This is a genomic window from Clostridium polynesiense (assembly GCF_000820705.1).
GTDB classification, from domain to species: Bacteria; Bacillota; Clostridia; order Clostridiales; family Clostridiaceae; genus Clostridium_AA; species Clostridium_AA polynesiense.
This window is the reverse complement of the sequence record NZ_CCXI01000115.1, coordinates 1-43,939: the sequence shown is the minus strand read 5'-3', so window position 1 is coordinate 43,939 and position 43,939 is coordinate 1. Positions and strand designations below refer to the sequence as shown.

Annotated in this window: 38 protein-coding genes and 1 riboswitch; of the genes, 35 read left to right on the top strand and 3 right to left on the bottom strand. The window is 33.9% G+C overall.

From position 1 onward, the window contains the following. The first annotated feature begins 215 nt into the window (after window positions 1-215). Window positions 216-297: riboswitch (cyclic di-GMP riboswitch) on the top strand. Between the two features lie 130 nt (window positions 298-427). The 21 genes from TA89_RS11110 to TA89_RS17740 all read left to right on the top strand — a co-directional run bounded on the left by TA89_RS11110 (window position 428) and on the right by TA89_RS17740 (window position 22,508). Further along, window positions 428-1,243, top strand: coding sequence for a hypothetical protein (locus TA89_RS11110; RefSeq protein ID WP_040213408.1), 816 nt, complete (start codon window positions 428-430; stop codon window positions 1,241-1,243). A gap of 113 nt (window positions 1,244-1,356) precedes the next feature. Beyond that, window positions 1,357-3,081 carry a sensor histidine kinase gene (locus tag TA89_RS11105; RefSeq protein WP_040213406.1) on the top strand — a complete coding sequence of 575 codons (1,725 nt, stop codon included), beginning with the start codon at window positions 1,357-1,359 and terminating at the stop codon, window positions 3,079-3,081. Between the two features lie 176 nt (window positions 3,082-3,257). After that, on the top strand, window positions 3,258-3,878 hold the full coding sequence (locus tag TA89_RS11100) for a response regulator (protein ID WP_040213405.1): 621 nt from the start codon (window positions 3,258-3,260) through the stop codon (window positions 3,876-3,878). A 193-nt stretch (window positions 3,879-4,071) separates the two neighbouring features. Then, window positions 4,072-5,325: a signal peptidase I gene (locus TA89_RS11095; protein WP_040213404.1), complete on the top strand. Its 1,254-nt coding sequence runs from the start codon at window positions 4,072-4,074 to the stop codon at window positions 5,323-5,325. A gap of 846 nt (window positions 5,326-6,171) precedes the next feature. Further along, window positions 6,172-6,759, top strand: coding sequence for a YdgA family protein (locus TA89_RS11090; protein ID WP_040213403.1), 588 nt, complete (start codon window positions 6,172-6,174; stop codon window positions 6,757-6,759). Between the two features lie 115 nt (window positions 6,760-6,874). Then, entirely contained in the window at window positions 6,875-7,615 is a 741-nt protein-coding gene (locus tag TA89_RS11085; RefSeq protein WP_040213402.1) for a hypothetical protein, read from the top strand. 64 nt (window positions 7,616-7,679) lie between these two features. Next, window positions 7,680-8,363 (top strand): hypothetical protein, encoded by a 684-nt coding sequence (locus tag TA89_RS11080; RefSeq protein ID WP_040213400.1) that lies wholly within the window; start codon window positions 7,680-7,682, stop codon window positions 8,361-8,363. A gap of 86 nt (window positions 8,364-8,449) precedes the next feature. Further along, window positions 8,450-8,599: a hypothetical protein gene (locus TA89_RS18305; RefSeq protein ID WP_156120039.1), complete on the top strand. Its 150-nt coding sequence runs from the start codon at window positions 8,450-8,452 to the stop codon at window positions 8,597-8,599. Between the two features lie 48 nt (window positions 8,600-8,647). Then, window positions 8,648-9,688: a DUF5305 family protein gene (locus tag TA89_RS11075; protein WP_040213398.1), complete on the top strand. Its 1,041-nt coding sequence runs from the start codon at window positions 8,648-8,650 to the stop codon at window positions 9,686-9,688. 233 nt (window positions 9,689-9,921) lie between these two features. Then, window positions 9,922-11,193, top strand: coding sequence for an alkaline phosphatase family protein (locus TA89_RS11070; protein ID WP_187119294.1), 1,272 nt, complete (start codon window positions 9,922-9,924; stop codon window positions 11,191-11,193). Window positions 11,194-11,230: 37 nt separating this feature from the next. Then, window positions 11,231-12,427, top strand: a complete 1,197-nt coding sequence (locus TA89_RS11065) for an ROK family transcriptional regulator (RefSeq protein ID WP_040213396.1) — start codon at window positions 11,231-11,233, stop codon at window positions 12,425-12,427. 78 nt (window positions 12,428-12,505) lie between these two features. Continuing rightward, complete coding sequence (locus TA89_RS11060) at window positions 12,506-13,780, top strand: ABC transporter substrate-binding protein (protein WP_040213394.1); 1,275 nt, start codon at window positions 12,506-12,508, stop codon at window positions 13,778-13,780. Window positions 13,781-13,984: 204 nt separating this feature from the next. Next, a complete protein-coding gene (locus tag TA89_RS11055) occupies window positions 13,985-14,854 on the top strand; it encodes a carbohydrate ABC transporter permease (RefSeq protein ID WP_040213393.1) in 870 nt (289 codons plus the stop codon). 10 nt (window positions 14,855-14,864) lie between these two features. Further along, window positions 14,865-15,689, top strand: a complete 825-nt coding sequence (locus TA89_RS11050) for a carbohydrate ABC transporter permease (protein ID WP_040213392.1) — start codon at window positions 14,865-14,867, stop codon at window positions 15,687-15,689. Between the two features lie 255 nt (window positions 15,690-15,944). Continuing rightward, window positions 15,945-16,706, top strand: coding sequence for a PHP domain-containing protein (locus tag TA89_RS11045; RefSeq protein ID WP_040213390.1), 762 nt, complete (start codon window positions 15,945-15,947; stop codon window positions 16,704-16,706). Window positions 16,707-16,734: 28 nt separating this feature from the next. Then, window positions 16,735-17,718: a Gfo/Idh/MocA family protein gene (locus TA89_RS11040; protein ID WP_040213389.1), complete on the top strand. Its 984-nt coding sequence runs from the start codon at window positions 16,735-16,737 to the stop codon at window positions 17,716-17,718. A 15-nt stretch (window positions 17,719-17,733) separates the two neighbouring features. Then, a complete protein-coding gene (locus TA89_RS11035; protein ID WP_052447452.1) occupies window positions 17,734-18,726 on the top strand; it encodes a Gfo/Idh/MocA family protein in 993 nt (330 codons plus the stop codon). Between the two features lie 260 nt (window positions 18,727-18,986). Then, entirely contained in the window at window positions 18,987-20,021 is a 1,035-nt protein-coding gene (locus TA89_RS11030; protein ID WP_040213388.1) for a Gfo/Idh/MocA family protein, read from the top strand. Between the two features lie 116 nt (window positions 20,022-20,137). Continuing rightward, window positions 20,138-20,695, top strand: a complete 558-nt coding sequence (locus tag TA89_RS11025; protein WP_040213386.1) for a transposase — start codon at window positions 20,138-20,140, stop codon at window positions 20,693-20,695. A gap of 337 nt (window positions 20,696-21,032) precedes the next feature. Continuing rightward, entirely contained in the window at window positions 21,033-21,713 is a 681-nt protein-coding gene (locus TA89_RS11020; protein ID WP_040213385.1) for a YesL family protein, read from the top strand. 27 nt (window positions 21,714-21,740) lie between these two features. Further along, window positions 21,741-22,508 carry an SGNH/GDSL hydrolase family protein gene (locus TA89_RS17740; protein WP_052447451.1) on the top strand — a complete coding sequence of 256 codons (768 nt, stop codon included), beginning with the start codon at window positions 21,741-21,743 and terminating at the stop codon, window positions 22,506-22,508. An 88-nt stretch (window positions 22,509-22,596) separates the two neighbouring features. Here TA89_RS17740 and TA89_RS11010 read toward each other — a convergent pair whose 3' ends face one another. Next, entirely contained in the window at window positions 22,597-24,171 is a 1,575-nt protein-coding gene (locus TA89_RS11010; protein WP_040213383.1) for an FAD-dependent oxidoreductase, read from the bottom strand. 179 nt (window positions 24,172-24,350) lie between these two features. Next, a complete protein-coding gene (locus TA89_RS11005; protein WP_040213382.1) occupies window positions 24,351-25,301 on the bottom strand; it encodes an ROK family protein in 951 nt (316 codons plus the stop codon). A 313-nt stretch (window positions 25,302-25,614) separates the two neighbouring features. Between TA89_RS11005 and TA89_RS11000 the strand changes: the two genes are divergently transcribed. The 12 genes from TA89_RS11000 (at window position 25,615) to TA89_RS10950 (ending at window position 40,467) form a co-directional block, all read left to right on the top strand. Beyond that, a complete protein-coding gene (locus tag TA89_RS11000; protein ID WP_052447450.1) occupies window positions 25,615-26,490 on the top strand; it encodes a Gfo/Idh/MocA family protein in 876 nt (291 codons plus the stop codon). Window positions 26,491-26,900: 410 nt separating this feature from the next. Continuing rightward, complete coding sequence (locus tag TA89_RS10995; protein WP_147590120.1) at window positions 26,901-27,365, top strand: hypothetical protein; 465 nt, start codon at window positions 26,901-26,903, stop codon at window positions 27,363-27,365. Then, window positions 27,362-28,840: a hypothetical protein gene (locus TA89_RS10990; RefSeq protein WP_147590119.1), complete on the top strand. Its 1,479-nt coding sequence runs from the start codon at window positions 27,362-27,364 to the stop codon at window positions 28,838-28,840. The genes TA89_RS10995 and TA89_RS10990 overlap by 4 nt, the downstream gene beginning before the upstream one ends. A gap of 365 nt (window positions 28,841-29,205) precedes the next feature. After that, the gene (locus TA89_RS10985; protein ID WP_040213378.1) at window positions 29,206-30,099 is read left to right on the top strand and encodes an AraC family transcriptional regulator; all 894 of its coding nucleotides are present in this window, start codon (window positions 29,206-29,208) and stop codon (window positions 30,097-30,099) included. A gap of 251 nt (window positions 30,100-30,350) precedes the next feature. Further along, the gene (locus tag TA89_RS10980; RefSeq protein WP_242850124.1) at window positions 30,351-31,928 is read left to right on the top strand and encodes a glycoside hydrolase family 20 zincin-like fold domain-containing protein; all 1,578 of its coding nucleotides are present in this window, start codon (window positions 30,351-30,353) and stop codon (window positions 31,926-31,928) included. 13 nt (window positions 31,929-31,941) lie between these two features. Next, a complete protein-coding gene (locus TA89_RS18870; protein WP_242850123.1) occupies window positions 31,942-32,214 on the top strand; it encodes a hypothetical protein in 273 nt (90 codons plus the stop codon). Window positions 32,215-32,425: 211 nt separating this feature from the next. Beyond that, complete coding sequence (locus tag TA89_RS10975) at window positions 32,426-33,382, top strand: ABC transporter permease (RefSeq protein ID WP_040213377.1); 957 nt, start codon at window positions 32,426-32,428, stop codon at window positions 33,380-33,382. A gap of 16 nt (window positions 33,383-33,398) precedes the next feature. Continuing rightward, a complete protein-coding gene (locus tag TA89_RS10970) occupies window positions 33,399-34,331 on the top strand; it encodes a carbohydrate ABC transporter permease (RefSeq protein ID WP_040213375.1) in 933 nt (310 codons plus the stop codon). Between the two features lie 115 nt (window positions 34,332-34,446). Continuing rightward, window positions 34,447-35,664: a response regulator gene (locus tag TA89_RS10965; RefSeq protein ID WP_040213374.1), complete on the top strand. Its 1,218-nt coding sequence runs from the start codon at window positions 34,447-34,449 to the stop codon at window positions 35,662-35,664. Beyond that, window positions 35,665-37,485, top strand: coding sequence for a sensor histidine kinase (locus tag TA89_RS10960; protein WP_040213373.1), 1,821 nt, complete (start codon window positions 35,665-35,667; stop codon window positions 37,483-37,485). A gap of 26 nt (window positions 37,486-37,511) precedes the next feature. Continuing rightward, complete coding sequence (locus TA89_RS10955; RefSeq protein WP_040213372.1) at window positions 37,512-38,975, top strand: extracellular solute-binding protein; 1,464 nt, start codon at window positions 37,512-37,514, stop codon at window positions 38,973-38,975. A 493-nt stretch (window positions 38,976-39,468) separates the two neighbouring features. Next, window positions 39,469-40,467 (top strand): hydroxyacid dehydrogenase, encoded by a 999-nt coding sequence (locus tag TA89_RS10950; RefSeq protein ID WP_040213371.1) that lies wholly within the window; start codon window positions 39,469-39,471, stop codon window positions 40,465-40,467. 210 nt (window positions 40,468-40,677) lie between these two features. Here TA89_RS10950 and TA89_RS10945 read toward each other — a convergent pair whose 3' ends face one another. Further along, the gene (locus TA89_RS10945; protein ID WP_040213370.1) at window positions 40,678-40,926 is read right to left on the bottom strand and encodes a GlsB/YeaQ/YmgE family stress response membrane protein; all 249 of its coding nucleotides are present in this window, start codon (window positions 40,924-40,926) and stop codon (window positions 40,678-40,680) included. 465 nt (window positions 40,927-41,391) lie between these two features. On the opposite strand from TA89_RS10945, the gene TA89_RS10940 reads away from it, so the two are divergent. Both TA89_RS10940 and TA89_RS10935 read left to right on the top strand, forming a co-directional pair. After that, on the top strand, window positions 41,392-42,900 hold the full coding sequence (locus TA89_RS10940) for a YfcC family protein (RefSeq protein WP_040213368.1): 1,509 nt from the start codon (window positions 41,392-41,394) through the stop codon (window positions 42,898-42,900). Window positions 42,901-43,245: 345 nt separating this feature from the next. Beyond that, window positions 43,246-43,939, top strand: a 694-nt coding sequence (locus TA89_RS10935) for a gluzincin family metallopeptidase (RefSeq protein WP_147590118.1), incomplete at its 3' end; no start/stop codon positions are given.

Below are 43,939 nucleotides of genomic sequence, written 5' to 3'. Positions count from 1 at the left end.
TTTTTAAGGAAGCACCCCAGGGGTAGCCCCATTTACTGTAAAATCCGACATAAATAGAGGAGAATCAAAGCAAAAGGGAAAAAACTTTATGTGTATGAAAAATAATTAGTTGAGAAAGGATTTAATTAGTAGGAATATGTATTACTGATATTATAGAAAAAACAAATTAATATTAGTATAATATTAATTAAGTTGGAAAATAATGTAAAATAAATTTGCTTATGGAGCGATGAATTATGTTCTAAATATGGTCACTTGGAATATAAGGAGCTAGTAGTGAATCCACCCATTTAGTATATATTTACTTGGGTGGCTTTTTATTTTTCTGAAGAACTAAGAGTTTTTATTTTTCAGGAGTATTAAGACATTTTAATTAATTTCTATGGCATATATTTTAAGGTAAAAATAATTAGATAAGGTGTTTGAAATGAAGAAAATATGCAAATCAAAGAAAATACATGAAACGAAGAAAATATGCACACCAAAGAAAATAAGTAAACCATTTAAGAGGCTGTTCATTGAAGCACTGTTTATAGCAATGTTCATAATCATGAATTTATCTATAGGAGTAAAGGCTGAAGAAGTAAGTTCTAAAGTTTATTTCTTAAATGAAAGTGGGCAAATTAATGAATCTCTTTTCAAAGATGATGAATATTTGTGCCCTGGCAGTAATATGGTTAAGGAATTTTATATAGTTAACAATAATGATTTTACCTGCAGCATTAAAAGCTTAAAGGTTGGAGGAAATTTGATTCAGGGGAGTGGGGCTGATAAAAACAGAGTTTTTTCAGATTCTCTCCATTTACAGATATCAGCGGAGAAAGATGGAATTAAATATTTAAATGAAAATGGTAAGCTCAGTAATTCAGGTTATAGAGAGTTTATGGACAATGTTCATATAAAGTTTTATGCAGAAAACATAGAGCTATTTAGTGGAAGTGCTGAGGATTTTTTAAAAGTGGATATTAAGCCAGAAAATCTAGACATCAAAGGAAGAGATAAAATAAAGCTTGTAATGGAGCTTTCTATGAAGGAAATGACGAACAACGAAGCGATGGATAAGGTATATATGTTTAATATTTTAACTAACCTCATAGGAGAAAATGCAAAAATTCAAAGCAGTGAATCCGGCAATTTAACCCAAACCGGAGGAATAATTAACACCAGATACATGATGATTGCCGGAGGAATACTTATAATTGTAGGCTTTATTCTGTTTCTTAATAAGAGGCTGGGGAGATAGTGATTAAAATCAATAAATTCTGTTGTAACTGAAAAGGTATGGATAAAGAGGTAATTACCTGAGTTTATCTCATAAAAAACTGAAGGTTTATATTCATTTAAGGTGGTGATAACTTGCTTCACAGCATTGCAGAGAATATCTCAGCCTTTAAAAAACTAGATAAGGAATCTGCTCTGATTTATATTTACAGATACTTTTCTCTGTTGGTTTCCAGTATTTTTTATCTAATAAGCGATTTGGGAACCTCTTTCAAGAACAAGCTTTTTGTTATTGTTCTAATGGCGTCGGCATCTGTTATCATGAATGAACTCTTTGCAAAAAGTAAAGAAAATAAGAGTATCGTAATAGTGCTGTCATGCTTGGACATTCTAGGAAATGTATTTATATTGATTCCTACAGGAGGCTTAACGAGCCCTTATATATGGCATTCTTTTAACACCCTTTTAATAACAATAAATTATCTTAACATATATTACACCGGAGCTATAGCAGCATTGTATGTATTATTTTCCTCTGAAATATATTCTTATTTTTCAAGGGGAAGGTTTATAAGCCTTTTAGAAATAATCAAAGAGGAGTATAACTTCATTCTTGCATATCTGTTAATAACCGCAGCAGCCTACGAGCTTTTAACACTTTTAAAGCATTTAGCCAGAGAGAGAAAAAGCATCCTTTCAGCAAACAATGAATTAATTGAAGCAAACTGTAAAATAAAATCCTCAGTAGAACATCTCATGTCGTTGTATAAGGCTGTTAACTATCTAAACCATGAAAGCAGCATCCACAGTGCATTAAAAATAATAATGGAATATTCTCACAGGATAATTAAAAGCAGCAGTATATTTTTATATCTCTTTATAGATGGAAATACTGAGGTATTTCATTGCTTATCAGATGACATTAATAAGGATAAGCTTCTTGCTGATATAAAGCGAAGATATTTTGATAAAAACCGTCAGAATGATGGACAGATATTCAGCCTCGGTGAGAGTGAGATAATCTGTTCCTTTATTTCCACTTCTCAAAATCAGTATGGATTTTTAGGCTTTCGAAGAGAAAAAAGCTTGATAAATAACAAATTTCATCTTAAGGAAGATTATGAAAACTCACTGCTTCAACTAAATCTATTGTGCGAAATCTGCAGCTTGGTATTGGAAAAAATAAATTTAGAGAAGATAAATAACCACCTCATATTAAGTCAGGAAAAAAACAGGATTGCAGAGGAAATTCACGATGGAGTATGTCAGAAGCTTTTTTCCATTTCCTGCTCCATTCAATGGGTGAAAAAAAAGCTCCCTGAGGAAAGCAAGGGACTTGTGGAGGAACTTAATTTCATAGGAAAAAGTCTTTCTGAATGTACAAAAGAGCTTAGGGAGGCTGTTTATGGATTAAGCTGGAGAAAGTTTGGAGAAAACATGTTTATGAAGGATTTGCATGAATACATATATAGTGTATCCAAGCTTCATAAGGTAAAAATAAACTTTATTCCCCAGGGAAGTGATGAGTTTATGATAGTTCAGGCAAAAAATGCAGTCTATAGGATAATATCAGAAGGGGTAAGTAATGCAATAAGACATGGACAAGCGGATTTGCTTCAAATTAATTTAAATATGTTTAGGGAAAATACAATTTTAATTATAAAGGACAACGGAAGGGGATTTCATTTACAGGGTGCTTTAAAGGATAAGTCCAAAGGATTGGGGTTAGAGAACATATATAACATGGTGGAATTTCTAGGAGGCAGAGTTAATATAGACAGCAATTCCTGTGAAACCATCATAAACATTAATCTACCAAATAAGATTCCAACCTGCATATCTTACTGTCAATCCTTATAAAATAATAGCTTCAGATTCTGATAAAATCCATATAATTGAAGTGTTCCGTTAAAGCGGGGTATTTTATTTTGATAGAAATCCCGTAAATCTTAATTACAAAGTATTATAAAAACAAAAAATTGATAATGCAGCTGTATGAAAAAATCACTTTTTTAAGAATATCAAGGAGGATACCTATGAATTTATTGGTAGTGGACGATCATCCTATGGTGAGAAAAGGAATAATGTCCATGCTTTCTGTGGAGGAAGAAAAATTTAATGTATATGAGTCCGCAAGCATAGGGGAAGCTTTAGAAGCTATAAGAAGACAGGCTATAGATCTAGTAATGCTGGATTTAAAGCTTGGAAATGAAGATGGAATGGAGATAATAACAAATACTAAAAATATAAATGGAGACGTAAAATACTTAATTTTGTCCTCCTACATTTCCGAAATGGATTTTATGAAAGGAGAAGCTTTGAATGTTCAAGGATATATGCTGAAGGATGCTTTTGCCGAGGATATAATCTATGCGGTTAAATCGGTGATGAGAGGGAAAAAGTATTATGATCCCTCCTTAATGAGGTATAGAAGGGAATCATCCAAAGAAGCTTTGAATAAAAGTCTTACTGACAGAGAAAAGGAAATTCTGCTGGAAGTGGGCAGAGGGTACAGCAACAGCTATATCGCCCATAAGCTGTTCCTTTCAGAAAGTACTGTTAAAAAGCATGTAAGCAGCATATTAAACAAGATGAATTTTAATCAAAGATCTGAAATAATTTATTATCTAAACAGCGTTAAAACAGGGGGATACTAAGAAAAAACTGAAATCCTCTATTTTTCAAATATTATTAAATCAGTAGGATACAAATCAGAAATGCTTTATTGTTCAATCAGTGTTTAATCAGTGGTGTGCTAATCAGAAATCTGAAATCCTCCACTATTGAAAAAGTTTTAAATCAATGGAAGACTAAATATTATTTAATAAGTAGGAGGATTGTCATATAGTCATGAAAATCCCTGCTTATATATCTATTAATCTTTATTTAATAATCGGAAGGGATGAGGGTTTAATGTACAAAAGGCTTGCGGACAGCTTAATACTAATGAGCTTAATATTTTTATATATCTTTGATAATGCTCCATGGATTTCTATAAATAAAAACGCTTATTATATATATTTGGGTAAGCCCCTTATGTGGCTTGCCCTATTTTTCATGCTGATTTTTCTTCCTAAACCAGTTTATATGGGGAAAAGCAGATATAAAAAATTTGTAAGGAGTTGGATTATATATTTAGGAGGATTTTATATTGCTTTAAAAATTGTAGGCGGCTTAATTCACGGATTTGGAAAAAGTCCTTATAATCTCAGTCCCTTTGGAATAATACAAAATTTATTTTTATTTTTTTCAGTTCTTATGGGAAGGGAACATGCGAGAAGCTATTTAATAAATAATCATGGGAAAAGCAAGGGAGGAAAAATTTTATTTAATTATAGAATTTTTATAATCACCTTTATATTTATTTTTATAAGTATACCTTTATCCAGAGTTTTTTCTATAAAAACAAGTTTTGATATTATTAGATTTGCAGGAGAATACCTACTTCCTCAGATATCCTTAAATATGTTTTGTACCTATTTAGTAATGCTTGGAGGAGCTGAATTCAGCATCCTTTATCTCGGAATTGTTCAGAGTCTGCAGTACCTAAGTCCTATTTTAGGAGATTTAAAGTGGATAACTAGCTCAATTATAGGAATCCTGGCTCCCATTTTCAGCTTTATGTTCCTTCAGTACGCTTATTTAAAAGAATCTAAGGAGATAAAAGCAAAGTTTTCAAAGAAAGAAAGGCCTTTAGGTTGGATAGCTACCTCATTTTTTTCCGTGATGATAATATGGTTTTTTGTAGGGGTATTCCCTGTGTATCCTTCTGTAATAGTTACAGGAAGCATGATGCCTATGATAAAACCCGGAGATATAGTAATTGTGAAAAAAATAAAATCTGAGGAAGTTAAGTTTAAGGATGTAGTGCAGTACAAGCAGGAGAATATCTATATTTTCCACAGGATGATAGACATTGTAGAGGAAAATAGCGCTGTAAAATACAAGGCAAAGGGGGATAATAATTCGGCACCGGATAGCGAACTTATTCTTCCTGAGGCTATCAAAGGTAAAGTAATAAAGGTTATTCCCAAAGCAGGCTTGCCAGCGCTTTTACTGAGAGACAAAAAGAATGAAGTTCCAAGGGAAAGAGTAGAGTTCTAAGCATTGCAGAGGATAACTATAGCAGAACGTTAAACAAATGAATTTCATGACATAAGGGAAAAGGGAGCTTCCTCAGAAGGCTTTAAGAGATTTATAAAGTCTGGTGAAATCCTTGGCAGATGGAGTTTTTTTATATTCATGTGTGGGAATCTTGAGAAGTTAATAGTTTCTGAATAAATGAGTGGACAATTTGATAATGTTTCTTTAATTTGTGTACAAGAGGATTATTCCTGTTTAATTTGTGGACAAGTTAATAGTTCCTGCAATGATAAGTGGATAAGTTAACAATCACGTTGCTAATTGTGTATAAATTAATTTCCACTTCTTAATGTGTGGAAAAGCCATAATTTCCTGCACAAGCATGTGGAAAGATTGAGGAGTCGCGTATAAATCCTTGCATAAGTTAACAATTACTTTACTGATTTATGGACAATTTGATTATGCATGTCCAATTTGTGGACAACTTAATAATCACTTTCAAAGATGTTGACATGGGAATAATATCTGCACTAATGATCGGACTAGTTAATATTAAATTAAAAGGATTTATTTTACCGATAAAGATTATATGAGTTCTCCAAAATTTATAAGTTTGGGGAACTTTTTGTCATATAAAACCAAAGCAATTAATCACTTCATTTCTATTTGATAAGACATTATATAGAAATTTACAGATATATAGAACTAAAGTACCATAAAACTGTGAACTTTAGTGAATAAAAGAGTATACCTTAGAGTGAAGTAATGAGTCTCCGCTGCTTATATAATTTTAATTGTGAGTTGGCTAGGGGAGTAGTCCCAGCAATTTGAATTAAAATTATTTTCTATTTTGAAAGGAGATTTCATATGAAAAAGGTAAAAGCTTTAACAGCTGCAGTGGTAGCTGGACTTATAACAGTAGGAGCAGGCTATGCATGGTGGACAGACAAATTAAACATTAACAGTACTGTTAATACAGGTAATTTAAATGTTAAATTTGTAGAAGCGAAGATAACCGATTATGACAAGGGCTATGTAAGCAATAAGGTTACTCTTGTAGATAAGCAGTTGGACTTCACTATCGATAATATATATCCAGGTGCTTTCGAAACCTTAAATGCAAAATTTGAAAACAACGGAACTATACCTGCTGTAGTTCACAATATTCTCGTAAATTCTAAATCAGTTAAAAATAATGATCTTTCTAAGCTTGTTCTTAAAGGTAACGTAGTTTGGGCAGATAAAGACGGAAAAGTAAAGGGAACTTATCCTGTTAACTCAAATGCAGCAGCTGTTGGCGGACTTATGAAAAATTACACATTAAAAATGGAACCCGGCGATACAGTAAAAATAAGCGATATGCAGATAATCCTTGATAAGGATGCTTCAGATGCTTATGAAAATGATACTATTACCATGAATTTCTCCCTGGATTTCAAACAGCATAACCAATAATTCCCCTGGCGGAGGTGTAAAGCCTTCGCTGTTTTAAAGTAAATATAAATAGATTATGTTAAGTAGGTATGAAAATCTGAATTAACATTGATAAATATAAATGGAGGGTAGATATATGAAGAAATCTAAAGTAATAGCGTCAGCATTAATGGCAGGAGTGATATTCATAGGAGCCGGATATGCAGCGTGGACAGATAATTTAAAGATAAACAGTACAGTAAAAACAGGAGAATTAAATGTAGAATTTGTTGACAAAGGAACCTTATTGCCAATAATATACCCTGAGTATATAAAACTAGAGGAAAATGGAGGGTACATGAAATCCTCTGTAACTCTTGAAAACAGTAAGACTATAAATGTGAAGCTTGACAATCTTTATCCTGGAAACGGGCTTCTGTACACAGCAAGATTTGATAATAAAGGGAGCATACCAGCGGTAATTGACAGGGTAGAGGTTAAATTTAATAAGGACAACAGTTTGCTAAAGGAAAAGTTGGTGGTAGCTGGGGGATATATCCAATCTAACAGTACTGGCAGCAAAATAAAGTTCGGCGCATTTCCAAATCTTAAGGATGGTCTAAAGAAAAAATATTATTTAAAAGATCTTGAAGAGAATTTAAATAAAATGCTGAAAGGTACTGTTATGCAGCCCGGTGATTTCATATGTATGGACATACCTGAAGAAAATAAGCAGGAAATTGCTGATATTTTAAATGAAGAAGGAATTAAAGGATTTAATCCGGAAAAGGACAACTGCGTAATAATGGGATTATCAGCAACTTCGGGAAACAACCTGAAAAATCAAAGTGCAGAATTTGAAATAAGGCTTCATTTCAAACAGCATAATCAGCAATAATGAACTATAAGAAGAAGTGATGGCTGTCTCGTAATAATTCTAAAAACAAAGGAGATGGGTCTGCATGAAAAAGATTAGATTTTTATTGCTTGTCATGACTCTTGCGCTTATGATGTCAGGAGTAGGATATGCAGCTTGGAGTGATAATTTAAATATACAGGGAATAATACGAACTGGTGAGCTGGATGTAAGATTTGCAGAGGATGACACAGGATTGGAAGTAAGAGGATCTAAATACGTGAACCCTTCCATGAGTATCATTGATAAAAGTGAAAAGCCTCATAACCTTCAGTTATCACTGGACAATATGTATCCAGGATCCTGGGCGATGTTTAAAATTAAGGGGATAAATAGCGGAACTATTCCGGCTAAATTTGAAAAAGTAAAGGTGGATTTTTCAGGTGATAAAAACCTGTTAAGCTATTTAAGCTTTGAAGGCGGGGTATCTATAGATACTCAGGGGGATGGGAAGATAGATAAAACTGCCTATTTTAAAGGACCTCTTTCAGATTTACAGGAGATTTTCAACAAAGCAATAGAAAAAGAGCTAAAAAATATCTCAATGAATCCTAAAAACAGCGGATATTTTCTACTGGGAGTTCCTGTGGAGAAAGCTTTAGACATAGAAAAGAAGGGGATTAAGGACGATTATATTATAATCAGAATGGATGAAAAAGCTCCTGATGAAATGAAGCAGAAGGCTCTTAATTTTAAACTGGAAATAAGCTTTAATCAGTATAATGATTAATATGATCAGGGATTATCCAGGATATTAATTACTACTATAATTTAAAATGACTTACAGAGCAGAGGTTTATATTTCTGCTCTTTTTTATGAAAAAAATCAAGATAAAGGTTCAATATTTCTGTACTTATATAAAGAAGGATACAGATCAAGGATTTGAGATTTGTGTACTTTATGTGAAAAAAGCAATAGAAAGATTTAATATTTATCTTATTTTTATGGAAAAAAATTCAAAATAAATATATAATAATATTTAGGTAAAAACTGGAAATGGTGTGGAGGATGGCATGAAGAAAAAATCAATTAACAAAAGTAACAGAAGGATTTTATTGATAATCTCTTTGACAGCGGTATCTTTAAGCGTCTTTGTTCTAATTAACACTATATTTAAAAATAAGTATATCAATAAAAATGAATCAGTATTGAGTTATGACCATGGAGTTTTGGTGAATTACAGCGTAAATCTTGTTCCGAATAATATTTATGAAAAGAATGTGCTTGGGGAAGGAAATGTTTATCTAACTGACTTTGTAGATCGAATTAACACCTCTTTATTTTATAACTTTAAGGGAGATAAGGTTGTAGATATCAAAGGGGAGTGCGAGGTTATAGCTGTAGTTGAAGGTTTTTTGAGCAACGACAAAAACAGTAAAAGCCTGTGGAGCAGAAGATTTACCCTTCAGCCTAAAACTGATTTCAGTTTCAGCGGTGAAGGCGGAGAGTTTAGAGGGGAACTTCCAATTAATATAAAAAGCTACAATGCTTTGCTTCAGCAGGCGGATAAAACCTTCAGCATGAATTTTATAGGTAAGCTTACAGTTATATGGAATATAAATATTGAAGGCAGCAGCAGTGAAGGAAAATTCAGAGAAAATTTAGCTCCTAAAATGGAGCTGCCTCTTAATGAAAAGTATTTTCAAATTACCAGTAACCTGTCTAAGCAGAAGGAAGGCAATCTTGAAAAAGAGGTACGGGTTATAAATCCAAAATTTTATTATTTTATAATTATGAGCTCCTGTGGAATTTTATCAGGACTTTTACTAGCTTTGTATTTACTATTTTTCACCCTGCCTAAAAAAGGAGAAAAACCTTCTGCAGAAAAAGCCTATAAGATATTAAAAAGCTGCGGGGATAAGCTGGTGGCTCTACGAGATGACTCCGTTGATGGATCGGAAGTAATAATAAGGGTTATGTCTATGGAGGACTTAATAAAGGTATCAGAATACTTGGACAAGCCTATTTTTTATAAGCATTCTTCAGATATTAAAAATATAACTTACTTCTACATAGTAGAAGGGAGAAAAATATATGCCTATTATATAATTTAGAAGATGTAAAAAAATGTAACCGCCCCTGGGGTGCTTCCTTAAAAAGGAAGCACCCCAGGGGCGGTTACATTTTATGTAAGTTTGCTGAAAAAACTACACTATTAAATATTAAATTTTAATTAAGGTATTGCCTTTTTTTATATTAAAGGTTACCATAAAAATATGATAAGGATTACACACTTATTCCAGTCGCCTTAAAAAGTTGAATAAAGTTTAAAAATTATACAATTGAGGTGGTGATAAAAACGGAAAAAGATTATTTTATTTATATTAATCTGGATGGGTTCGGGAAGTACTATTATGATCTAGCAAATAAATACGAAAATGGAACTCCGAATTTAAATGGTTTGATTAATGAAGGAACATTTTTCAGAAATCTATATACAGGTATTCCTTCCATAACCTTTCCTATGCAGAGTTCTATAGTAACCGGTGGCTACTCCAATCTTACAGGGAATTGTTATCAATATTTTGATAAGAAAGAAGGAAAACTGATTAAGTGTAATCATGATAATGAAGGGGAAACTATAGGGGAAGTTCTGAACACCCTTGATAAGCCTTTTGTGTCTATACAGCAGTTTGGACTTAGGGATAAAGGTTGCAGCTTTGATGATGACAAATTTGTATATTTTCAACCAGGAGGAAATTTTAAGGTAAGGTTTCAACTTCTTCAGGATATTATTTCAGGAAAAACGGTGAAGTCCAGAGAAAGAGAATATGTCTTTGAGTCTCTGCCTGAGTTTATATTTTTTTATGCAGATGATTTAGATGCCTTAGGCCATAACCCTGAGTACACAAGTTATGCTCCCAGCAGAAAGAAAGCCCTTACTGAAAATGACAGAATATCCTCTGTTGTAGAAAGATTAAAGGAAATTGACAATGAAATAGGAAAGCTTGTAGAAGCATTAAAATCCAAAGGGGTTTATGATAAAACCACTCTTTTAATAACCAGTGATCATGGAATGATTTCTTATAAAGGCAAGAGCTCCTTGCCAAAACTTATAAAAAAGTTAAATGATATGGGTTTTGAAAAAGTTACTTTAATTGACGAAAATTCCAGGGTATCAGGGAATATAAAAAAGAATGAGGTCATAATTGCTGGAACTGGGATTCAGTGCCAGACGTATTTTAATGAGGACATAGATTTAGATGAGCTTAAAATGGAACTGGATTCAGAAGATTATATAGAAAAATGCTTAACCCAAGAGGAACTGATAGAAAAGGGTATAAAGGAAGAATTTGCGGATATTCTCATTTCACCAAAGGAATTCATGCATTTTAATTTAGATATAAATAAGGACTTTATATTAGATGCTTCGCATGATTCAATCCATGAAAAATGCCAAAAGGTTTTTGGTGTAATTAAAGGTCCAAAAGTATGCAGAGGAAAGATTTATGAAGATAAAGCTTATAATATAGACATGATTCCTACTGCTTGTGCAATGTTATCGTTGCCATTAATGAAGGATACTAAGGGAAAAATCATAAAGGATATCATAATTTAATTACTTTTTTCACTGACAAAAGAAAGTAGGGGTTTTTTTGAGTAAAAAGGCTGATAAAGATACCATTAAGTATCTGAACAGACAAACAGTACTAAGAATAATAAGAGAGCATAATGAAATATCAAGAACTGATCTTACCGAGAAAACTAAGATGAGTCCAACAACAATATCAGCTATTACAGCAGATTTAATGGATGCTGGATTTATACATGAAATAAGGGTTGGAAAGTCCAGCGGAGGACGTCCACCGGTGATTTTTGGCTTGAATCCATCCTCTGCATCTTCTATTAATTTAAATGTAACACCTAAAGGAGCCTCGGTAAGCATTATAAATTTAGCAAATGAAATAGTCTATAAAAAAGAAATTATTTCATCTGTTTATAATGAAAGCAGTTTAGAACTTCTTTTAAATGAATCAATAAAAAACGCTTTGGAGAATTTTGAATATGATACAGAGTTAATTCAGGGGGTAGGAATCAGTTTTCCAGGCCTTATAGACTATAAAAACTGCAGTATTATATTTTCAGCCAGCCTTCATATAGAGAATTTCGATGTTAAAAAGGTGATAAGAGCTGTTTTAGATAGAAATATATATATATATAAGGATACTGATGCACTTCTTCTTGGAGAATATTACTTTGGCATAGACAAAAAATATCGGGATGTTATTTACATACTTGTAGATAACGGCGTAGGAATGTCTTATTTACACAATGGAAAGCTTTTTAGACTTCCTGAAGGGGGCTTTGAACTTGGACACTTAACAATTGATCCACAGGGAGAGCTATGCCGATGTGGAAATAGAGGATGTCTGGGCACTATGATTTCTAAAGTTCCTGCTCAAAAAAGATTAAGTGATATTCTGCAGAAAGGTATGGAAAGCAGAGTAGAAGAAATAAGCAGTTTAAAATATGAAGACATCATAAAGCTGTATTTAGAAAAGGATCCTGCCTGCAGCATAGTGATTGATGAGCAGATAAATCTTCTTGGAACTACTATATCAAACATTGTAAATATTTTTAATCCTCAGCTTGTGATCTTAGGTGGAGCTTTTTCATCAGGAGGAGAAGATATAAGAAATAGTTTAAAGCAGATTTTAGATAAAAAAGCCTTAAAAAGCTTTTCCAGCACTACGGAACTAAAACTTTCATCCTTTGGAATCAATTCAGCATTGTTAGGGATATCCCATGAGATATTTACTCATGAAGTTTATAAATTTATTGATTTAAAGTAGCAGTCAATTTAATCATTAATAAAATAAATAATTAAAATGTAAGCAATATTTTAAACAATAATTAAGGAGGAAGAATTTATGAAAGGTAAGAAAATTATTGGTCTAATGCTGTCAGTTATGCTGATAGGAGGGGTTGCTGCGGGATGTGGCAATAAAGGAGATGCTTCAGGATCAGCAGGGTCATCAGGAGGAAAAAAGACAACTATTACATATTGGCAGCACAGCAGTCAGGCCAGAGACAAAATGATGCAGGACCTGGCTAAGGAATTTATGGAGAAAAATAAGGACATAGAAGTTAAAATGGAATTTATTCCTGAAGACAGCTACTCCACTAAATTGATTTCTACCTTGGCAACAGACGCAGCACCAGATGTTATGCAGGTAGAATCAGGTATGATACCAAGGCTTGCAAAAGCAGGTTCAATTCAGCCATTAGATGAAAAAATATTATCTACTGAAAAGATATCAAGCGAATTTATTCCTGCTGCTGTAGACGGTCTTAAATATGAAGGAAAATATTATGGGCTTCCAACAGATACTCAAACAATTGTTCTGTACTGGAACAAGGATCTTCTTAAAGAAGCAGGATTGGATGCTGAAAAAGGGCCTAAAACCTGGGACGAACTCCGTGAATGGGCTGTAAAACTCACTAAGACCCAAAACGGCAAAATGACTCAATCCGGCTGGGGAGTAAAGGGTTATAATCCGGAAGTACAAGCCTTGATAGCTCAATACGGCGGTAAGATGGTAGATGAAAAGGGTAAATATATCTTTGCTGATGATCCAAAATCAGTAGAAGCTATTAAATTTATGGTGGACACCTATAAGAAGGATAAGGTTTACGATACTCAATTTATGAAAAACTGGGCTGGATTCAGACAGGGTAAAGTAGCTATGATGTTAGGACACCCTGCTATGTTTGGTAATTTAAAGCAGACTGCACCAAATGTTAACCTTGGAATGTCATTAATTCCTGCAAAAGATGGTAAAAACACTACAATAGTAACCTCATGGGCTTATGTAGCATCTAAAAAAGCTAATTCTGAAGCTGCTACAAAATGGATAGAGTTTTTAGCAAGCAAAGATGTTCAAAAGAAATGGACAAAACAAACCGGAGAACTTCCTACTAGAAAAGAGCTTATAAACGATGAGGAATTAACTTCCGATCCTCAAACAAAACTTCTACTATCCTCCATGGAAGATTCACAGGTAGGTTATCTTCAAATGGGAATTCTTAATAAGATATGGGGTCAATACTTTGATAAGATGATACTCACTGATGCACCAGTTGAGCAAACCTTACAAGATTTGCAGAAAGAGCTGAATACAGAAATTTCTAAAGACCTTAAATAGGTTAAAGCTTAAGGGAGAATGTCAGGTAAGGGGCAGTTAGATAAAAGCTATGGTACATGCTGCCTGACAGCTACAAATTTAGAAATATACATATATTACAGTTAATTTAATAAACATGCTTATAAATAACATAACTAAGAGGTTGTAATTGGAAAGCCTTAAAATGTTTTTCGGACAGCCTCTTTTTTACAAGGAAGTGATCGTTTGAAAAAGGGAAAAATAAATACTTTAAAGATAGCACCATATTTGTTTATTGCTCCGGCAATTATATATCTTTTAATAGTCACTGTAATTCCGGCAATTATGGCTCTTCCTATAAGCTTTACAAACTGGTCAGCTTTAAGCTCAAATATGAGTTTTGTAGGATTTGAAAATTATGCCAGGTTGCTTCAGGATGCTGAGTTTAAAAGATCATTAATAGTAATGTGTAAATTCTTTATATTCGTACCGCTAAATATGTTTTTTGGTCTTATGTTAGCTATGCTTTTAAATAATAAATTAAAAGGAATGACTATATTCAGGGTTATATTTTATTCTCCTGTAATTACATCAACCATTGCCGCAGCTATACTATTTGACTGGTTCTATCAGCCAAGCTTCGGGCTTTTTAACTCGATATTATCCTTTTTTGGATTAGAGGGGATAGGATGGATAAATGATTCCAGCACTGCTATAGCATCGGTAATGATATTTAAGGTATGGAAGGATGCCGGAGCGGCTATGCTTATTTATCTGGCAGGTCTTCAGGATGTAGCGGATGAGGTCAAAGAGGCTGCTTCAATTGATGGAGCCAATGCATGGCAAAAGTTTAGATATATCACACTGCCTCTTTTAAAACCGGCACATATTTATCTCCTTATCACCGGTATCATAGGTGTGTTTATGATATTCCAGGAAACTTATATGCTTCAGGGACCGCTTAACAGCACAAATACCGTGGTTAATTATATATATGATAAAGGTTTCATGAGTTCCGAAATGGGATATGCAAGTGCTATGTCCTTTGTATTATTCATTGCAGTTTTAATAATAACCATATTGCAATATAGAGTTTTAAAACTAGATTTATCATAAGGAGGAAAATATGAATAAGAAGAGATTGAAAAAGATTTTACTGATAATACTTCTTGTGGCCGCTTCCGCAGTAGTTGTTTTACCCTTTGTATGGATGATATTTTCCTCATTTAAGAAAATAGAAGAGTTTTATTTTATACCTCCTAGCCTATTGCCAAAGGAATTTACCCTGGACAATTTCAAAGAACTGTTTGAGAGAGGGAATTTTTCTGTTTATTATTTTAACAGCATAGTTGTTACAGTAGTACAGGTAGTCTTTAACATGATTATTGTTACTATGGCTGGATATGGATTTGCTAAATACAATTTCAGAGGCAAAAAGATATTGTTTATGTGTGTACTTGCAACTACCATGGTTCCTTGGGTTGCAACCATAATACCATTGTATATAATGGCACATAAAGCAAATGTAATAAACACGTATTTTGGATTAATTTTCCCAGGGATTGTAGATGCTTTCAGCATATTTTTAGCAAGAAATTTTATGGAAAGTATTCCTACGGCTTTAATCGAAGCTGCCAGAGTTGATGGAGCCAATGAATTTAAGATATTCAGAAGTCTCGTACTACCTCTTACAAAGCCTCTTATAGCAGTTATCACTATCAATAAGTTCATTTCCAGCTGGAATGCATTCCAATGGCCTTTACTGGTAGTAAGCGATGACAGGCTTAGAACTCTGCCTCTTGCCGTTGCTAAATTTTCAAGCCAGTACTACGACGCTTACAACTTAAAAATGGCTGCTGCTGCATTAGCGATTATTCCTGTACTTTTGGTGTATATAGCCTTCCAGAAATATTTCGTAGAAGGTATATCCCTATCAGGTATAAAGGGATAGATTATGGGGTTTTATATTAGAAATCACTAAGATTAAAGGAATAGCTTATGGGGGTATATTAGAAATCCTCAAGCTAAAAGGAATAGCTTATGGGATTTATATTGGAAATCACCAAGCAAAAAGAATAGATTATTAGATTTATATATTATAAATCCTCAAGCTAAAAGGAATGAATTAATGAATTTTATAATAGCAATCACCAAAAGCATTATAAATAATTAAGCTTAGTAATTATTCAGGAAAAGAGTGATTTAGGTGAAAATAGACTTACATGTCCATACTAATTTTTCTGATGGACAACCTACTTATATGGAAGTGATTGATAAAGCCAAAGAGTTAGGAATGGATTGTATTGCTATAACTGACCATTTTGATAATTATGATACTTCTCCAAACATCAGAAGGATTAGCGATGGGGAGCTTTTAGAGTTTTTTAAGAAAATTAAAAGCTATGCAGAATTTAAAGAGCAGAAAGTGCTCTGCGGTATTGAAACCTGCACAGATTTTAATGGGAATCTGAGGATAAGCGATGAGGTTTATAATGCCTCAGAAATATTGATTACCAGCGTTCATTATGTGGAATACTCCGGGGAATTGGTTAAAGGAGAGTATTTTAATGATGGATACTGGGAAGCTTTTAAAGAGAAAATTATAAACATGGCTTCAGGTAAAGGGGACGTTCAAGGACATCCTGAAGGATATCTCCCAATAAACCCTCTGATTAAACCGGGAACTACTACCTATGAAGAAAGGAAGGCTATAAGCTCAAAAATAGCCTCAAGGTATTTTCAAGATGACTTTCTGAAAGAACTTGCGGACAGCCTTATTAAAAGCGGTAAAGCTTATGAACTTCATGGAGCTACCTCTACCCCTAGGGAGAGTATAATAAAATTTATGGCTTCAAAAAATGTAACTTTCAGCATAGGCAGTGATGCTCATATTTTAGATTGGATAGGGAAAAATCAGCGGGCTGAAGAAATGTGTAATAAATATAATTGTAAGCTTGTTAAAGTTTAAAATAAAAATGTATCAAGGAGTGAATAAAATGATTAAGGTAGCTATTGTAGGATGTGGAACCATGGGCAGCACACATGCAAGGGGTTATTTAAATATTAAAAATGCAAAGGTTACAGCTGTATGCGATTTAAGGGAAGAAAAAGGAAAAGCTGCCGCAGAGCTTTTAGGAGCAAAATATTATAAGAGCTTTGATGAAATGCTTAAAGAGGATATTGATATGATTGACATATGCCTCCCTACCTATATGCACAAGGAGTTTTCTCTAAAAGCAATGGAAATGGGCAAACATGTATTTTGCGAGAAACCTATAGCCTTATCCGTTGAAGATGCAGAAGAAATCGTTAATAAAGCAAAGGAAAAGAATTTAAAGTTTTCAGTTGGACACGTAGTTAGATTTTTCCCTGCATATATGAAGGCTGTTGATGTTATAAAAGAAGGTAAAATTGGCACACCGAAGCTTATAAGAACTACAAGAAATGGAGCTTATCCGGGCTGGAGCTGGCAGAATTGGTATGCTGATTATAAATTAAGTGGAGGACCTTTACTGGATTTAATAATTCATGATATTGACTGGATAATAAATAACTTTGGGGATGTAGAAAGAGTATATGCCAAGAGTTTTAACGGAAAGGTGGAAAGGCAGGATCACTGTCTTGTTACCTTGAAGATGAAAAATGGCGCTATAGTGCATGTTGAAGGAAGCTGGGCATATCCTGACGGAGCTATTTTTGGTACTACTTTCGAAATTATAGGTACTAAGGGACAAATAGAAAGCGACAGCAGAAACAGTTCGCCGGTGAAAAAGTATACTAATAATGGAAGCTACAGTATATCCCTGGATACGCCGTTATTCCCAGAAGAGGAGCCATATACCGCTGAGATTCAGGAATTCATCAATGCAATAACAGAGGATAGACAACCTAAGATAACAGGAGAAGAAGCTATAAAAGCTATAAAGGTTTCATTAGCAGCAATTGAATCTTCAAAAACTGGAGAATCCGTAGAATTATAAGGAGGTAGGAAAGCAATGGATAAAATTAAAGTTGGAATTATTAGCTTTGAGCATATGCATGCATTAAGCTATACTAATTCACTTATGATGATGGAAAATGTCGAGGTTGTAGGTATTGCAGATGATAATGAATTTAGAGGTACAGAAATGGCTTCAAGATTCAATACAAAATATTATAGAGATTATAAGGATCTACTGAAAACAGATGTACAGGGTGTTGTAATATGTACAAGTAATAAATATCATGCAGTAACCGCTGTGGATGCTGCCAATGCAGGTAAACATATACTGGTGGAAAAGCCTTTTGCTACAAATTATGAAGATGCAAAGCTTATGCTGGAAGCAGCAAAAAGAAATAACGTAAAGCTTATGACCGCATTTCCAATGAGATTCAGCCAAGGGATAATCAGTGCTAAAGAAGCTGTAGACAGAGGAGATATCGGAGAAATATTGTGTATTACCGGCATAAATCACGGGAAAATACCAAGCGGCTGGTTCCTTAATAAGGAGCTTTCAGGAGGAGGTGCTATAATGGACCATACAGTTCATATAGCTGACCTGATGAGATGGTTTACCAATAGCAGTTACACCTCTGCGTATTGTGAAGGAGGAGAGCTTATTCACAATCAAGGTATAGATGACTGCGGTATTGTCACTGTAGAATTTGAGAATGGAGTTTTCGGAACTATAGACTGCAGCTGGGGACACCATAAGAATTATACTATTTGGCCTGAAGTTTATATGGAAATAATGGGGACTAAAGGCGTTATAGAAGTAGAAGCATTTAAACAAACAATAAGAGTTTTCGACAGTTCAAATAATGTGATTGAAGATGTTGAATGGGGAAGCGATGGAGATGCCGGACTTGTAAGAGAATTTGTAAGGGCTATAGAAACCGGAGATGATCCAAAAGTTACAGGATTAGACGGTGCAAGAGCCATGGAGGTTGCCATTGCAGCGTATAAATCCAGAGAAAGCCACCGCAAGGAAGCCATTGAGCATATTTAAATGGGGTTTGAAAATGAGTAAACGGAGTGCTAAGGCATGTGAGGCAGGATATTGAGCATATTTAAAAAAGTTTTGCAAAATGTCTCAAGTTGTGAATAAGGTAAATGAAATGAGATTAACAATATTACAATTAGCCTTATCAGCTACTCAAAAGGGAGGCTCAAGCAAGATAATAAGTCAAGGGAGAAGAAATTGATTATATTTAATATATTTTAGTTTAATTTAAGGCATATATACGTAAGAATTAGGAGCTGGTAATAATGATTAAAGCTGCGTTAATTGGATGTGGAAGAATATCTCCTCTTCACATCGTCTCTATAAAAAGAATAAAAGAAGCAGAGTTAGCAGCGGTATGTGATATAAAAGAGGAAAGAGCTGAAAATACAGCAAAGGAGCATAATTGTAAATATTATACTGATTATAAAGAGATGCTGTTAAAGGAAAGGCCGGATGTAGTACATATATGTACCCCTCATCATCTTCATCACGAAATGACAGTATTTGCAGCAGAGCTGGGGATTCATGTTATAACTGAAAAACCTATGTCTATAAGCTATGAGGAAGCTAAATCCATGGTTAAAAGCTGTAAATCTAATAATGTCACCTTATCTGTAATGTTTCAAAACAGATTCAATAGAGCAGTTAGATTTTTAAGAAAAGAAATGTTGAATGGTAATTTAGGAAAACCCTTAGCGGCAAGGGTAATAGTAACCTGGAACAGAAGCGATGAATATTATTCTCATAGCGGTTGGAAAGGAACTTGGGACAAAGAAGGCGGTGGAGTAGTTATCGATCAGGCTATTCACTCCTTAGACCTGGTTAGATATATAACTGGAAAAAAACCGTTAAAGGTAGAAGCTAATATCCTTAACAGAAGACACAACAGCATTGAGGTAGAGGATATGGCCGAAGGAGTTATAGAATGTGAAGATAATTTTACTGTAAGTTTCTATACCATGAACTACTTCACCTGCGATCTTCCAATTGATATAACTTTTCATTGTGAAAAAGGAATAGCAAGTATTCTAGGAGATGAAGGTATAATACTATATGAAGACGGACGAAGGACAAGCATTCCTTTATTGGAAGAGGACAAAATTGACTACGGAAACAATATCAAAAAATATTGGGGGTATTACCACTTTATTGAGATAAAGAACATATATGAAAACATACAAAATAACAGTTCTGTAGAAGTATCCGGTGAAGATGCATTAATTACTCAAGAACTGATAAATGCAATTTATCAATCAGGGAAAACAAAGGAAAAGGTAACTCTTACTTTGGGTAAATAGCAAAAAAATGTAACCACCCCTGGGGTGCTTCCAGAGAAAAGGAAGCACCCCAGGGGCGATTACATTTTATGTAAGCTGGCAATAATCATAATAAAAAGTATCAAAGAGGTGATTAAATGCCAACAAAAAGAAGAGTTTGGTTTCCAGGATGTATGTACCACATTACTGCCAGAGGCACGCATAAAGAACCCATATTTAAATCCTATTCTGATTTTTATATGTATTTAAGAATGCTGCAGGAATGCCTGGATTATTATGAAGAGCAGGAGTATGAGCTTTTAGGTTACTGCCTTATGAGCAATCATGTACATTTACTTATAAGATCGGGGAAAAGCCACATTGGAGATTTTATGAGAAAGCTTCATTCAATGTATGCTCTTTACTTTAATAATAAGTATGAGGTTTCAGGACATTTATATGAGGAGAGATATTTTTCAGAAGTTATTATGGACTCTGCTCAGCTTATGGAAGCGAGTAGGTATGTACATTTAAATCCTGTAAGGGCGAATATTGTTAATAATCCTCAGGATTATGAATTTTCTTCTTATAATATGTATATTGGAAAGGAGGAAGAGAATTTTATAAAAACTCAGATGATACTAGGTTTTTTTCCAGAAAAGCATAAAAGAAGGAAATATAGAAATTTTGTTGAGAAGGGTATAGAAGCATCATAAGTCTATCAGTATAAGGCAGAGTTCATTTCTTATTAAGAATGACTAATGAGTATAAAGCTTCATAGGTCTATAAAATATAATGGATTTTTCAGCCTGATTTATCTGTAATATAGAAGTTCTCACATTAGGACAACTAACGAAAAAAGTTTTGATAAATAATAAGTCGGGTATAAGCGATATAATATTTATAAATAGGTGGTAAGTATTGGATGCTCCCCTGGGGTGCTTACATTTTATGTAAGCGCTCCAGGGGTAGTAAAGCATCAAAGGAATGTTATAATATTTTTATAAAGTAATTAATTACAAAATAAATACATAATTGGAATGAGGGAGCATAGTGGAAGATAAGGATTTTACAGAGAATGGTTTTTATAAGATATCAAATTATATAATGTGGTTTATATTAAGCAATTTTTATTTTATCATTACTAACTTACCTTTATTAATAGTGGTGTTTATATTTCCGGCTTTAACCCCTGCATTACTGCAGATAGCTTTAAGCGTTGCTTTAATTTTTACTGCTCCTTCTGTGGCGGCACTGTTCAGCATCATGGGTAAATTGGTAAGAGAAAAGGATATAGATGTAACTAAAGATTTTTTTAAAGCTTATAAAACTAATTTTGGACAAGCAATGTTGATAGGGTTAGTACAGACACTTCTAATTAATATACTATACGTGGATATTATTTATTTTAATTCAAGGTCACTGCCAATAGTATCTTATTTGTTTTACTTTTTACTTATATATGTTATAGCATTGAGCACCTTCTTATATCCTATTATGGCTAGGTTTTATCTCAAAACTAAGGATTTGGTGATACTTTCTATAGTGTATTCAGTTAAAAAGCTGCACTTTACCATAGCAAATATTATATTAATGGTGGCGGTTGGATTTTTATTATTAAATGTTTCATCTTTTGTTATGTTCTTTGCATTTTCAGCTTATACCTTTGTAATTATACATTGGCAGAATAAGGTCTTAGAAGATATAGAAGAAAAGATAAAAATTGAAAAATAAAATATTCTAAGGAGTGTTGTAGTAATCATGCAGCATAAATATAATGATAAGAATGTAGAAAATCAAAAATCAGAGGAATTAACATCATCTCACAATCATCATGCTTTTACAGAAAATAAAGTTATTACTAAGAAGCACCATCCAAGAATAGTGGCCTTTGGAGACAGTCTTACCTTTGGGTATGGAATTGAGAAGGAAGAAGATAAGTGGACAAGCATTATAGCTAAAGAGCTAAATTGTGAAGTAATCAATTCAGGAGTTAGTGGACATACCTCATCTCAGGGTCTTGAAAGGATTAAGAAGGATGTATTGGAGAAAAATCCTGATTATGTCATTATAAATTTCGGGATGAATGACCATTTTATGTATGACTATGGTAAGGCTAGAGTTCCTATATCTGATTATGAAAATAATATTATTACCATTATTGATAGGGTAAGAAAACATGGGGCAGTTCCAGTGCTTGTAATTCCTCATGTATTTATAGAAGGAAATCCAGGGGATGGAAATACCTCAGGAGCTGACTATTATTATAGTAGACATCCGGAAAAATATTATAGAAGCATAGGGGGAGCAGTTAATCAGTTAAATAAATATTGCGAGGCGGCTAAAAAAATTGCTGATGAATATCAGGTGCCTTTAGTAGATATAAATTCCATAAGCAAAAGTATGGATTTGAATACTATTTTAATTACCTTAGAAAACTCTTCCGAGGATGACGGAGTGCACATAAATGAAAAAGGTGCCAGGCTTTATGCAGATAAAATAATAGAAGTTTTTAAACAACTTATTTAATAATAAATCCCAGAAAAAGTAACTACCCCTGGGGTGCTTCCTTTAAAAGGAAGCACCCCAGGGGTAGTTACTTTTATTTACAGACTCACTATTGAGCTGTAAATTCAGGCCAATGCAGTTCTACACCTTGCTTCTCCAATATTCTTTGGAAAGCAGTAAGGTGCTTATCAGTATTTCTCAATTCCTTAGGCGAAATGTTATTATCAATACAATATGCTGCTGCATATCCTGCTGCTTCGCCTATATTCCACTCTACAGGATGAAGCCTGTAGCAGCCGTTTGTTATATGGGTAGTTCCGATGTTTTTGCAGGCTGCTAAAAGGTTTTTGGTCCTTACAGGAATCAAGCTGCCCAGAGGAATTTGAAAGGGCATAGAGGATATATCTACATAGTTTCTGTTCCCTGTGCTTGGGTGAAGATCTATCCTGTAAGAGCCTATGCCAATTGTGTCCTTAAATTCTTCTGCAGGTTTTCCTTTTCTCATTTCGGCTCCTACATGCTGCTCCAATATTGTAAACTCTGCTTTTATTCTCCTGGATTCTCTTATATAAGGCTGCATAGCTAGTCCATCCTCAGTACCAACAACATCAGGTCTAAGTCTTAACCCTGGATATCCAGCTTTTCCGTCAGCCCTTGGGGCTTCAGTCTGCATCCAATATAAAAGGGAAAGACTCACTTGCCTTGCACCTTCTAAATGCCTTTTTGCTTCTTCTTCGCTGACATCAAATATAGGTCCAAGCCAATAATCGTTTTGAGGCCAGTTAACTAAAGTGATACTGCTTTGAAAGGTTCCTGGAAGAAAGTTATTTTTATCTATTATCTGTCTGTAAGTCCAAAGAGAAGTCTTATCTTCATAAGGAAATAACACAGTATCTCTAACAGCTAAGGTTGCAGGCTGAAGTATTTCCCAGCTTAAGTGCTTTATTGGCCAAAAATCTGCTTGGTAGTTTTTCCAAAAATCGTAATCCTTAGGTTTTTCTATGGTATGGTCTTCCCCTTCTATATAATCCATAGCAAAACACCAGGTAACAGCCTGCATATCCAGAGGATCTGCCTTTCCAGGAAGTGCATGGAGTTCTCCTGTTTCCGCTGAAGATTCAGAACCAGTTACGTATTCTGTACCAGAAAGAGGAAGCAAATCTCCGCATTCTGTTGCATCTAAAAAGTATGGAGCTGTTAATATATATTCATTTCCATTGTTAAGATTTCTAACGCTCACTGAGATTATTCTGTCATCGGAGGTTTCTGCTGAAGTAAGCTTATGTCTTGTTAATATGGTAAGCCTTCCTGAGTGAATATAAGGAGCAAGCATATCATTAATTACTGCTAATGCCGCTCTAGGTTCGTGACATAGCTTGCCCACCCAGCCGTTGCCTGGATTTAGATTTATGCTGGATCTGGCTTTTTCTGTTACCGGAAAATTATCTTTATAATAATTTCTGATACCATTTCTTAGTTTTCTATAGCTTGCTGTGCAGCCGAACTGTTCTATCCAAGGGTGTTCATCCGGTGGAACCGCTTGATTAGTGAGCTGTCCTCCTATCCAATAGGTATCTTCGGTAAGTATAACTTTTTTTCCCGCACCTGCGGAAGCTAATGCTGCTGCTACTCCTCCAAGGCTTCCCCCTAGAATCACAACGTCAGCATTTAGTTCTTTTTTCATGTATATAACCTCCTGTGGTTTTAAGCAGGATTGTCTGCTTGAGAATTAGTTTAGGGTTTAATAAAAAACAATCATATAATTTAGTATTTTAATTATCAAAAAATCCGCAATTCCATATAAAATTTAGAGTTTAAACTATACAAAATTTGCAGAGTACAGTGAAAGTAAGTCATTGTATTCTAAACTGGTAATGGAATATCTTCATAAATTTTTAAAGCTTTAAGAGTTATATAACAGGCTCCTAATAATCCAGCATCATTCTGAAGTTTAGCTGGAACTATCATAGTATTTTCAGCATAGGAAGCCATGGCAGAAGACTTAAATCTTTTGTTAAGTTCAAGAAAAAAATCTTCTCCTTGAGCAGAAATTCCTCCTCCTATTACTATTAAGCCCGGATCCAATATATGAGCTATACTTGCTAGTCCATTAGCTATATGATCCATAAATTCATCATATATCCTGCAGGCTAGGGTTTCCCCGGATTTTACTCTGAGCATAATTTCTTCTCCTGTAATAGTAGGAATTTCAATGCCTTCATTATGAGAATTTTCAAGATACATCCTAATAAATGCAGAGGTAGAAGCATACCTTTCATAACATCCTATACATCCGCAGTTACAGCTTTGTCCTTTTTCATTTAATATCATGTGGCCGAGTTCTCCGGCTCCGTTATTTACTCCTTTATAAAGCTTATTGTTAATTACTATGGCACCACCTACTCCTGTACCAAGTGTCATACATACGAAGGTGTCTTTATTAACAGCGGCTCCTTTCCACATTTCACCCAGGGCTGCTGCATTAACATCGTTTTCAACAAAAGTTTTAATGCCAAGCTCTTTATATATTACTTCAGACAGCTTAGCTCCAGCGTATCCTGGAAGATTGTCAGTAGCAGTTATAATTTCGCCTTTAATATTGTCAACTACTCCTGCGGTGCTTATTCCTATTCCCTGCAGTAAGTAATCCTTCATAAGCTCTTTAGTTTTTATGATTATACATTCCGGAACCGCATTTTTGCAATCATTTACAGGAGAGGGGAATTTATTTTTAGTTAAAATGTCTCCCTGAGAATTAATTACTGCGTATTTAATAAAAGTACCGCCTACATCGAAACATGCTATGTTTTTCAAGTTACTCCTCCTATCACCTTTAAATATTTTTGCTGATGCTTTTTTTGTCAGGTTAGTACATCTGATTCTTTTGCATACTGTTGCATTTGCGCAATGTTATAGCTAATTCTAATATACCCTTCAAAAATTTTTATGTACATAAGACTAAATTAATATTTTCTGCACTATTGTAATTAATATACCTTTACATATTACAAATTACTTAAAATTAATTTATGATTTAAAATTACAAGGAAAATATTTAAATTTTAGAATATAGACGCAGTAAAGCCTAAGGGAATAAAGGCTTGAAAAATAAAGGAGGAGCATTACGGTGTTTAGAATTGGGATAATAGGTTCTGACAATAGTCATGCCGAAGTATTCTCAAAGCTTATAAATTTAAGAGAAGAAGGCAGCGGAGAATTTTTGTACCCTGACTGCAAGGTGGTCTCCATTTTTGGATTAGATGAACAGAGAACAAGAGAAGTAGCAAAAAATGCAGATATTCCATTCATCCTTAAAAATCCAGAAGATATGATAAATAAGGTGGATGGAGTAATGGTGGTATTTCGCCATGGAGATCTGCATAAAGAATATGCCCTTCCTTTTATTAAAGCTGGAATACCTACATGGATAGACAAGCCGTTTACCATAGGAGTTAGGGATGCGGAAGAGATATTACTTTATGCAGAAAAATACAATACTTTGGTTACAGGCGGTTCAACCTGTAAATATGCTTGCGATGTGATTAGTGCCAAGAAGAATGTGGAAAGTGGAAACTTAGGAAGAATAAAAACCGGTACTATAAATTTTACTGCAAATCTTGAAAGTGAATATGGCGGTATATATTTTTACGGAGTCCACCTTTTAGAAATGGCTTTAGAAATATTCGGCTATGGAGTAAAGTTCGTTACTGCCAGCAAGTCATCGCAATGTGTCACGGCAGTTTTAAAATATGAAGAATACCAAATAACCCTTAATTTTATAGAAGGACTTTTAAACTACCACTTAAATATAATTGGAGATAAAAGAAGTATTTATAAGGAATTTAATATATCTAAGGTGTACCATCTAGGTTTGGATAGGTTCATACATATGCTGCGTACGGGAGAACAACCATTCCCGCTGAGTAATATATACTCAGCAGTGAAGATATTTAATGCCATAGTTAATTCTTATGAGCAGAGAAGAACTATTGAGATTCTGTAAAAAAATGTAACTACCCCAGGGGTGCTTCCTTTTGCTGGAAGCTCCCCTGGGGTAGTTACATTAAATACCAAAACTAAACACAGCAAATTTAGAACAAAAACTCAGTGAATTAGGTTAAATTAATTTTCGAGAATATGTAATATACTCATGGTGAAGCTGTAGGAGAAATAATTCTAACACTTAAATAAAAAAGTTAAATATAAGAGTTAATAAAGCACTTAAGTAAAAGGATTAAATAAATAAGAAATTCATTAGGATATAATTAGAGGAGATTTTTTCAACAGCAACTAATCTGATATGATGATCTGCCGATTTGCCATGCTGGCTTGACATAATTGTCTGCCATGCTGCTCTTCTATATAAAAAACGACATTTAGGCAGCAAGAATCAGTAAAATAATTAGAAATTGGATGGTGAAGTTCTTGAATAAAAGGATTGCTGTAATTACCAACAATAGAAGTGATATGCTGGAGATTCTAAGCAGGAATTCCATAGAGCTTGTGATTTTTAAACCTGGTGAAATTTATATTGATAGTTTTAAAGAATTTTACAGCCTGTGTATTTTGGGAGGTACAGAAGAAGAGCCTATTATGTTACAGGCGAGAGAGCGTATGCTAGTAGAGGAAGCAGTAAAACAGGGTAAAAAGGTATTTACAGAATATTGTGGAAGCGTTTCAGGAGTGTATTACGAAAATCCTTCTGTAACCAGATATGAAAGGCTTGTCTTCACTTACGATGATTCACTGATTGAAGGAATATGTCAGGGAGATATTTTAGATGATCAATGCGGAATGAGAATCAGACCTCATGAGGAATTTTGCTCTCATTCTACTCCTATACTTCAATACGTAAATGTTCATGCTCATAAAAATTGAAGGACTTAAGCGGTATCACTGAAAAAATAAGTGATAGAGCTTTATGGATGGAAAAGGACAACCTTATGATATGCAGCTTTAGACTTGCAAATTTCGTAAGGGCAAGATATTCTCCAAAAAATAAAATGAGAAGCCTTGTAAAATATATTTTAGAATGGGTTAGCGATGAAGAAATAAATACAGATACAGTTAAAGATTATTATGAAATAAAAGGATTGAATAAGTTTAGCAGAATTTCAGAGGAGGAATTTGCTTCAGAGCTTAAAGAATCTGCAAAAACTTCACTGCAGTGGTTTAAAAACTCAGGAATAATTATAAACCAAGGAAGAGACGGAGTTTATGAAGGTTTCGGCACGGAGGTTTATCCAGATGGAAGTCAGAGATTTGCAAAGCTTATAAGAGCAGACTGCGCAGGAGAGATTTCCTTAACTTATTTTTTAGATTATATGCTGAATGACAATGAAAATAGCCTTGAAATTTCAGATAATCTCTCTTCTTTTATTTTTGATTATATGCAGGAAAAGGACAAAAATGAATTTTACGGCATGATAAGGTGGACTCAGCAGGCATGGGAAACCTGCTATCAGGACGATGTGGCAAGAGCTTTAAACTCTCATTTATTAAAATGCTTATATACAGGGAGAAATGATTATATTGAAGAATGCAAAGCAGCTCTGGATTTCCTCATAAAAACCACAGGTACTGATGGTACAAGGGTTATGAGGACAGACAACAGAGAATTAACTGAAGAAAAAATAAATGAGTTGCACAATCAGCCGGGAAATCTTAAGAGTGCTCATTACAATGCATACTATCATGCCTCATTGCTTTTAGCTTATAAGCTTACAGGAATTGAAAAATATAAGGATATATCTGTAAAAGGGCTTACAGAAATTATGAAGGTTTATCCTGAAACTGTAAGGGAGCAGAGCCAAACCCAGGAATACTGCAGACTAATACTTCCTTTAAGCTGGCTTTACTGGATAACTAAAGAGGACATTCACAAGGAGTGGTTGTATAAGGTTTCTAAGGACCTTCAGCAGCTTAAGCATAAAACAGGGGCTTACTTAGAGTGGGATGAAGGATATAAGGCCACCATGAGAAACACAAAGGGTGATGGTGAATGCTCATTATTAGCGGAAAACGGAGATACTGTGGTGGATTTACTCTATTCCAATAACTGGCTACCTATAGGGTTTATGCAGGCTTATTTAGTTACAGGAGATGAATACTTTAAAAGCTTATGGCAGGAGAATATTAAATTTATTCTAGGGATTCAAATAATCAGTGACGATCCTAGAATAAATGGAGTCTGGGGCAGAGGTTTCGACGTAGAGTACATGGAATACTTCGGGTCACCGGCGGATATAGGATGGGGACCTTGGGCTATAGAGTCAGGATGGACTGTTGCAGAAATTCTCTCAGGAATATTTATGGGAATACTTCAGGATAAGTTAAAGCCATTTTATGATTAACTTATGAATTATCCTAGAATATTCATGTATGGTTGAAGGATAAGCAAAGCATTTTTATAATTGAAATGCCAATAATATTATTAAATGATGATTGACAAGTAAAGGGTTTTATAATTAACCAATAAATTTTGGTTGATGAATAAATATGCTTTTATCCATATCAGAAAGCTTTTAAACTAGTTAATGACAGGCTTACTTAGTTTTATTGTCGTTTTCCTCCAAAGACTTCTAAAGCTTTCTGAATTAGTTAAAGATAAACTAAAGCAACCAGTGATTTGAAAAAATTACTTCTTTAGTTTATCTTTTTATTTTTGTTGTAATGAATTTAGTTTGATATAATGAAGCAAATGAGGAGTGATTGTAACATGGAAAAGAGCAAAAATATTAATATAGAAAAAAGATTTCATTTTGATAACTTTTATCAGACCGCTCCTAAATACTACGATGGAATAGCATTATATCAAATAGGAGATTTAAGCTGCGGCGATGCTTATGTTTTAGAAGGACATGTTCAGGTATGCTATGAAATAACCTATATAGCTTCCGGTAAGGGATGGTTTTCAAATGACGGTGTAAAGTATCCTGTATCTGCAGGAGATATTTTTATAGGTGTTCCGGAGCAGTATCATGAAGGGATGGCAGATAGTATAGACCCCTTTCGCTATTATTACTTAGGGTTTAATTTTATAAAGGATAAAGATGGACAGCATCAATATGCTAATATTGAAAATATGATGCAGATGCAGAAAACACCTGTGGTACGGGATAGATTGAATATCGATATAATGTTTTTAAATCTTCTTAAGGAATTTAATAATCTTACCCAGTATTCAAATATAATGATAAAAAATTTTATGGAGCAGATCATAATTCTGATGTACAGAAATTTTTTCTCTAACTGGCATAATACATACAGTTTCCTTGAGGAAAAAAAGGACAACAAATATGTTATCTACAAGGTTATTAATTACATAGATAATAATCTTCTGAGCATAAAGGATTTAACGGAGATTGCAGATGTTTTAGGATACAGTTATTCGTACTTGTCTCATATGTTTTCTATGGAAACAGGATTAACCATAAGAGATTACTTTTCACAAAAACGCTTGGAGAAGACTGTGGAGCTTTTAAAGTCAGGAGAATATAATATTACTCAAATAGCAGAAATACTAAATTATGAAAGTATCCATTCCTTCAGCAAATCTTTTAAAAAGTCTGTGGGTATGTCTCCTTCAAAATATATGAAGCTACACAGATAACAGGTTAATTTTGTATGGATTTTGATAATATATTACCTTCACAGTTTAGTTTTAATTTGTAAAACTATAATTGTATAAAGTTAATTGAAATCGATTTATATTCAAAACTGCTTTAATTATAGAATAAAGCATATGTATTAGGCTTGCTCAATTAGAACAAGTATTGAAAATGAAAACTGCTGCAATCATAAAGTAGATTATCTGAGATAAAGAGTTGCTTTATGGGACAAGCGATAAAAAGGAGTGAAGTAATGTTTTTGTTACCTAAACCACAAAAAATGGAAATTAATCAGGGGGTTTTCTTTTTAGAAAGGGAATCAGAAATAGTATTAAATGCAGGCTGTAATGCTTCTGATCTAGAAGCTGCAAGGCTTTTAAAGGGTGAGATAGAAAAAGTTAATGGTTTTAATATGCCAATAAACAAGCTTTTTATTGAAAAACCTATAAAGAATATTCTTCTGAAAAAGTATGAAGGTGAACATGAAAGTTATAAAATTGTTATAAATGATGATGGGGTATTAGTTTTAGGAGGAGACGATGCAGGGTTATTTTATGGAGTACAGACACTGCGTCAGATAATAAGGCAGTATTCCGTAGAACTACCCATGATGGTAATAGAAGATAAGCCTCATTTCAAGAATAGAGGATTTTATCACGATGTAACCAGAGGAAAGGTTCCTACCCTTGAAACTCTTAAGGAATTGGTGGATAGAGCTTCTTTTTATAAAATTAATCATCTTCAGTTGTATATAGAACATTCCTTTGCATTTAAGAATTTAAGCGAGGTTTGGTCCGGTAAAGACCCACTTACACCAGAGGATATTCTAGAGTTGGATGAATATTGCTTAAAAAGACATATAGAGCTTGTACCATCTCTTTCAACCTTTGGACATTTTTATGAGATATTAACCTCTAAGTCCTATTCTCATTTATGCGAGCTTGAGGTGGATGAGGACAGACCTTATTCATGGATGGATAGGATGGCACATCATACACTTGATGTATCAAATGAAGAAAGTATTCAGCTTGTTGAAGAGATGCTGGCTGAGTATGTACCTTTATTTACTTCTAAGAAATTTAATATCTGCTGTGATGAAACTTTTGATTTAGGTAAAGGAAAAAATGCAGCAAAACTTGAGGAGCTTGGCAGCGGAAGACTATATACAGATTTTCTTAATAAAGTAATAAGTGCTGCAAAAAAATACGGTAAAGAGGTAATGTTCTGGGGAGATATAATATTAAAGCATCCTGAATATCTTTCAGAAATACCAAAGGATGTCACCTGCTTGAACTGGGCTTACCATGCAGGAGCTACAGAAGATGGTACAAGAACTATTGCTCAGTCAGGGCTTCCTCAATATGTGTGTCCATCAGTAACTGGCTGGAACAGAATGATGAATGAAATGGATAACGCTTTTATAAACATAAGCAAAATGGTAGAGTACGGCAGAAAATATGATGCTGTCGGAGTTCTAAATACTGACTGGGGTGACTATGGACATGTTAACTTATTTGGAAACTCTATGCCTGGGATGATATTTGGAGCTTCCCTATCCTGGAATCCTTTAGGAGAAAAGGATTTAGATAAAGCTGATGAGGCTATTTCTCTTCTAGAGTTTGGTGAAAACAATAAGGATATTATGCATTTACTGAGGGAACTGTCAAGACAGCAGCCTTTCCATTGGTCCTTCTTAAACTTCTGGAGGGAAAGAGATATTCAAAGCTCTGAAGTTATAGACCCATGGATGGAAAAAATAAAAGCCATAGATGATAAACTGGTGACTAAAGCTTACTATAAGGCTTTAGAAATAGAAAAAGAACTTAGTTAAAAAGGCGAAGGACATGCCTCTTGATAGAAGGATAGATATGGAGGAATATATAGTATCCGCTCGAGGAGTCGCTATAATGGCAGCTTTATTCCTTCCTATTAAGAAGTACAGTTATGGAATTAATGAAGTAGAACTTATCATAGACCCAAAATCTCTAGCAGTTAAAATAGAATACTGGCTTGAGGACTATAGTAAGCTCTGGAGAAAAAGAAATAGAGAAAGTGAATTAATAAGAATAAAAGAAATATTTAAATATGTTACTGATTTTCTTCGAGATATAAAATAGAAAATAATGTCACCACCCCTGGGGCACTTCCATTTATATGGAAGTACCCCAGGGGTGGTGTAATAAAATGGGAGCGCCCCAGGGGTGCTCCCATTTTTTGCATATTACCTAAAGAGTTTAATATTTTCCCTATTTTAATAATTTTGTTGTATTTAAAGGTTTACACATATTTTATAAAATTAAGTTAATGATTGAGGAAAGGATGAAATGAATGCAGCTATCAACGAATGAACTAAAAGTATCAGAATTGTCGCCGGTAAAGAAAAATAAGATATGGATTGACATTAAGAAGGATTGGGACCTCTATTTACTTTTAATACCGGGATTAATAACTTTATTTATTTTTAAGTACACTCCGATGTATGGATTAATTATAGCCTTCCAGGACTTTAATATATTTTCAGGGATTGCAGGAAGTGATTGGGTGGGATTGGCACACTTTAAGAAGCTGTTCACCTCACCGGAGTTTATTAATGTTTTTAAAAATACTTTGATTATAAGTATATCTAAGATTGTAATTTTATTCCCGCTGCCCATTATATTGGCGCTGCTGTTAAATGAGATTAAAAATCTCCTTTTTAAGAAAAGTATACAAACTGTTATTTATCTGCCTCACTTCATTTCATGGGTTATAGTAAGCGGATTATTTATGAATTTACTATCTGTTAATGGCGGAATAGTAAATACCATTATAGCTAAATTCGGTATGGAGCCGATTCCCTTCTTCATGGAACCTAATGTGTTCAGACCTCTTTTAGTTATAACAGAAGGCTGGAAGGAAGTAGGCTGGGGAACTATAGTTTATCTTGCTGCCATAACCGGTATAGAGCAGGAGCAATACGAGGCGGCAAGAATTGACGGAGCAAATAAATTTCAACAGATTAAAAGTATTACCCTTCCAGGTATAGCTCCTACCATAGTGCTTATGTTTATAATCAGGCTTGGAAACATTTTAGAAGCAGGAACAGAGCAGATATTAGTCATGTATAACTCCGTAGTCTACAATGTATCAGATGTTATTGGAACTTATGTGTATAGAGTTGGACTTGGAACTTCAGATTATAGTTTTTCTACCGCTGTAGGACTGTTTAACTCGGTAGTAGCATTTATATTAGTTGTCACAGGGAATTATTTGTGTAAGAGATTTTTAGGTAAGAGTATATGGTAAAGGAGGCAGCTTATACATGGCATTTAATTTAACTAAAAAAAACAATGAAGTAATTAAAGGAACTAAGATAAAGACCTCCATAGGAGAGAAAATATTTTCCTTTGTAAATTATACATTTTTTATATTGTTAGGAATGGCAACTTTGTTTCCCTTTTTAAACCTTGTAGCAAAATCCTTCAGCAGCGAAGCTGCAGTTATTTCAGGTAAGGTTGGACTTTGGCCGGTAGACTTTCAGTTAGGAACCTATGAGTTTGTACTTGGAAACAAGCAGTTTATAAATTCCTTTTTTGTAACTGTAATAGTCACAATTTTGGGTACTTTAACAGGGATAATAATAACAGTAATAACAGCTTATCCCCTTTCCAAAACCCGATTGAGAGGAAGAAAGGGCTTATTGATAATTTTCGTGTTTACCATGCTCTTTAATGGAGGGCTTATCCCCACATATCTGGTTATGCAGAAACTAAACCTGGTTAATAATATTTGGGTGCTTATACTGCCAGCTATGATAAATGTTTTTAACCTGTTAATAATGAAAAACTACTTTGAAAGTCTTCCTGAGAGTATTGAAGAATCAGCAAAAATCGATGGAGCTTCAAATTTAACAATACTATTTAGAATAATATTACCATTATCAAAACCGGTTATTGCAACCATTACACTATTTTTTGCAGTAGCCCATTGGAACAGCTATTTTCAGGCTATGGTATACATCACGGATCCTCAGCTTAAGCCTATGCAGCTATATTTAAAGGAGCTTGTATCCTCCACCGCTGATGTATTGAAGCAGGCAGGATATAATCCTGATGTAGAAGGTGCACTAAATACCGTTCCCGAAGCTATACAGGCAGCTTCTATAGTAGCAGCTACTATCCCTATTATATTGGTTTACCCATTCCTACAGAAGTATTTTGTAAAAGGTGTATTGATTGGGTCAGTTAAAGGTTAAGACAAAATTTGCCCCCATTGGTCAAGGCTTTACAAAATCTGATAATATATAGATATCTAATATACTAAATTTATTAAAAGTATTTAAAAGAATTCTATGTAAGGAGAGAAAAGCAATGATCAAAGCAATTATTGTGGATGATGAGCAGATTACAAGAAAAGGATTACTGGAATTTGTTCATTGGGAAACCTTAAATATAGAGGTGGTAGGAGAAGCTACTGATGGACAAGAAGGCTTGGCTCTTGCAGGGAAAGTACAGCCGGATATTGCAATTTGTGATGTAAGGATGCCTAAAATGGATGGGATTGAACTTGCTAACCATATTAAAGAAATCCTCCCTTACTGTAAAATAATATTCCTAAGCGGCTATTCCGATACTAATTATCTAAAATCTGCTATTAAACTAAAGGCGGTGGATTATATAGAAAAGCCCTTTAACTTAGGAGAATTTGAAAGCCTTCTAAATAAGACAGCAAAAGCGGTGACTGAGGAAAGGCTTAAAAGACTGGAAGAGCAAAGAATAAAGATGAAGATGGAAAAGAGCATCCCATACTTTAAAAACACTTTAATAACCAGTATTTTAAAAAGTCAATCAATGGATATTGATAAGATAAAAGAGGGACTGGAACTTTTAAACATAAAGTTTCCTCTGAATTCTTCATATATCTGTTCTGTGTTTAAAGCTGAAAATAATGAGGACAGCAGAAAAATTTTGGAGATTATTAATAATACAGGAGTAAAAAGAGGAATTTATTTCATATCAGGAATAATGAAAGAAGAAGTAATAGTGCTGATTGCCCTTAAAGAAAAGGGAGGAATAAATGAAATAATTTCTTATGGCAATGAAGTTTTAAATATTTTTACTAATAAGCATGGAAAATTTGCATCAGGAGCTTTGGGAAGCCAAGTATCCTCTTTGGAAGAGCTTAAGAATTCCTATGAAGATGCTGGAGAGGCAATAAAGACAAAGGGCTACAAGAAAAGCAATTCTATGATAATCTACGATCCTAATAAGGACAGATCCATAATAAGGGACATAGAAAATCATATTCAGCAAAATTATAATAAAAATATTTCAATAAATTCCATAGCTGCGTCAGTTTATTTGACTCCCCAGTATCTATGCAAGGTATATAAGAAAGAAACGGGAGAAACCGTTAATGATTATATTACAAAGGTAAGGATTGAAGCCTCTAAAGCTTTATTGAAGGATAGAAAGTATAAGCTTTATGAAATTGCAGATAAAGTTGGATACAATGATGCTAATTATTATGCCAGGGTTTTTAAGAAAATAACAGGCATTAATCCTTCAGAGTATAGGGATATAAACTAAATGAAGCCAGATGTTTTTATACCTAAAAAGATAATAAGTTATATAAAAAATTTAAAAATAAGAAATAAAGTGCTTTTATCCTTTTTAATATTAATAATTTTTACTACAACAACCATAGGTCTCCTATCCTATATAAGATACTCAGATTTAATGGAGAGGCAGACTATTAATTCTACAAGGAAAGCCTTTGAGCAGGCAAACAATTTTATATCCTACAAGCTTAACAACGTTAAAGATATTTCCAGCCTTCTATATATGAATAAGGAAATTCAAAGCATACTTTCTAAATCCGGTGAAGATTACACACTAGGAGAGCAGATTGATGACTATGGAAGGCTGATGGACATACTTCTATCCCTTCAAAATGGCAGGGAAGTATACAGCATAAGGCTTTATGTAAATAATGATGCCATGTATGCAGAGTCAGGAAATAAGATACTTAACAGTAAAGATGTAGATCATGAGGATTGGTACAAAAAAGCGGTGGAAGGTAACGGAAGCATTACATGGAGATCTACTTATGAGTACGATTTTAAAGAATTTAGAACTAAGCAGAATATAATCTCTATTGTAAGAACCATAAACAGCGGAGATTTATATGGCAAACAGCTTGGAGTAATTTCTGTAGACATACTTGAACAAAGCATATACGAAATAGTGAAAGAGACCGGATTGACTACTACGGGAAAAGTTTTCTTACTGGATGATGAAGGAATTGTAATTTCTTCGGACGGTAAAGAGAAGCTTGGCAGAAATGTATCTATTGAACCCTATTATCCGCATATCAAGGGGGCAAAGGAGGGGTACAGCAAATTAAAGGTTGATAATGAGCAGGCTATAGTATATTACAAACAGCTGGAAAATACTAATTGGCGTTTAGTAGCTGTAATTCCAACAAAGGAAATCCTCCGAAACAGCAATGAAGTACTAAGATATATGATTGCTATAATGCTGGTTATTATAATATTGGCTGCGTTTATAGCATACATGATTTCAGGAAGCATAACTAAAAGAATCAGGCAGCTTATTAAAAACATGAAAAAGATTGAAGATGATAATTGGAATGTAAATATAGTGGTAGACAGTTCTGATGAAATAGGTGTTTTACAAAGTCAATTTAAAGGCATGGTGGAAAATATTAAGCTGCTTATAGAAGAAAAGTACCAGGCTGAAATAAATAAAAAAGGTGCAGAACTTAGAGCCCTTCAGGCCCAAATTAACCCGCATTTTCTTTATAACACCTTGGATATGATATGCTGGATGGCCATGAAATACGGTGCTGACGATATAGTAAACATAGTGAATAATCTTGCGAAATTTTTTAGGTTAAGCCTTAGCGGAGGTAGAGATATAGTTTCTATAAGAGATGAAATTACCCATGTAACCATGTATTTGGACATTCAAATGAAAAGATTCATTGATGAAGTTGAAGGCATTATTGAGGTGGATGAGGAGATAATGGATTGTGCTACGGTAAAGCTGATACTTCAGCCTATTGTAGAAAATGCAATAATTCATGGTATAAAAGAGTCTGAAACCAAAAAAGGTTTTGTAAAGATTACAGGCAGAGAAGAAAAAGGACTGATTATTTTAAAAGTGCAGGATAATGGAGCAGGCATAAGTAAGGACATTTTGGAAAGTTTGTTGAAGGATGATAAAAGTAAAGGCTACGGTGTTAAAAACGTAGATCAGAGAATTAAGCTTTACTTTGGAAATGAATACGGCTTGGTTTATGAAAGTGAGCCAGGTAAAGGAACAATTGTTACCATAACCTTCCCTAAACTTATTTATGAGGATAAAGGAAAGTTATTAAATAAATAATATATTAAAATTCAGGAGGGTATTATATGAAAAAAGTCATGGCATTAATGTTGACTGCTGTTATGGCCGCAGGTGTTTTTGCAGGATGTCAGAAACCTGAAGCAGCAAAGGAGTCAGGAGAAAAACCAGTTCTTAGACAGCTGGGCTTCCAAAGAAACTTTGATCCTAACCAGGATCCCGTAGCTAAATTCCTGGAAGAAAAGACAGGATATAAGGTTAACTATGAGATTCTTCCCTTAGAGAATCCAAATGACAAGCTAAACCTTTTAATGGCTAATAAGGAGCAGATTGATATTCTCAAATTGACTGCTGCTCAATACAGTAAGCTGGCTAATGAAGGAGCTTTGGAACCTTTAGATGACTTGCTTAAGGAACATGGACAAACTCTGCTTAAGGTAAATTCTCCAGAGGCTTTTGAAACAGCTAAAGTTAACGGAAAGATTTATGGTATTCCAGAGCAGGCACCTAAGCCATTTATTTCTGAAGCTTTTGCAGTAAGACAGGATATAATGGATGAGCTTGGATTAAAGACTCCAACAACCTTAGATGAATTCTATACAGTTTTAAAAACTATTAAAGAAAAGAAAAATATTATACCTTTAACTGGCTTTGAGCCAATAGTGTATCAAATTGCAGGAGCTTTCGGCGTAGTAACTCAGTGGGAAGAAGCAGACGGAAAAGTTAGAAACAGATTAGAAAACCCAGGAATGAAAGAATATCTGGAATTTATGAATAAGCTTTATAATGAAGGGCTTATAGATAAAGAGTGGCCAATAAATAACTCTGCTAAGATTCAAGAGAAGTTTACCAGTGGAAAAGCAGCGATGATGACTTATGGATGGGGAATTGCAGGAGTTGTTCCTAAAGCTTTAGAAAAGAACTTCCCTAATGCTAAAATTACTTTAATACCATCCTTAAAAGGTAAAGACGGTAAGCAGGGAGCTTTCCTTCAAGCTACAGGAGTTTCATGGTATATAGCTATTCCTAAGGTATCAAAGAACAAAGAACACGCTATGAAATATATGGACTTAAAGGTTCAGCCAGATTTATTCAAAGAATTAGCAATCGGGCAAGAAAATGTTCATTGGAAAAAGGAAGCTGACGGAAGAATGGTTCCAATACTTCCTAAATTTAATGAAGAAAGAAACAATGCTGACTGGTTTATAACAAGCACAGATGCAAAAGCATATCAGGACTTATGGGTTCTTAGAACCAGAAAAGATCCTTTAATAGGAGCAGCTTTTGATGAAATGCAGAAGCAGGAGCCTTATGGTAAGAAAGATGTAGTTGCAACCTATGCACCTCCTCTAGCTACAAATGCTAAATATAACCAAAAGCTTCTAAAGCTTGAGTCAGATTATATATTAAAGGCTATAGCCGGTTCAGAGAAGGTTGATAACTTCGATAAATTCATTCAGCAATGGAAGAATGAAGGCGGAGAAGAGGCTTCAAAGGAAGTCAACGATTGGTACAGCACATGGAAAAAATAATAATCTATTTGTATAGTATAAGTAAGAAGCAATAATCCTTTTGTACAGTACAAAGAAGATAGTAATTAAACCGAATAAAACAGCTAGATTTTCCAAATAACTTCCCTTTATTTAAAATATAGCTGCATTAAAATGAAAAAATCAGCCTTATATTTTAGGCTGATTTTTTTTATAGATATCGGGAAATGGTGTATGATTCCTTAGTATAAGAGCTGATAGACATTAGATGTTTTAATATAAAGCCTTAATGAAAATGGGCAATTTTCAGCAATAATTATATGACATTCTGACAGTTTAGCACTTATCAATAGTTTAGCCCTTGTTAATAATTTAGTATTTAGAAATAGTTTAATAATTATTAATAATTTTAGTAATTTTAGTAATTAATAATGACTTTCAATATAATATTGGATATGTAATATCTTAAAGTTTTAAAAATCAATTAAAAGATAAAAATAATTTAGAATATTATTTTCCAGGAAAAGGAGACAAGATGAATATATTAGTAGCTATTCCTGATGGAGATACCAGAGAAAGCTTTTTTCCTAAAGATGTAATTGATAAAGTGAATGCCTTAGGCAGTGTAACCTGGAATACTCTGGGTAGACAATTTACAAGGGAGGAATTTAGAGAGGCTCTAAAAGACAAGGATATCTGCATTTCCGGATGGGGAACTCCCAAGTTAGATTCTTTTGTGCTCTCTGAAGCATATAGGCTAAAGGTGCTTGTTCATACAGGGGGCTCAGTGGCTTATGTGGCATCAGAGGCTTTATATGGTAAAGGAATAAAGGTGTTAAGCGGAAACTCATTATATGCAGAATCCGTAGCTGAAGGAGTTATGGCTTATATGCTTTGTTCCCTAAGAGAGCTTATTTACTATAATGATCAGGTAAAGGGGGGAGGCTGGAGAAAGGATAAATTTTTCAATGAAGGTCTTTTAGATCAAAGTGTAGGATTAGTGGGTTTCGGTGCTATAGCAAAGCATCTCACAGCTATGCTCAAACCTTTTAGATGCAGGATAAAGGTCTATGATCCTTTTGTATCTGAAGAGGTGTTTAAAAAGTATGGGGTAGAAAAAGCAGATATAGAAGAAATATTTAAAAGCTGTAAAATAATATCTCTTCATCTGCCCTATAGAAAAGAAACCCATCATATGGTGGACAAGCCTCTTTTGAGCTCTATTAAAGACGGGGCAATACTTATAAACACTTCTCGCGGCGGAATAATCAATGAGGAAGTTCTCATTGAGGAGCTGGAAAAGGACAGGTTTAAAGCTGTTTTGGATGTATATGAAAGAGAACCACTCCCATTAGACAGTAAACTTAGAAAGCTGAATAATGTAATAACCATACCTCACATGGGAGGTCCTACTATAGATAGAAGAGCCCAGGTTACCAGGGAGCTGATCAAAAATATAGAAAGTTTCCTAAAGGGTGAAGATACCCCTTTAGAAATATTAAGAGAATATGGTTTATCAATGACAAATCAGTAAAGTTGCTTGAAGATAATGGAAGTACCCCTGGGGTGCTTCAAAAAAGTGGAAGCACCCCAGGGGTGATTGAAAATAATGGGAATTGTATATAAAGTGCCAGACACCTGACAAGTGACAAATAATGAAAAAAAATCAAGGATGATTAATCCTTGATTTTTTTTGCAGACTGCTGGCAGAACCAGCAGTCAATATTATTATATACTTAATATGCTATTTCCTAAATGCATTTACTATAAGAAGCAGTACTACAGCACCTACTATAGAAACTACTGCACTCCATAAATTGAAGCCTGTAACACCTTGTCCTCCAAACAATCCAAAGATGAAACCTCCAATAAATGCACCTATTATACCAACTATTATATTAGCAACAGCACCCATTCTAGCGTTGTTACCTGTAATCATGCTAGCTATCCATCCAGCTAACGCTCCTAAAACTATCCAAGTAATAATACTCATTTATTAAAACCTCCTTAATTAATTTATTGTTTGTTAATAACTATAATTAATAGATAATTTTGTATTAAATATAAAATAATACAAATGTTTTTATCAGTCAATGTATAAAATTTAAATTAAAAGTGAATATTATATATTTGTATTGGTATGATTATCTAGTTCCAAAAGATATTTTGCAAAGTCCTTAGTATTGTTTGTAATACTTTAAAAAGTATTCATTAAACAAAATAATAAAAATAAACTAAAGTACTTTAATTGGAAATAAGAAAGTTTTTGTTTAAATATATATTTCATGTATATTTAAAAATGCAATTATATAAATCACTTCTTAAGTACATTATAGATATAGAATAATAGCGTTTTATTAATATTGTGGGTATTTTTTGTAAATATTACCGAGGAGAAGGCAAATGAAAATTTTGCTGCAGTATAATATTAATAAACTATACTAAGGAGGAAGAGAGAATGGTAAAAAGAAAAAGAGGATTTCCAACGGCTTTTACTGTACTATTCATAGTGTTAATTTTTGCGGCAATTTTAACTTACGTAGTTCCCTCAGGTTCCTATGCTAAATTAATATATGAGCCTGAAAGAAATATATTTACAGTAAGCAGACCTGATGGCTCAAAAGAAGAACTGCCGGTTTCTCAGGACACCCTTAATAAATTACAGGTAAAAGTAGATGTGGAAAAGTTTAAAGATGAAAGCATAAACAAGCCTGTTGCAATACCAGGTACCTATGAAAGAGTACCAAGCAATCCTCAAGGCTTTATGGAAGTTTTAAAAGCTCCTATTACAGGTATATATGATACTATCGATATAATCACCTTTTTATTAATAATAGGGGGGGTAATAGGGATTTTAAACAGTACAGGAGCCTTTGATGCCGGAATTGCATCGCTGTCTAAAGCAACGAAAGGAAGAGAGTTTCTGCTTATAGTTATTGTAACGGTTTTAATAGCCTTAGGAGGTACTACCTTTGGTCTTGCAGAAGAAACCATAGCACTATATCCTATATTGATTCCTGTTTTTGTGGCTGCGGGCTATGACGCCATAGTATCCATAGCTGCTTTATATATGGGATCTTCCATAGGAACCATGTTTTCCACTGTTAATCCCTTTTCTTCTGTAATAGCTTCTAATGCAGCAGGCATTACCTTTACAGAAGGGATAAGCATGAGGATAATTGGATTGGTAATCGCTACAGTATTGACTATTTTATATATAATTAATTACGGAAGAAAAATAAAAAATAATCCGGAAAAGTCATTAACTTATAATGAAAGAGATGCTATAAAAGAAAAATTCCTTAAAGATTATGATCCTAACAATGTGATAGAGTTTACCCTAAGGAGAAAGCTTATGCTTATAATATTTGGTTTATCCTTCGTGGTAATGACTTGGGGAGTGTCCATGAAGCAATGGTGGTTTATGGAAATGACTGCATTATTCCTTTTTGTGGCTCTTCTTATTGGTTTTATATCAGGTATGGGAGAAAAGGAATTCGTTAATAAATTTATAGCCGGTGCTGCAGATTTAGTTGGTGTAGCACTAATAGTAGGTGTGGCAAGAGCAATCAACACTATTATGGACAAAGGATTGATTTCAGATACCATACTGTATTATTCATCCAATGCGGTGCAGGGAATGAATTCTAGTTTATTCATGATATTTATGTTGATAATTTTCATTGTTCTAGGATTCTTTATTCCATCTTCATCAGGATTGGCAGTTTTAGCAATGCCTATCATGGCTCCTTTAGCGGATTCAGTAGGACTGTCCAGAGATGTTATAGTAAGCGCTTATCAATATGGTCAGGGACTCATAGCCTTCATAACCCCAACGGGATTGATTTTGGCAACTCTTGCGTTGGTGGATATAACTTATGATAAATGGCTGAAATTCATACTTCCTCTCATGGGATATGTAGCAGCCTTTGCAGCGGTAATGCTGCTTATCCAGGCAACATTTTAAGCTAAAGAATTATAAATAAAAGCAGGATAAATATTATATGGGTTATCTTATACAAGGTAGTAATTAAGAAGTTTTCCGCTGAATTTTAGTTAAATCAGAGGATAAACTTCTTTTTTTCTATTTTTTGAAAATGATGAAGGAGGATTTTAAAAAATGTGGAATTAGTATCATTAAGTATTAATTAAAAGGGAGGGTAAAATATAGTTGTTAAATATAATGTTAAACCCTTATCAAAAGTCTGTTCATCCGTTATAAGGTATAAGACTTTTGTGTGAGTATTTTATTATAAAAATTATTATATGGTAATAAGATTAAAAGAGATTAAAATGAAAAGGGGTAATAAATATGAATAATTCTTTTCTCGAAAAAGCAAGAACAGGGCTTTATGATATGGGTAAATCTGAGCTATTAGAAGATGCCTTTAATGAATTGTGTTCTAAAGAGGTTGGCAGTGTAGAAGAATTACAAATTTGGCTTAAGGAAAAAGATGAGATTTTTAAATATATCGAAGAGGTGACAACTAAAAATTATATTAATTTTAATAGCTACAATGATAATGAGGAATACAAGAAAAGATTTGTTTACGACCAGGAGGTACTCAATCCTATTATTGAAAAGTATAAAAATCGTTTAGATAAAAAATTTTATGAAAGTAAATTTAGAGACGAGCTTACCAGTTATTATAATCTTATAAATAGAAGGGTAAAAAACTCCATAGAACTCTTTAGAGAGGAAAATATTAACCTTGGAATAGAGGAAAGTAAAAATACCACAAAGTACTTTGATATTACAGGGAGTATGACTGTTATGTGGAGAGGGGAAGAAAAAACTCTTCCTGAAATGAATAAATATTTAAAGGACTCAGATAGAGGTATTAGAGAAGAAGCATGGAAGACCGTGTTCAGCAGGAGGCTTAAGGATGCTTTAGAGCTTGACAATATAATGGATGAGTTAATAAAAATAAGGAATAAGATAGCGAAAAATGCTGGATGCAAGGATTATGTAGAGTATAAATTTAAAGAGCTTTTGAGGTTTGATT

What these genes read in the sequence shown, in the direction of transcription:
- TA89_RS11010 (WP_040213383.1), bottom strand. Translation starts at nt 24,171, where the DNA reads ATGAAAAAAGAACTAAATGCTGACGTTGTGATTCTAGGGGGAAGCCTT.
- TA89_RS10955 (WP_040213372.1), top strand. Translation starts at nt 37,512, where the DNA reads ATGAAAAAAGTCATGGCATTAATGTTGACTGCTGTTATGGCCGCAGGT.
- TA89_RS18870 (WP_242850123.1), top strand. Translation starts at nt 31,942, where the DNA reads ATGCCTCTTGATAGAAGGATAGATATGGAGGAATATATAGTATCCGCT.
- TA89_RS11100 (WP_040213405.1), top strand. Translation starts at nt 3,258, where the DNA reads ATGAATTTATTGGTAGTGGACGATCATCCTATGGTGAGAAAAGGAATA.
- TA89_RS11040 (WP_040213389.1), top strand. Translation starts at nt 16,735, where the DNA reads ATGATTAAGGTAGCTATTGTAGGATGTGGAACCATGGGCAGCACACAT.
- TA89_RS10960 (WP_040213373.1), top strand. Translation starts at nt 35,665, where the DNA reads ATGAAGCCAGATGTTTTTATACCTAAAAAGATAATAAGTTATATAAAA.
- TA89_RS11090 (WP_040213403.1), top strand. Translation starts at nt 6,172, where the DNA reads ATGAAAAAGGTAAAAGCTTTAACAGCTGCAGTGGTAGCTGGACTTATA.
- TA89_RS10950 (WP_040213371.1), top strand. Translation starts at nt 39,469, where the DNA reads ATGAATATATTAGTAGCTATTCCTGATGGAGATACCAGAGAAAGCTTT.
- TA89_RS10945 (WP_040213370.1), bottom strand. Translation starts at nt 40,926, where the DNA reads ATGAGTATTATTACTTGGATAGTTTTAGGAGCGTTAGCTGGATGGATA.
- TA89_RS10985 (WP_040213378.1), top strand. Translation starts at nt 29,206, where the DNA reads ATGGAAAAGAGCAAAAATATTAATATAGAAAAAAGATTTCATTTTGAT.
- TA89_RS11095 (WP_040213404.1), top strand. Translation starts at nt 4,072, where the DNA reads ATGAAAATCCCTGCTTATATATCTATTAATCTTTATTTAATAATCGGA.
- TA89_RS11030 (WP_040213388.1), top strand. Translation starts at nt 18,987, where the DNA reads ATGATTAAAGCTGCGTTAATTGGATGTGGAAGAATATCTCCTCTTCAC.
- TA89_RS10975 (WP_040213377.1), top strand. Translation starts at nt 32,426, where the DNA reads ATGCAGCTATCAACGAATGAACTAAAAGTATCAGAATTGTCGCCGGTA.
- TA89_RS11075 (WP_040213398.1), top strand. Translation starts at nt 8,648, where the DNA reads ATGAAGAAAAAATCAATTAACAAAAGTAACAGAAGGATTTTATTGATA.
- TA89_RS17740 (WP_052447451.1), top strand. Translation starts at nt 21,741, where the DNA reads ATGCAGCATAAATATAATGATAAGAATGTAGAAAATCAAAAATCAGAG.
- TA89_RS11035 (WP_052447452.1), top strand. Translation starts at nt 17,734, where the DNA reads ATGGATAAAATTAAAGTTGGAATTATTAGCTTTGAGCATATGCATGCA.
- TA89_RS11050 (WP_040213392.1), top strand. Translation starts at nt 14,865, where the DNA reads ATGAATAAGAAGAGATTGAAAAAGATTTTACTGATAATACTTCTTGTG.
- TA89_RS10995 (WP_147590120.1), top strand. Translation starts at nt 26,901, where the DNA reads ATGGTGAAGTTCTTGAATAAAAGGATTGCTGTAATTACCAACAATAGA.
- TA89_RS10980 (WP_242850124.1), top strand. Translation starts at nt 30,351, where the DNA reads ATGTTTTTGTTACCTAAACCACAAAAAATGGAAATTAATCAGGGGGTT.
- TA89_RS10970 (WP_040213375.1), top strand. Translation starts at nt 33,399, where the DNA reads ATGGCATTTAATTTAACTAAAAAAAACAATGAAGTAATTAAAGGAACT.
- TA89_RS10965 (WP_040213374.1), top strand. Translation starts at nt 34,447, where the DNA reads ATGATCAAAGCAATTATTGTGGATGATGAGCAGATTACAAGAAAAGGA.
- TA89_RS11110 (WP_040213408.1), top strand. Translation starts at nt 428, where the DNA reads ATGAAGAAAATATGCAAATCAAAGAAAATACATGAAACGAAGAAAATA.
- TA89_RS11080 (WP_040213400.1), top strand. Translation starts at nt 7,680, where the DNA reads ATGAAAAAGATTAGATTTTTATTGCTTGTCATGACTCTTGCGCTTATG.
- TA89_RS11085 (WP_040213402.1), top strand. Translation starts at nt 6,875, where the DNA reads ATGAAGAAATCTAAAGTAATAGCGTCAGCATTAATGGCAGGAGTGATA.
- TA89_RS11025 (WP_040213386.1), top strand. Translation starts at nt 20,138, where the DNA reads ATGCCAACAAAAAGAAGAGTTTGGTTTCCAGGATGTATGTACCACATT.
- TA89_RS18305 (WP_156120039.1), top strand. Translation starts at nt 8,450, where the DNA reads ATGAAAAAAATCAAGATAAAGGTTCAATATTTCTGTACTTATATAAAG.
- TA89_RS11060 (WP_040213394.1), top strand. Translation starts at nt 12,506, where the DNA reads ATGAAAGGTAAGAAAATTATTGGTCTAATGCTGTCAGTTATGCTGATA.
- TA89_RS10940 (WP_040213368.1), top strand. Translation starts at nt 41,392, where the DNA reads ATGGTAAAAAGAAAAAGAGGATTTCCAACGGCTTTTACTGTACTATTC.